Source organism: Accumulibacter sp. (assembly GCF_036625195.1).
In the GTDB taxonomy this organism is placed as follows: Bacteria; Pseudomonadota; Gammaproteobacteria; order Burkholderiales; family Rhodocyclaceae; genus Accumulibacter.
Genome location: NZ_JAZKUG010000001.1, coordinates 4058872 through 4116542, shown reverse-complemented (window position 1 = coordinate 4116542; position 57671 = coordinate 4058872). Strand labels below are relative to the sequence as shown.

Genomic DNA, 57671 nt, shown 5'->3' with positions numbered 1-57671 from the left:
AGACAGGCATCGCGCGTGACTAGACCCCGACGTTTTCGGCCGGATGAGCGCGCGATCGGATGACTTTACTTTGCAGTTGAAGGGTAGCAGACTACCCCCGTTTCGGGCCGCGCTGCTGTCGGCAGCGGAAGTCCGCGCGGTGCCGGAGCGGTACGTGGCACGACGGCGTGGCAGTCTCCATGGAGGACAAGGGCTGAGCAATGATCGGCGCCACGGCTGACATCCTCGTGTTCGAGGAGATCGACCGCGTCTTCCAGTTCGTCGCGCTCGACTTCCTGGTCAACTATCCGCGCTGGTCGCCGGAGGTGCAGAGCCTCCAGGCGCTCTCGGCGGGTCCAGTGCGGATCGGTTTCCAGGCGCGTCAGGTGCGCGTCGACCAGGGCCACAAGTCCGAATCGGTGTTCGAGGTGAGCGAACTGGAGGCTCCGGGACGTGTCCGTTTCCAGGGGGTTTCGGCTCCCTATGCATCGCTTTACGAGTTTGACGACTGCAATCCATCGACTCGGCTCCGCTTCAGCTTCGAAATCGCGGCACTCGAGCCACGCCTGCGACCGCTCGAGAAGCTGGTTCGCCTCGCGCTGCAGGACGGCGCCCGGCGGACGGTGAAGACGCTGAAGCTGCTCATCGAGAAGGAAATGCTCGCCAGGGGCTGACCCTGTGCGCCAGTCCACTGTAGCGCCATGCTGCCTTGCGGGAGATCGCCATGTTCACGACGGCAAAAGACGACGGTTTGATCCCTTGGGTGCTGACGCAGATTCTTGATTCCTGCGTCAATGGCATCACCCTGTCCGACCCCGATCTGCCCGACAACCCGATCGTCTATGCGAACAAGGTGTTTGAGGAAATGTCGGGCTACCCGCAGGAAGAGATCGTTGGTCGCAACTGCCGGTTCCTGCAGGGAGACGATCGCGAGCAGCCGGCGCTGGCAACGATCCGGGCCGCGCTGGCGAGACAGGAAGCCTGCGTCGTGACCCTGCGCAATTATCGCCGCGATGGCAGCATGTTCCTCAACCGGCTGTCGATTCGCCCGCTGCTCGATCGCGAGGGCCGGGTGATCTACTACTTGGGTGTGCAGTACGACCTCAGTGCTGGGATGCCTGCCGGCGGCAGCGGGGAGCAGCCGAGTTTCGGCTGAATGGACCAGGGGAAGCCGATGACGTGCCACGGTAGTCGCTGGCTCCTGTTGTTTTCGCTGCTGGTGGTGGCCGCTGCCCTGGGTCTTGCGCTGCTGCCGCCCGGCTCGGCAGCACGCAGCGCAGCCTGCGCCGCGCCCGTGGGCTGGCTGCGGATCGCCGGCGAGAATGGCGAGAGTATCCCCGCCAACGAGGTGTTGGCGCGCGCCGCCGCGGCTGATGTCGTCCTGCTCGGCGAGCAGCATGATGACGAGGATCATCACCGCTGGCAGCTGCAGGTACTCGCCGGGCTGCACGCGCTGCGTCCGCAGATGGTCGTCGGCTTCGAGATGTTTCCGCGCCGTGTGCAGCCGGTGCTCGATCGCTGGGTGGCCGGCGAGCTGAGCGCGCCGGCATTGCTGGCGCAGACCGGCTGGGAGGAGATCTGGAATTTTCCGGCTGCGTTCTACCTGCCGCTTTTCGAGTTCGTGCGCATCAACCGTCTGCCGATGCTGGCACTCAACGTCGATGCACGCCTGACGCGGGCGATCAGCGACAAGGGCTGGGATGCCGTGGCGGAGAGCGAGCGCGAAGGGGTTGGCCGCGCGGCGCCGGCCAGCTCGGCCTACCGCGACTTCCTGTTCAGTGTCTACCGCGAACACGCGCATGGCCACGGCGGTCGCGACAGCCGCGGCTTCCGCCATTTCGTCGAGGCGCAGCTGAACTGGGACCGCGCCATGGCCGAAGCGCTGGCCGTGCGCTTGGCGTCGGGGCAGGGCGATGGGCGGCCGCCACTCGTCGTCGGCGTCATCGGCAGCGGACACCTGCGCCATGGTCATGGCGTCCCGCACCAGCTGCGTGCCCTCGGCGTCGGGCGCGTCGTCACGCTGCTGCCGCTGGCGTTCGCCGAGGCGTGTCGCGAGATGCAGCCGGGCCTCGCCGACGCGCTCTTCGTGCTGCCGTCGAAGCCGGCGCTGGCCGTGCCGCCGCCTCGTCTCGGCGTGCAACTGGAAGACATCGCCGGTGCCTCGGCCGTCCGCGTGCAGGCGGTCACCGCCGGCAGCCTGGCCGAGAAGAGCGGGCTGATGGCCGGCGACCGACTGCTCGAGGTCGCCGGTCGACCAGCAGGCAAGGCAGCGGCCGTGATCGCGCTGGTACGGGCGGCAGCGCCCGGCACCTGGCTGCCGCTACGGGTCGGACGCGGCGATACGACGCTCGACATCGTCGTCCGCTTGCCGCCGGAATGATGCCGCGGGCGTGGCTTGCCGGCGCACTGCTGCTGCTCGCGCTGGGCAGCGCGCGCGGCCGCCGACCTGGATCTGGCGGTGACGCTCGAACCGGCGACGCGGCGGCTCGAGGTGATCGCCGAACTGCCAGTTTCCGGGCGGATCTTCGCAGTTCGCCCTGCACGAGTCACTGAGCGTGCGCGAGGTGCAGGCGGCCGGCTGGCCAGATCGTCCCGGCGAGACCTTGCCGGCAGCCGTGGCGACGGCACGCGCACCTGGCGATTCGCCTTGCCGGCAGGCGTCCAGCGTGTGCGCATCGCTTACGGCGGGACGCTGCCGGCGACCGAAATGCGTCGCGACCATCGCCAGGTGTTGCAACGCCAGCCGCCGATGGCGGCGGCCGCCGGATCGTTCCTCGCCGCGGGCAGCGGCTGGTACCGCAGCCGCCGCTGGCGCTGTTCAGCTACCGGGTGCGCCTGTCGGTGCCCGGCGAGCAGCGCGCCGTCGTCCCCGGCAGCCTGCGGATGGAACGGCTGCCGACGGGCTGCCGGCGATCGCTACGAGGCCGAGTTCGAGTTCGCGCAGCCGACCGATGGCATCGACCTGATGGCCGGTCCCTGGCGCGTGCGCGAACGTCTGGTGGCGCGTGCCGGTGCGCTCGCCGCTGCGCCTGCGAACCTATTTCCCGCCGATCTCTCGACGCCGAGCCGGGGCTCGCCGAAGGCTACCTCGCCGACAGCGCGCGCTACATCGAGCGCTACAGCGCACTCATCGGCGCCTACCCCTACGACGCCTTCTCGATCGTCGCCAGTCCGCTGCCGACCGGCCTCGGCATGCCGACGCTGACCTACCTCGGCGTCGATGTCCTGCGCCTGCCGTTCATTCGCGCCACCTCGCTCGGCCACGAGGTGCTGCACAACTGGTGGGGCAACGGCGTCTACGTCGATGCACGCAGCGGCAACTGGAGCGAAGGGCTGACCACCTTTCTCGCCGATTACGCCTACAGCGAGGAGCGTTCACGGCGGCCGCACAGCGCCATGCGGCTCGCCTGGCTGCGCGATGCGGCGGCGTTGCCGGCGAGCGAGCAGCCGGCGCTGCGCGACTTCCGCAGCCGCCGGCATGGCGCCGAGGCGGCGGTCGGCTATGGCAAGGCGGCAATGTTTTTCCTGATGCTTGCGTGATCGCATCGGCGAGGTGGCATTCGCGGCAGGGGCTTGCGCGATTTCTGGCAGGCACACCGCTTTCGCACGCGAGCTGGGACGATCTGCGGCGAGCCTTCGAGCGCGCCGCGGGCGGCGACCTGCGCGGCGTCTTCGAGCAGTGGCTGAGTTCGCGGCAGTTGCCGGTGTTCACGGTCGATGATGCCGTGGCCAGCCGCTCACCGTCGGGCCATCGCCTGCGCCTGACGCTGCGTCAGGGCAGCCGGCGCTGGCGGTCAGACTGCCGGTCGAGATCGCCAGCGGCGAGCACAGCGTCACGCGCTGGGTCGACGTTCGACCGGCGAGCGCAGCGGTGGCCGAGTTCGACCTCGATTTCCTGCCCGAGCGCATCCGCATCGACCCCGAAGCGCGCACCTGGCGGCGGCTGCAGGAAGTCAGCGAGCTGCCGCTCATCCTGCGCCGCTGGGTCGGCGCGCTGAAGCCGCGCTGGCTGGTCGTGGGGCGATGCAGCGTTTCGCGAGGCTGCCGAGACGGTCGTCGGGCGGTTCTTCGAGCGGCCGGCGACGCCGCTTGCCTGGCGGACCTGCGGGCGGCGTTGGCGGCTGGCGAGTCGGTGATGCTCGTCGGCACGCCGACCGAGGTCGATGCCGCGCTGCTCGCCAATGGTCTGCCGCTGCAGGCGCAGAGCCTGGGCGCGAACGCAACGCGCGGCTCGGCGCGGGTATGGACGATCGAGCGCGGGCCGCTGCTGGCGGTCGCTGCCGGCGATGCGGCAGCGCTGCGCTCGCTGGCACGGCCGCTGCCGCACTACGGCGGCCAGAGCTGGCTGGTCTTCGATGGTGCGCAGGCCAGCGAACGCGGTCTGTGGCCGGCGGTGGTGCCGGTCTTCGCGGTGCGTGGCGAGGCGCCCGCGGCGCGACGCCAAAGGCCGCGTCAGCGCGCACGGGGGTCGGCGGTCGCGCCTCACTCGTCATAGCTCGTGGCAATCGTGATCATCTTCACAATTCATTGGATCCATCATCGGGCTGTTCCTAGAATCTCGCCATGCGTCGGATACGTCACTGCCTGAGACGGCAGTTTCGGGGCCAGGGAACGAGCACTTCCCGCGTCGGGGAGTTCGCTGCGTGACGCATTCGTGACCAGCATCCCGCTGGCAGGATTCTTCACTGAAGGAGGTCGCACGATGAAAACCAGGACTGCCACTGCACCCGCGATCAACATCGGCATCAGCGCCGAGGATCGGGAGAAGATCGCGCACGGCCTGTCGGCACTGCTCGCCGACAGCTATACCCTCTACCTGATGACGCACAATTTCCACTGGAACGTCACCGGCCCGATGTTCAACACACTGCACCTGATGTTCATGGCGCAGTACAGCGAACAGTGGACCGCGCTCGACGTCATCGCCGAGCGGATTCGCGCGCTGGGTCACCCGGCGCCGGGCACCTATCGCGAGTTCAGCCGCCTCGCGTCGATCGCCGAGGTGGAAGGGGTTCCCCGGGCAGTCGAGATGATTCGCCATCTCGTCGCCGCGCAGGAGGCGACGGCACGGACTGCGCGCGAGCTGCTGCCGGTGGTGACTGCGGCGAACGATCAGCCGACCACCGACCTCCTGACACAGCGGCTGGAGGTACATGAGAAGACGGCGTGGATGCTGCGCAGTCTGCTCGAGGATTGATCGGCCGGCGGCTGCACCGCCTGCTGCGCCGGGTTTTCAGGGGAAGGTCAGCCACCCGATTGCGGCGACGGGGCTCCTCGGACTGATCATGAGGGGCTTTCTTCCCTTGCTTCCGGTCGGCTGACGACCGGTCCTGCCGATTTCTCAGGCCAGGCGCATCTCGGTCAGCGAGGCAATCGCCTGCGGGTCGGCGATGTCGGGTGTGATGATCAGTTCGAGGACGCCGACCGCAGCAAGGTCGACGCGGTGTTGCTCGGTCTGCGTGCTTGCCCCGTGCGGGTCGAAGTTCCATTGTTGCCGGACGATGTCGTGGAACGACTGGCCGCCGTCGCCGGACCAGCGCAGGAGGTACTCCTGCGTGCGCTGGCAGGAAGTTTCGACGAAACGCAGTGCGATCAGGCGCAGCCGCTGTGGTTGGGCGAAGACCAGGCGGATGGTCTGGCGGCCGGGAAGCGAGGCGCGCCAGCCATTGCCGGCAGCGGCGAGCAGCGCCGACTCGATCGGATGGGCCGCATCCTCGGAGCTGATCTCGACGTCGGCGAGCTCGTCCAGCCGCAGCCAGTCAGCAGGTGCCTGCGCGGCTTCCGGTTGCCGGTCGGCGATCAGTCGCTTGCGCACGCGGCGCTCCGGCACAGGGTCGCTGGTGGGCGGCTGGACAACGCCACATCAAGCCTCGACTTCACCGAGGCTGACGGCAATCTCGCGCTCGGCCAGGGTCCAGTAATGCGTGGCGCAGCCCTGGAAGCCATCCTTCTCGGCGATGAAATAGGCAGCCGACTCAACCATGCGATAGCGTTCCTCGGCACTCGGCCCGGCGATTGTGGGGGCAGCCGGCGCCGCTGCGGCGGCGGCGTCGACGGGCGCGGCAGCCGCGGGTTGCGCTGCCGCGGGGGCGGCGGCTGGTGCCGCTGCAGCCTCCTTTGCCGGGTTCTTCTTCACCGCCGCCGCCTTCCTGGTCGCAGCTGCCTTGGTCAGCGTTTCGGCAGCGACTGCTTCAGTCGCGGCTGCGGCGGCCGCGGTTGCTGCCGCAGCCTTGACTGGCGCTTCGGTTGCCGCCGGGGTGGTGGTCTTTCGGGTCGCGGGCGCCTTCTTGGCGGGGGGCTTGGCTTCAGTCATCATGATTCCTTTGCATGTCGTGCGATGGGGAGGAATGGGTGGTGTGGGTGGTGCGGTCGGCCGGACGAGTCGCCGGATCCCGGCCATGGCCGCAGGATAGGAAAATCCCGTGTCCCGGTCAAGGCGAATGCATGCTTCGCCGGCCAATATGCCGCGTCCTGCCGGCGAAAGGCTTTCGTTCCTGCCGGAGCGACGGATCAGTCCGGTCGTCGCGGCGGCAGGAAAAAGTCGCCGGGCCGGCGAACGAGGTGTGCCAGCACTGCCCGCGCCAGACTGCGCCACGCCGGCTCGGCGACCTGGCGCGCACGCAGCGCGACGTTGAGCGCCAGCGCGAAGCTCACCGTCAGGTTGATGACGCCGATCGTGGCGACGCCGAGAACGGCCCAGAGGAAGAGCGAGGCATCCGGCGAGTATCCCAGATCGACGAAAGCGATGCCGACGAAAGCTGAAGAGAAGGCGACGTGACGGATGTCCAACGGCAGGCCGAGCAGCACCCCGAGCAGCGTCGTACCGCCGAGCAGGAAGCCGAAGAGCAGGTTGCCGGCGAGGGCGCCGAGGTTGTCGCCGATGTAGGCGGCAACGTGCTGCATGCGTGCCTCGCCGAACAGGCGGCGTGGCCAGCGGAGCTGCAGGATGCGTTCGGGAATCCTGTTGTAGGCGGCATAGTTGTCGTAATAGCCACTGAGCAGCCCGGAGACGAACAGCCAGAGGCCGGCGATGGCGGCATAGAAGACCACACCGCTGTGGATCGGGCTCTGCTCCGCGAGCAGGTGCACCGCCTTTTCCTCGCTGGTGAAGTGCTCGCCACTGACGGCGAAGATCGCCAGGGTGAGCAGTGCTGCCAGCGGAATCGCGACGCCGACGTTGCCCAGGATGGCGACGATCTGGCTGCGACAGGTGCGGGCGATCAGGTTGGTCAGCCCCTCGACGTCGCGCAGCCGGCCGCCCGCCTCGCTGATGCTGGCGGCGATGGCGTTGGCCGTCATCGCCGGCTGCTTGGTGGCGACCGTTCCGCCAAGGATGTGGATCAGGCAGAAGCCGAGACCGTAGTCCAGGCAGTAGGTGATGGCGCCGGTGAGTGGCGGCATCTCCGCCTTGCTCAGCAGGATCTTCAGGCAGGCCATGAAGGCGATGACGAAACCGCCGATCATCGCCGAGCGGCACATCTGCCAGTACTCCGAGCGCGTCTCGGTGATGTAGTGTTCGCCATGGTGGCTGGCATTCTCGGTCACCCGCAGGGCGAGGATCTCGGTATTCTGGCGCCAGTGCCGCGGCAGGTTGTTGCGCAGGCATTCCTCGCGCACCAGCTGGACGAACAGCGTGACGATCGCCGGGTAGGCGGCGCTGCCGCGCGGGTCGGCCTGCAGTGCGGCGAGGATGTCGAGCAGTTGTTCGCAGCGCCGCAGCAGTTGCCGCAGCCGCTGCAGGTGGTAGGTGAGACGGATGCTGGTGCCGTTGCGGGCGGCCGTGCGGCGGACTTTCTCGATCACCTCCAGGCACTGGCTGAAGAGGACCCGCAGTTGGCGGTCGTCGGTGTCGGCGGCGGGCGGCCTGCCCCAGTTCTCCGCACAGGCCGTGATGTACGCGCTCATCTCGCGGTTCTGCTCGGTGAACGGCGATTCGTGGGTCTCGAGCGAGCGCTCGAGCCGCAGCAGCTCCGGCTCCATGCCGCAGGCGGCGATCCAGTGCGACAGCACGCGCAGCGAGTGGAGAAGCTGAACGACCGATGGCGGCACGCTCGCCGCCGGTTCGCCCTCGTCGAAGCGGATCGCCATCAGCAGCTCGATCCAAGCCTGCTCACCGGCGCCGATCACCCAGCGGCGATCGCCGGGTCGGTCGAAGGCGCGGCGCAGGACGCTGCGCAGCAGGTCGGGATCGAGCACCTCGGGCAGCAGCTTGTGGCCGATGCGGTGCAGGGTTTCGGCGACGAAGCCGGTATTCGGCAGGATGCCGGTCGACGTGTACAGCTCACCGTGGCGGTAGGTCTGCGCCAGTTTCGTCAGGCCGTTGCGCAAGGCGTGGCGCAGCTCCGGGCGGGTGTTCAGGATGTGGCAGAGCGCCTGCAGATTGCGTGGTGCCGACTCGGAATCGGCGGCATCATCCGGGCGCAGCTGGGCAACGAGTTCGGCGAGCAGCTCGGGCAGATCGCTGTCCGGCAGCGCAAGACGACTGAGGATTTCTTCCATGGACGGCTTCGTTCTTCTGTTTCGTGCGACGCCTGCCGGGCCCGTCGGCAGCGGGGAGGCAGCGCCGGCGGCTGTGGCGCGGCGTCGATTACAATCGCCGATATTAGCAGAATGCGCAGACCGTCATCCCGCCACCTTCCGGAGACAGCCGATGATCCTCGTTCTCTCGCCCGCCAAGACACTCGACCATCGGACTCCGCCGACGGTTGCCGAATGCTCGCAGCCGCTCCTGCTCGAGCACGCGCAGATCCTCGTCGACCGCCTGCGCCGCCTGTCGCCGGCGGAGCTCGCCAGCCTGATGAAGATCAGCGACCAGCTGGCGGTGCTCAATGCCACACGCTACGCCGAGTGGGCACGGCCGTTCACGCCGGCGAACGCCAAGCAGGCCGTCCTGGCATTCAACGGCGACGTCTACGACGGGCTCGACGCCGCTTCGCTGTCCGCCGACGATCTGCACTTCGCGCAGGCGAGACTGCGCATCCTGTCTGGGCTGTACGGTGTGCTGCGACCCCTCGACCTGATGCAGCCCTACCGGTTGGAGATGGGCAGCCGACTGCTCAATGAGCGTGGCCGTGATCTGTACGCGTTCTGGGGCGAGCGCATCACTGCCGCAGTCGAAGACGCCGTACGCGCGGCGGCGGCGAGTGTCCTGCTCAACCTGGCGTCGGAGGAGTACTTCCGGGCGCTGTTGCCGCAGCGGCTGTCGGTTCCCGTCGTGCAGCCGGTGTTCGAGGACTGGAGCGGCGGCCGCTTCCGCGTCGTCAGCTTCTTTGCCAAGCGCGCGCGCGGCCTGATGGCGCGTTTCGTGATCGTCAACCGGCTGTCGGAGGTCGCCGCGCTCGAGGATTTCGACAGCGACGGTTACGCCTATGCTGGACCCGGCGCCACGCCCGGCGTCCTGCTGTTCCGTCGCCGTCGTTGAGTCGGCCGCACGACGCGTGGCGTGGCGGCATGACCGGCTTCCCGGTCACCGTCGCCTGGTCGCCCGCCGCCTGCCCGTTGCCCGGAGAAGACCCCGTTGCCTTCCCTTCCTGAACCCGGCCTGATCGTCGTGCACAGCAACCAGCCCGAGATCCTGCGCGATCTGGTGGTTGCCTGGATCAAGCGGCACCCGCTGCCGCCGCTCGACGATGAGCTCATCCTCGTGCACAGCAACGGCATCGCGCAGTGGCTGAAGATGGCGCTTGCCGCCGATGCTGCGGGTGCCGGCGGCGAAGCAGGCGGTTGTGGCATCGCGGCAGGGATCGAGGTGTCGTTGCCGGCCCGTTTCCTCTGGCAGGCCTATCGCGCGCTGCTCGGGCGCGAGGCGGTGCCCGCATCCTCACCCTTCGACAAGGATCGGTTGCTCTGGCGCCTGTTGCGCCTGTTGCCGGAAGTCGGCAGCTGGCCGGAGTACGGACCGCTGCGCGCCTTTCTCGCGCACGATGAGGAGCAGCGCAAGTGTTTCCAGCTGGCCGAGCGCCTGGCCGACCTCTTCGACCAGTATCAGGTCTATCGGGCCGACTGGCTCGCCGCCTGGGCAGCGGGCAGCGACCTGTTGTCCGACGGTCGCGGCAACAGCCGGCCGCTGCCGGCCGAGCAGCGCTGGCAGGCGGCGCTGTGGCGCGCGCTTCTGGCTGACGTGGTGGCCGGCGGAGCGGCGTCCGCGGCGACAGCGATGGCCAGTCGCGCAGCAGTCCATGCCGCCTTCATCGCGCGCGCACGGCAGTGGCCAGCGTCCGGCCAGCCGGACGGATTGCCACGCCGGCTGCTGGTCTTCGGTATTTCGAGCCTGCCGCAGCAGGCGCTCGAAGTGCTCGCCGTGCTGGCGCGGTGGACGCAGATCCTGATCTGCGTGCACAACCCGTGCCGGCATCACTGGTCCGACATCGTCGCCGATCGCGACCTGCTCCGGCGCAGCAGCGGCCGCCAGCCGAGGCGGCCGGGAATGCCCGGCGAACTGCCGCCGGAGCTGCTGCACGCGCATGCGCAGCCCTTGCTGGCGGCCTGGGGCAAGCAGGGGCGCGACTTCATCGACCTGCTCGACGAGTGCGACGGGCAGTCGGCGCAGCGGCCGGGCGGGGGCTGGCTGCCGACCCAACAGCGCATCGACCTCTTCGCGACCTGCGGCACGGCCAGCCTGCTGCAACAGCTGCAGGACGACATCCTCGACCTGCGGCCGCTGCACGAGACGCGCGCCTGCTGGCCGGCGGTCGATCCGCGACAGGACGCGTCGCTGCGCTTCCACGTCGCGCACAGCGCGCAGCGCGAAGTCGAGATCCTGCACGATCAGCTCGTCGCCGCCTGCAACGCCGACCCGAGCCTGCGGCCGCAGGACATCATCGTCATGGTGCCCGACATCGGTGCCTACGCGGCGCACGTGCAGGCGGTCTTCGGCCTGCTGTCGGCCGATGATCCGCGTTACCTGCCTTTTGCCGTCGTCGACCAGAGCCGGCGACAGTGCGACCCGTTGCTGCAGGCGCTCGAGAAGCTGCTGGCGCTGCCGCAGTCGCGACTGGCGGCGAGCGACGTCCTCGATCTGCTCGAGGTGCCTGCGCTGCGGCGCCGCTTCGCGATCGCCGAGGAAGACCTGCCGCTGCTGCATCGCTGGATTCGTGGCGCTGGCATCCGCTGGGGCCTGCACGCCGAGCACCGGGCGAGCTTCGGCCTGCCGCGGCCGGCGGCAGAGGCGGCGGCGAACAGCTGGCTGTTCGGCTGCCGCCGCATGCTGCTCGGTTACGCCGTCGGTGCCGACGCCGGCGCCTGGCAGGGGATCGAGCCCTACGACGAGATCGGCGGGATCGACGCCGCGACGCTCGGGCCGCTGCTGCAACTGATCGAGCGGCTGCAGGCGTCCTGGCGGATGCTGCGCAGCGCGGCGCCGGCCGCCACCTGGTGTGTCCGCCTGCGCCAACTGCTGGCCGATTTCTTCGCTGCCGACGACGATGCCGACGCCTTCACCCTGCTGCAGCTCGAGGGCGCGCTGCAGCGCTGGCAGGAAGCGTGCGACGCCGCCGCGCTGAGCGCCGATCTGCCGCTGTCGGTGGTGGGTGCGCACTGGCTCGCCAGCCTCGATGCAGGCGGGTTGACGCAGCGCTTCTTTGCCGGCGCGATCACCTTCGCCACGCTGATGCCGATGCGCGCCATCCCGTTTCGGCGCGTCTGCCTGCTCGGCATGAACGATGGCGACTATCCGCGCAGCCGGGCGGCGACCGATTTCGACCTCATGGCGGGCGATCACCGCCCCGGCGACCGGTCGCGGCGCGAAGACGATCGCTATCTCTTTCTCGAAGCCCTGTTGTCGGCGCGCGAACACCTGCACATCTCGTGGGTCGGCCGCAGCATCAACGACAACCGTCCGCGACCGCCGTCGGTACTCGTCGGCCAGTTGCGCGACCATCTCGCCGCCGGCTGGCGGCTGGTCGCCGACAGCGCGGCCGACGCGGCGCATGCCGATGCCGCCGGGCCGGGCGCTGCGTTGCTCGCCGCGCTGACCGTCGAGCATCGCCTGCAGCCATTCAGTGCCGAGTACTTTCCGGCGCCGGCGGCGGCGACCGGCCTGTTCACCTATGCGCGCGAATGGCTGGCGGACGCGGGCCCGTCGGGTGATCGGCGCTGGCCCGGGAACGACGTTCCGTTGCCGCCGCTGGTGCGCGACGAAGCGCTGTCGCTGCGCGAACTGGCCGATTTTCTCGCGCATCCGGTGCGATCCTTCCTCCGCCAGCGTCTCGGCGTCGTCTTCGCCGCCGACGACCCGGTCGGCGAAGACCAGGAGCCGTTCGTCGTCGAGGCACTCGCTCGCTGGCAGTTGCAGGACGAGCTGATCGCCGCCGAGCTCGCGGCGCTGCAGCGTGGCGAGGACATCGGCGCCGCCGGCCGTGCCCGGCTCGGCGCCATCGACCGCCGCGGTGCGTTGCCGGCCGGCGCCTTCGGCGAGGCGCTGGGCGACGAACTGCTGGCACCACTCGACGAGCTTTTCGCGCGCTATCGGCAGGCCCTCGCGCGCTGGCCGCTGGCGGTGGCTGGTGAACACGAACTCTGCCTGGAGGTGGCGATCGCCGACCAGCCACTGCAGATTGCCGACTGGCTCGGCGGCGTGCGCAGTGACGGCGCCGACCACCTCGGCCAAGTCGTCGTCGACAGCCGCGAACTGATGGATGGCCAACGGGTTCGTGGCGACGCCGTACTCCGGCACTGGCTGCGGCACCTGGGAATGCAGATCGCGGTCGGGCCACTGACGACGCTGCTGGTCGGCAAGCAGTGCGACATCGAGCTCGCCCCGTTGCCGCCGGACGCGGCGGCGGCCCTTCTGCAGCAGATGCTGGTTGCCTGGCACGACGGCATGCGTCGGCCGTTGCCGCTGGCGGTGCGAGCGGCCTTTTCCTGGCTGCACGCGGGCAGCGAGGAGGATGCGCGGAAGGTGTACGACGGCGGCGAGCAACAGTCGGGCGAGGTCGACCGGGACCCTTGCCTGCGCCGCGTCTATCCGGACTTCCGGCTCCTGACCGCTGGCGGCGAGTTCTTCGTCCTCGCCGAGCGCCTGTTGCGGCCGCTGCACGCGGCGCTGACGGCGGCCGATCCGCGGCCCGGCCGTCGGCCGGTCGCCGCCGGAGAAGCGGCGTGAGCGGCGCCATGGCGAGCGGCGATGGCGTCCTGCCACGCCAGGTGCTCGACCCGCTGTGCCTGCCGTTCAGCGGCCTGCGGCTGATCGAGGCGAGCGCCGGCACCGGCAAGACCTTCACCATCGCTGCCCTCTACCTGCGCCTGATTCTCGGCCATGGCAGCGGCGGTTCAGGCATGCGGCCACTGACGCCGGCGGAGATCCTCGTCGTCAGCTTCACCGAAGCGGCGACCGAGGAACTGCGAGACCGCATCCGCCGCCGCCTTGCCGCTGCTGCCGCCTGTTTCCGCAGCGACCCGGCGACAGCTGCCGACGCCGACGGCGACGCCGCCTTGCAGGCGCTGCGCGCGGAGTACCCGCCGCAGCAGTGGCCGGGCTGCGCCCGCACGCTGCAGCTCGCGGCCGAGGCGATGGACGATGCGGCGGTATCGACGATTCATGGCTGGTGCAACCGCATGCTGCGCGAGCACGCGTTTGCCAGCAACAGCCTCTTCGCGCAGACACTGGAGAGCGACCAGCAGGAGCTGCTGGCGGAAGTCGTACGCGACTACTGGCGCTCCTTCATCGTACCGCTCGACGCTGCCGGGGCGGACGAGCTGCGGCAGTGGTGGCCGGGTCCGCAGGCGCTGCAACCGGTGGTCGCGCGACTCGCCGATGACGTCGCCCTGCTGCCCGAGGCCGCAACACCGCAGCTCACCCTCGAACGTGCGCGCGGCGCACGGCAGCAGCGGCTGGCCGAACTCAAGGCGCCGTGGCGGAGCTGGGTGGGCGAATTGCAGGATCTGCTCGACGCGGCGGTCGCGCAGCGGCTGGTCGACGGCCGCAAGCTGCAGGGCCGCCATTACCGACCATGGCTGGAAGCCCTGCGCGCCTGGCACGAGGATGCCGCGGTGGGCAGCCCGGATCTGAAGACAGGCTGGCGGCGACTGACGCCGGCCGGGCTGCTCGATGCCTGGAAATCCGGCGCGCCGCCGGAGCATCCGGCGTTGCTGGCGATCGCCGGGCTGGCGGACGAACTGGCGGCGCTGCCGCAGGCGCGGGACGAGGTGCTCTGCCACGCCGCGCGCTGGGTGGCGGAGCGTTTCGCCGGCGAGCAGGAAGCACGCGCGCAGATGGGCTTCAACGAATTGCTGACGCGGCTCGCGGCGGCACTGCAGGGCGATGGCGGTGAACGGCTGGCGGCAGCGATCCGGCGGCAGTTCCCGGTGGCGCTGATCGACGAGTTCCAGGACACCGACCCGGTGCAGTACCGGATCTTCGACGCCGTCTATCGGCCGGCGCCCGACTCTGCGCCAGCGGCGCTGATCCTGATCGGCGATCCGAAGCAGGCGATCTATGCGTTTCGTGGCGCCGACATCCATACCTACCTGGCCGCCAGAGGCGCCTGCAGCGGCGGCATCTACACGCTGCTGACGAACTTTCGCGCCAGCCGGGAGATGGTGGCGGCGACCAACCACTGCTTCGCCTTCGCCGAGCAACGCCGCGCGGGGAGTGGCGCCTTCGGCTTTCGCAGCGCAGCGGGCAATCCGCTGCCTTTCGAGGCGGCGCAGGCGCAGGGACGTGCGGACGCGTTGCAGGTCGACGGCGCCAGGCTCCCGGCGCTCGTCGCCGGCGTCCTGCCGGCAGCAGGTGACAAGGGCCTGAGCAAGACCGAATATCTCGCGCTGATGGCCGTCGCCTGCGCCGAGGAGATCGTCCACCTGCTCAATCTCGGCCAGGCCGGTCGCGCCGGCTTCGTCGCCGCCGGCGGTCTGCGGCCGCTGCGTCCGGCGGACATGGCGGTGCTGGTCAACAACCGCGGCGAGGCCGACGCCATCCGCAGCGCGCTGCTGCAGCGCGGCGTGCGCAGCGTGTACCTCTCGGATCGTGATTCCGTCTTCGCCAGCGACGAGGCCCGCGAGCTGCAGCACTGGCTGGCCGCCGTCGCCGAGCCGGATGATCCACGCCTGCTGCGCAGCGCCCTGGCGACGGCGACGCTGGCGCTCGGCTGGCACGAACTCGACGCCCTGCAGCACGATGAAACGGCCTGGGAGGCGCGCGTCGTCCAGTTTCGCGGTTATCGCGAGTGCTGGCTGCGGCAGGGTGTGTTGCCCATGCTGCGCCGGTTGCTGCACGATTTCTCGGTGCCAGCCCGGCTGCTCGGTCGCGTTGCCGGCGCGTCGCCAGGCGCGCAGCCGCCGCTGGGCGGTGAACGCATCCTGACCAACCTGCTGCATCTGGCCGAACTGCTGCAGCAGGCGAGCGCCCTGCTCGATGGCCCGCAGGCGCTGCTTCGCCATCTCGCCGGGCAACGGCGGCAGCCGGCGGCAGCCGCCGCCGGTGATGCGCGGCAGTTGCGCCTCGAAAGCGACGCCGAACTGCTGCAGGTGGTGACGGTACACAAGGCCAAGGGCCTCGAGTATCCACTCGTCTTCCTGCCCTTCGTCTGCAATTACCGGGCGATCACGTCGCGCAGCAGGCCGCCGCTGAAGTGGCATGATGCCGCTGGTCGGCCGCAACTGTCGCTGAACAGCGACCCGGTGATCGTCGACCTTGCCGACCGCGAGCGTCTGGCCGAGGACCTGCGCAAGCTCTACGTCGCGCTGACGCGGGCGCAGCATCTCACCTGGCTGGGCGTGGCGCCGCTCGTCGGCCTGCAGCGGAGCGCCTTCGGCCAGCTGCTCGGCGGCGGCGAGGAACTGGCGCCGGACGAGCTGCCGCTGCGGCTGCAGGCGCTCGCCGCCGGTTGTCCGCACATCGCGCTGGTGCCGGTGGCGGCGGCGAGCGATGAGCGTTTCCGCACGCCGGAGAGTCGCCGCCAGGTCGGCAGCGCCCGCGAGTCGGCACGGGTGTGGCGCGAGCACTGGTGGATCGCCAGCTACTCCGCGCTGCGCATCGCCGCCGCCGACGATGCCGTGGCGTCACCGGCAGCGGCCGAGACGGCCGCCGAGGAGATCCTGCGCGAGACGCGGGAGACGGGCGAACGGCTCCTCGGCACCGCGCCCGCGGCGGCGCCGGTCCTCACCGCTTCCCTGCACGAGTTTCCGCGCGGCGCCGAAGCCGGAACCTTCCTCCACGGCTTGCTCGAGGCGAGTGCCGCCGAGGGTTTCGCGCAGGTTGCCGGCGACGCCGCACTGCGCCACGAACTGGTGGCGCGCTGCTGCCGCACGAGCGGCCGCGAGCAGTGGATCGGACTGCTCTCGGCCTGGCTGCAGGGTTTCCTGACGCGGCCGTGGGAATTGCCGGCCGGCGAGGCGGTAGCGGCGACGACGCTGCGGCTGCGCGAGCTGGCGGTGGCACGCGCCGAGATGGAGTTCTGGCTGCCGGTGCACGCGGTCGAGCTGCTGCAGGTCGACCAGCTGGTCTGCCGCCACACCCTTGCCGGCGCGCCGCGCCCGGCATTGCAGGCCGGCCAGCTCAACGGCATGCTGAAGGGCTTCATCGATCTCGTCTTCGAACATCAGGGGCGCCATTACGTGGTGGATTACAAATCGAACTGGCTGGGACCGGCGGCTGCCGCATACACCCCGGCAGCGCTGCGCGAAGCGATCCTGCACGCCCGCTACGACCTGCAATACGTGCTCTACCTCGTTGCGCTGCACCGCTTGCTGCGCGCGCGGCTGCCTGACTACGACTACGATCGTCATGTCGGCGCGGCGGTGTACGTCTTCCTGCGTGGTGGCGACTCGGCCTGCCGCGGCCTGCACGTCGAACGGCCGCCGCGGCGACTGATCGACGAACTCGATGCGCTGTTTGCCGGCCGGCAAGTGGCGCGACAGTGTTGACTGCGGCGGCGATGGGCGAGCGAGCGGCGATGCGCCTTCTGCTGCGGCAGTGGCGCGAGCGCCAGTGGCTGCGCCCGCTCGACGTCGCTTTCGCCGACTTCCTCTGGCAGGAGGTGCCCAACGCGTCGCCGTGGCTGATCCTCGCCGCCGCACTGGCCAGCCACCAGCTCGGTCGCGGCCACGCCTGTCTCGACCTCGCGGCGGCGCTCGCCGCTCCCGGTCAGGCGCTGTCGCTGCCGCCGGCGGGCGACGAGCGGCTGCCCGCAGCGGGTCCGTCGCTGCGGCCGGAGGAGGTGCTCGCCGGCCTGCGCCTGGCGGCCTGGCTCGAAGCCCTCGCACATCCGCAACTGGTCGCCGGCGGCAGCGGCACGACGCCGCTGGTGCTCGCCGACGGGAGGCTGTATCTGCGTCGCTACTGGCAGTACGAGCAGGATGTGCGCGCGGCGATCGAGCGGCGGCTGGCCGGCTCGCCGCAACTGCGCGCAGCGCTGCCGGCGGCGGCGCTGCGGGCGACGCTCGCCGCGCTGTTTCCGCCCGCCGCGGGCGAGCGCCCCGACTGGCAGAAGCTGGCCTGCGCGCTGGCCGCCGGCAGCGCCTTCAGCATCATCACCGGCGGGCCGGGGAGCGGCAAGACGACGACCGTGCTGCGTCTGCTCGCCTTGCTCCAGGCGCTGGCGTTCGCCGCCGCGGGGCAAGCGCTGCGGCCCCTGCGCATCCGGCTGGCGGCGCCGACCGGCAAGGCGGCGGCGCGGCTGGGCGCGGCGATCACCCGCGCGCGCGCGTCGCTGTCGCTCGCCGGGGTGGCCGATGCCGAGTCCGTGCGGGCGGCGATTCCCGACCGGGTGGCGACGCTGCATCGCCTGCTCGGCGCTCGTCCCGACACCCGGCGCTTTGCCCACCATGCGGGCAACCCGTTGGCGGTCGATCTACTGGTGATCGACGAAGCATCGATGGTCGACCTCGAGATGATGGCGGCGGTGTTCGCCGCGCTGCCGGGCACTGCCCGGCTCGTCCTCCTCGGTGACCGGGATCAGCTGGCCTCGGTCGAGGCGGGAGCGGTGTTCGGCGAACTGTGCCGGCGCGCCGGTGACGGCCATTACCTGCCAGCGACCTGCGACTGGTTGAGCGCCGTCAGCGGCGAGCGCATCGCGCCGGCGCTGGTCGACCCGCAGGGCGGCGCACTCGACCAGGCGGTGGTCATGTTGCGCCACAGCCATCGTTTCGCGGCGGCGAGCGGCATTGGCCGGCTGGCGGCAGCGGTGAACGCGGGCGACACGCAGCGGCTGGAAGAGCTCTGGCGGCAGCCGCCGGCGGATCTGGCGTTCCGTGAACTGTCCGGCGACGACGGGCAGGCCTTCGGCGAGCTGGTCATCGATGGTGGGCAGACGCCGGCCGCCGGCAGCGGCTATCGGCACTACCTGCAGCTGATGCGCGAGCGACGGCCGCCACGCACGGCCGGGGCAGCGGCCTTCGCCGCCTGGGCGCGGGCGATCCTCGCGGCGCACGGCGAGTTCCAGGTGCTGTGCGCCCTGCGGCTCGGCACCTGGGGTGTCGCCGGCCTCAACCAGCGCATCGCCGATGTCCTGCAAGCGGCCGGGCTGATCCGGGCGGCACACGGCTGGTACCCCGGCCGGCCGCTGCTGGTGACGCGCAACGAATACAGCCTGGGACTGATGAACGGCGACATCGGCATCGTCCTCGAGGTGCCTGGCGGTGCTGCCGGCGAGTCGACCCTGCGCGTCGCCTTTCCGGTCACCGGCGAGGAGCAGGGCATCCGCTGGGTGTTGCCGACCCGCCTGCGGGCCGTGGAGACGGCGTATGCGCTCACCGTGCACAAGGCACAGGGTTCCGAGTTCGCGCATGCGGCGCTGCTCCTGCCGGACGCGGCGAGTCCGGTCCTGACGCGCGAACTGCTGTACACGGGGATCACACGGGCGCGCTCGCGGTTGACGCTGGCGACGCCGGCGGGCGTCGACCTGCTGCGGGAAGCGGTACGGCGGCGCGTGCTGCGCGCCAGTGGTCTGCTGCCGGCGGGTGCCGCAGCGACGACCGGGCCGGCGGCCAGTCGTAGCCGGTCGCCGGGCGCCGATTAGTCGAGCGGGACGATCAGCTTGTCCCAGCCCGATCCGTCACCGGCATCCGGGCCCTGCGGTCGGCGTCTCAGCGTCGCGACCCGCGCCTCGACCACGGCGATCGACTCAGGGGTCACATGCAGGGTCCGCCGTTCGACGCCGCAGCGGCGTTCCGCCATGCCGGGCGGGGGGCCGGATTGCTGCTGACGCCGGTCTTTTCCTCGTTGCGCGTGCATTGCTCCTCCTCGAAAATCGCCACACACTTCGGGGCGGACGGCCGCCAGGACCAGCTTCTGGTCCGCGGTTGGTGATGATACCGCGCCGCACGCGATCTGTCGCCGGTCCCGGCGGCGCCGCAGTGCCGACGATCGCCCGCGTCGGTCTCAGAGGTTGTGAATGAATCTACTGCGCGACCGATCTGCGGCGTTGCCCACTCGCTCACTCCTCGCCTATCCATCCGATATGTCTCGTCGTTCGCTCGCTCGCGCCTTGCATCTCGGCCTGCTCGCGACGATTTCTTCACAACCTCTCAGTCTGCGCGCCTGTCCTCGCGGATCAGTCGCAGGCCGGCCGGCAGCGACTCGCCGAAGGCACGCCGTTCGTCGGCCTTGTCGAGTTCGGCGACGCTCGTCAGCTGCTCGCTCCAGGTGACGCTGGCATTGCTCGCGGCGAGGCGCGCGAGCACCGTCCGGCGCAGTTCCGGCGACAGGTCACGGGCGCGATCGCCGGTCAGGCGGGCGATCTGCGTGGCGGCGAAAGCGGCTGGCTCGACCTTCTTCCAGTCGGTCGCCAGCAGCGCTTCCAGCCAGCGGCCGGCAACGTCGGGCGGTACCACCTGGTGCGCGCTGCCGTACAGCGCCTGGCGCGCGCCGATACGCCCCAGGGCCCACCAGCCGAGGGGCTTCTCGACGCCGCGGCGCAGCCGCCCGAGCAACCAGTTGCCGGTCTCGATCTTGCGCTCGACCGGCAGTCTCTCGAGCGAAGCGATCAGGCGCAGCATGTCGTCGTGGCTGCCGGCGACCGCCGCCGCCCGAACACTGCCCCTGGTCGCCCCGCTGCGCAGGGCGGGCGCCAGCTCGCCGAGTAGGCGTTCCTGGGCGGTGGCCGGCAGGCCGCCGGCAGCCCGTCGCCAGAGCGTCCACCATTCCGACCAGTTCTGGCTCTCGTTGGCATACTGGATGCCCTGCGGCAGCAGTTCGCAAAGCTGCTCGCTGCGCCAGTCGTCGAGCGCGTCGCCGAGCCCCGGACGGAGGCAGAAGCCGGCGAGGTTGCACCACAGCCGCTCGTGCTCGGGCGAACGCCGCCGCCGCCGGGCGCGTTGCAGCAGGGCGTCGAACAGCGCGCGCAGCAGCGGCATTTCCCAATCTTCGCGCCGACCGAGCAGATGCTCGAGCTGGCCGCGCAGTCGCCGCACCTCCTTGCTGTCGAGCGGCTGCGAACTGGCGCCGAAGACGCGCTCGATCGCCTGCACCGCGTCGGCGAAGCGTGCCGGCAGGCCGCTCGCGGCCGCTGCCTCGACGCCGCCGGCAGTGCGCATCTCGAACTCGAGCAGCCAGCGCCGTGCGGGGTCTTCGCTGCTGACGCAGTGGATCTCGAGCGTCCCGACCGCACTCATCGCGGTCGTCAGTTGCACGCGCACCTCGCGCTGCCGGCTGCCGGCGGGCGCGTCGACGACGGTGGCGATTGGCGGCAGGCGGATGAACTCTTCATCGGCCAGGCTGGTGATCTCGCCGGGACGGTAAGCGGTGTCCGCGACCGAAGACGCGAGATGAAAACGCACCGGCTGGCCGAGGCGCAGGCTGAAGCTGCGCTCGGGCAGCGGGATCTCGTGTGCCTCCTCGCTGCCGCGCGGCAGCAGGCAGATGCCACGCGCCGGTTGGTCACGATCGTCGAGGACGAGGAAGTAGCTGCGCGCCGATCCGCCACCGATCCGCCGGCCGTGCCCGCGGCCGACGAGCGCGCAGGCGACTGCGCCGCGCGCGACGGCGACGTCGGGGTCGGCGTTGTGCAGGACGCGCAGGGGCGCTCCGCGCCAGGCGCCGAGGATCGACTGCAGCCGTTCGGCGAGCGCGGCGGCGCGAAAGACACCACCATTCAAAAGCAGCGTGTCGGGAACCGGCACCGCCGGCACCTGTTCGCCGTCGCCGAGCGCCTGTCGCGCCGCCGCTGCGTGCCGCCGCAGAAAGGCGGCGAGATGGCGGCTGATCGCCGGGTCGGCGGGGTAGGGCAGGCCGAACTCGACGATCGCGGCGCGCCGCTGCTGCAGCGCATCGTCGATCGTCACCTCGGGCAGGAAGCCGTCGACCAGAACCTGGCGCGCTTCGTCGCGACGCAGTTCGACGCTGCGCGCGCCGCCGAGCAGCCGCGAGCCGCTGCCGAGCAACGTCAGGAGAACCGATTCCGGCGCTGCGGCGGCGAGCAGCTGCTCCTTCGCCACGCGGCAGCGCGCTGCAAGCTGTGCGAAGCGCGCCGCCGACAGGCGCGCTTCGCCGGCCGGCAGGCGCGATTCGACGAGGTGGGCGAGGGCGAGATCCATGTTGTCGCCGCCGAGCATCAGGTGATCGCCGACGCCGATGCGTGTCAGCACCGGCTCGCCGTCGCGCAGCCCGACCTGGATCAGCGTCAGGTCGGTGGTGCCGCCGCCGACGTCGCAGACGAGCAGCAGGCGCGTTGCCGCGAGTTCGTCGGCAAGCCGCTGCTGATGGCGGAAGAGCCAGTCGTAGAAGGCCGCCTGCGGTTCCTCGAGCAGGCGCAGGTTGGCCAGCCCGGCCTGCCGCGCTGCCGCCAGCGTCAGGGCACGGGCGCCTTCGTCGAAGGAGGCGGGAACGGTCAGGACGAGCTGCTGCTGCTCCAGCGGCGCCTGCGGAAAGCGGTGCAGCCAGGCGGCCCGCACATGCGCCAGATAGCTGGCGCTGGCGCCGACCGGCGACACCTTGTGTACCGTGTCGTCGGCGCCCCAGGGCAGGATCGGCGCCAGGCGATCGACCGCCGCGTGCGACAGCCAGCTCTTGGCGCTCGCCACCAGCCGACCGGGAACCTGGCCGCCCAGATCGAGCGCCAGGCGACCGGCGACCACCGGCGCCGCGCTCTCCGCGACCGGCCACGGCAGTTGCAGCTCGTCGGGGTCGATCTCGCCGGCGGCCGGATGGTAGCGCACCGAAGGCAGCAGTGGCCGCGCAGCGACCTGGCCGGGGCCGACGAGTTGCTCGATCGCGAACAGCTCGACTTGCCGGCTGCCGGGTGCGGCGTAGGCGACGACGGTATTGCTGGTTCCGAGGTCGATGCCGACGATGTACTGTTTCTTCATGTCCTGCCGTTGTCGTCGATGCCGGCGAGCGCCGCCGTCCCGGTCGCCGGTGGGCGCGCGTGGCGGCGATCCGGGAGCGGCCCGGCAGGTGCCTCGCGTCCTGCCGCTCGCAAGGCCGGTTCCGGCTCCCGGCCCAGGTGCTGTTGCCGGCAGTGGCCCGTGCCGCCGGCGCGCAATATAGCACGGCCAATCGCCGCCGGGCGCGTCCGTCCGGCCACCGGAGAAACGGTCCGGCGCCGGCACCCCGTTCGCGCAGGCGGGCTGCCCGGGTTGTAGGTTGTATACTCCCAGTCCTTTCATTCGAGCGGCAGGCCAAGCCATGTCCACGCCGAAAAACATCGGTTTCGTCTCGCTGGGGTGCCCGAAGGCGCTGGTCGACTCCGAGCACATTCTCACCCGGCTGCGCGCCGAGGGCTACCTGATCTCGCCTTCATACGAAGGAGCCGATCTGGTGGTGGTCAACACCTGCGGCTTCATCGACGCCGCGGTGGCCGAGTCGCTCGAGGCGATCGGTGAGGCTCTGAACGAGAACGGCAAGGTGATCGTCACCGGCTGCCTCGGTGCGCGTGCCGATCTGATCCGCGAGGCGCACCCGCAGGTGCTGGCGGTGACCGGTCCGCACGCGACGGACGAGGTGCTGCAGCATGTGCACGCCCACCTGCCGCAGCCGCACGATCCATTCACCAGCCTGCTGCCGCCACAGGGGGTGAAGCTGACACCGCAGCATTTCGCCTACCTGAAGATTTCCGAGGGCTGCAACCACAGCTGCACCTTCTGCATCATCCCGTCGCTGCGTGGTCCACTGCTCAGCCGGCCGATCGGCGAGGTGCTGCAGGAGGCGCGAACGCTCGCCGAAGCGGGCGTGCGCGAACTGCTGGTGATCTCGCAGGACACCAGCGCCTACGGCGTCGACCTGAAGTACCGCACCGGCTTCGTCGGCGGGCGGCCGCTGCGCACCCGGCTGCGCGAACTCTGCGAGGCGCTGGCGGAACTCGGCATCTGGGTGCGGCTGCATTACGTCTATCCCTATCCGAGCGTCGATGCGCTGTTGCCGCTGATGGCCGAGGGCCGCATCCTGCCGTACCTCGACGTCCCGTTCCAGCATGCCAGCGCGCGCATCCTGGCGGCGATGAAACGGCCGGCGAGCGCCGAGAACAATCTCGAGCGCCTGCGGACCTGGCGCGCCATCTGCCCGCAGCTGACGGTGCGCAGCACCTTCATCACCGGTTTCCCCGGCGAGAGCGAGGCCGATTTTGCCGAACTGCTGGCATTCATCGCCGAGGCACGGCTCGATCGCGTCGGCTGCTTTGCCTACTCGCCGGTCGACGGGGCGACCGCCAATGAGCTGCCCGGCGCCGTGCCGGAGGAGGTGCGCGAGGAACGCCGGCAGCGGCTGATGGAGTTGCAGGAGGACATCTCGGCCGAGCTGCTGGCGGCGAAGATCGGGCGCGAGATCGATGTGCTCGTCGACGAGGTCGATGACGAGGGGACGATCGCCCGTTCGGCGGCCGACGCACCGGAGATCGACGGCCTGGTGTTCATCAACGACCATTTTGCCGCCGCGCCGGGCGACTTCCTGCGCGTGCGGGTGGTCGACGCCGACGAGCACGACCTCTACGCCGAGTTGCTCGCGTAGAAAGCCGCTGCCCGCGCTGCCCGTGCTGCCGGCCGCTGGCCAGGCAGGCGCGCGCGACGCCGTCCACCAGCCGTCAGTGGAAGTTGCGGCTCGTCGTCGGCAGCCGGCCGAGCAGCGCGCTCAGGTCGACAAGCCGTTTGGCGACCAGATGCACGACCTCTCCCTCGCGCTGCACTTGCCCGAGGACGCCGAGCAGGCGGGCGCCGAGGAGTTCGCGGCGTTGCCGCTCGACCAGCCGCGAATGGACGACGATGTTGGCCAGACCGGTTTCGTCCTCAAGGGTGACGAAGACGATGCCGCTGGCGGTCCCCGGTCGCTGCCGGCAGGTGACGATGCCGGCAGCGCGCAGCAGTTGGCGGTCGGCTGCCGCCTGCAACTGGCGGGCGGTGACGAAGCGTTGCGCCGTCAGGCGACTGCGCAGCAGAGACAGTGGATGGCGACCGAGGCTGAGGCCGCTGCTGGCGTAGTCGGCGATCAGGTTCTCGGCTTCCGACGGTTCGGCGAGGTCCGGAGTCCGTTCCGGCGGCGGCGCGTCGTGCAGCAGGTCGAGCTGCAGGCTGACACCGGCGGCAGCCCAGGCAGCCTGCCGGCGATGGCCGGCGAGATCGGCGAGCGCGCCGGCTGCCGCCAGCAGGTCGAGATCCCGGCGTTGCAGCCGTGCCCGGGTGGCGAGGTCGGCGAGGCTGGCGAATGGTCGCTGCGCGCGTGCCGCCTGCAGGCGGCCTGCCGCCGCCTGCGGCAGTCCGGCGATGCTGGCGAGCCCGAGGCGAACGGCCGGGCTGGCGGCCGTCGCGGTGGACCCGGTGTGGTCTTCGAGCCGCGCCTGCCAGTCGCTGGCGCCGACCGTCGCCGGGCGCAGCTCGACGCCATGCCGGCGCGCGTCCTGCAGCAGTTGTGAGGGCGAGTAGAAGCCCATCGGCTGGCTGTTGAGCAGTGCGCAGAGGAAGGCCGCCGGATGGTGGCGCTTGAGCCAGGCCGAGACATAGACCAGCAGGGCGAACGATGCGGCGTGCGACTCCGGGAAGCCGTACTCGCCGAAGCCGCGGATCTGCGCGCAGATGCGCTGCGCGAAGGCTTCGTCGTGGCCGCGCTGGCGCATGCCGGCGGTCAGCTTCTGCTCGAAGGGTTCGAGCCCGCCCTTGCGCCGCCAGGCGGCCATCGCCCGGCGCAGCTGGTCGGCCTCGCCGGGAGTGAAGCCGGCGGCGACGACGGCGAGCTGCATCACCTGCTCCTGGAAGATCGGCACACCGCAGGTGCGGCCGAGAACGGCGGCGATCTCCGGCCGCATCGGCTCGATCGCCTCCCGGCCGTGGCGGCGGCGCAGATAGGGATGGACCATGTCGCCCTGGATCGGGCCCGGGCGGACGAGCGCCACCTCGATCACCAGATCGTAGAAGTGGCGCGGCTGCAGGCGCGGCAGCATCGCCATCTGCGCCCGTGACTCGACCTGGAAGACGCCGACCGTATCGGCGGCGCAGAGCATCTCGTAGACCGCCGGATCCTCGGGTGGGATGTCCGCCAGGCGGTAGCCGCACAGGTCGAGCGCACGATGGATCGCCGACAGCATGCCGAGCGCCAGGATGTCGATCTTCAGCAGCCCGAGCGCGTCGAGATCGTCCTTGTCCCACTGGATCACGGTGCGTTCGGGCATCGCCGCATTCTCCACCGGCACCAGGCGGGCGAGCGGGCCGCGGGCGATGACGAAGCCGCCGACATGCTGCGACAGGTGACGCGGGAAGCCGCGCAGCGTGTCGGCGAGCAGCAGCCAGCGGGCGACTCGCGGTGCCGCCGGATCGAGGCCGACGGCCTGCAGGCGGGCGGGCAGTTGCTCGCGCCGGTCCCACCAGGCGAGCGAGCCGGTCAGGGCATTGATCTGCGCCAGGCCGAAACCGAGGGCGCGGCCGACGTCGCGCAGCGCGCCGCGCGTCCGGTAGGTGCTCACCGCCGCCGTCAGCGCAGCGCGTTCGCGGCCGTAGCGGGCGTAGAGGTACTGGATGACCTCCTCGCGTCGCTCATGCTCGAAATCGACGTCGATGTCCGGCGGTTCGCCGCGCTCGCGCGAGATGAAGCGCTCGAAGAGCAACTGCGATCGGCCCGGATCGACTTCGGTGATGCCGAGGCAGTAGCAGACCGCCGAGTTGGCCGCCGAGCCGCGTCCCTGGCAGAGGATGCCACGGCTGCGGGCGAAGTTGACGATGTCGTAGACGGTCAGGAAGTAGGGCTCGTAGGACAGTTCGCCGATCAGTGCGAGTTCGTGTTCGACGCGCTCGCCGACGCCGGCCGGGACGCTGCCGCCATAGCGCCGCTGCAGGCCGCGCCCGACTTCGTGGCGCAGGAAGGAGGCAGGCGTCTGGCCTGGCGGCACGACTTCGTCCGGATACTCGTAGCGCAGCTCGTCGAGCGAGAAACTGCAGCGTCCGGCGATGTGCAGCGTTTCGGCCAGCAGTTCCGGCGGATAGAGACGCGCCAGCCGCAGGCGGCTCCGCAGGTGCCGCTCGCCATTGGCGAAGAGCGCGTGCCCGGCGGCCGACAGCGTGCTGCGCAGGCGGATCGCCGTCAGCGTGTCCTGCAGCGCGCGGCGGCCGCGCCGGTGCATGTGGACGTCGCCGGTGGCGACCGCCGGCAGGCCGCTGGCGCGCGCCAGTGCCAGCAGGTCGGCCAGCCGCTGCGCGTCGTCGGCGCCGCAATGCAGGCCGACGGCGAGCCAGGCACGCGCCGGAAAGCGCTGCGCCAGCCAGCGACCCGCGTCGGCGCTGTCGCCCGGCTCGGCGACCCAGAGCGCCAGGCAGTCCGGCACGGCACCGCTGCCGCCGGGAAGCATGTTGGGAGTCTCGAAGTCGCTGCGCAGCAGGCGGTATTCGCCCTTGCGCGAGCGCCGGCGGGCGAGCGTGATCAACGCCGACAGGTTGCCGTAACCGGCGCGGTTCTGCGCCAGCAGGAGCAGCCGCAAGCCCTCCTGATTCCTGTCGGCGAGGCGGAACTCGGCGCCGATGATCAGCTGCAGCCCGCAGTCGCGGGCGGCCTTGTGCGCCCGCACGACGCCGGCCAGCGACGCCTCGTCGGTGATCGCCAGTGCGCTGTAGCCGAGCGCCTGCGCCGCTTCGACCAGTTCCTCCGGATGCGAGGCGCCGCGCAGGAAGGAGAAGTTCGAACAGCAGTGCAGTTCGGCGTAGTCGGGCGGCGGGTCGGTGGGCATGCGGTGCGGCAGTGAAGGAAGGGATGTCCGCCTGTTTGCGGCAGGGCAGGCGGCGCAAAGGCTGTATGTAAATACAGTTTTGATGTTACCTCTTTTGCCCGTGCGTGGGTGTTCTTCGCATCCGGTTGGCGTGGCGCAGCGCGCTGCTCCGCCCAGCTCGCGGTCGGTCGCCACGTGTGATGGCAGCCGACCGGCAGCGATGCGAGAGGGGCGGCAGCCTGTCTGATCGAGCCGCGGCGGTGCGAGATCGTCACCGCAACCGCAGCGCAATCGATGCCAGGAGCGTGCGAGTCGAAGCCAGGGACGTGCGAGTCGAAGCCAGGGGCGTGCGAGTTGAAGCGAGGGGCGTGCGAGTTGAAGCGAGGGGCGTGCGAGTCGAAGCCAGGGACGTGCGAGTTGAAGCCAGGGACGTGCGAGTTGAAGCCAGGGGCGTGCGAGTTGGAGCGAGGGGCGTGCGAGTCGAAGCCAGGGGCGTGCGAGTCGAAGCCAGGGGCGTGCGAGTCGAAGCCAGGGGCGTGCGAGTCGAAGCCAGGGGCGTGCGAGTTGGAGCCAGGGGCGTGCGAGTCGAAGCCAGGGGCGTGCGAGTTGGAGCCAGGGGCGTGCGAGTTGGAGCCAGGGGCGTGCGAGTCGAAGCCAGAGACGTGCGAATCCAGGCCGGCACCGTGCAACTTTCGGGCAGGGTATGCCCGTGGGGTCCTGGACTCTTGGCGTGAGACCGGCGGCTACGGGCGAAAACCCTTCGTTGCCGCCAGATCGCCGCAGGGTCGATCAGCCACGCATGGCGACCTCCCGACGCCAAAACCGTGCGCAGCACTGCCGGACGTCGGTTCGTCGCCTTGCTTCGCTACAACGCCGTGCCTCGCTGCCAACCCGCAGCCGGCCGACCGGGGCGGATTGATCCGCCGGCAATTCGCAAGCGAGGAACTTCGTCGCGACGGCCGGGTCGGCGAATTCGCGCGCAAAGGCATCGGCGGCGGTGAGCAGCGCTTTCTGGTTCACGCCGGCAGGGCTGCGGAAGCGGTCGGCGACGCCCGGTTCGCCGGCATCGATGGCGCGCGCCGTGCGGGCGATTCCCTGCAGATCGAGGCGCAGCGAATCGAACAGAACCTCCTTCGCCGTCGCCGCGCCGCCATCCTGCCGCGCCTCCTCGACGTCGAGATCGCGGACGGTCTGCGCCAGGCGCGCAAAATGCCCGGCAGCCTTGCTGCCGGCGGCAAAGTCCGCGGCATCCGCGTTTCCGAAAGTCTGCACACGGGCCGCACATGTCGTGACGACGAGGATTCCCGGTCTTCATGGTCGAATCTCCTGTAAAGTGTCAGCGATCGGCACATTGGAGCCACTTGAGGATCGGCGTATAGGGTCCAGCGCATGATCGGCGTAATGGAGCCAGGCCATGATCGGCATATGGGATCCACACGATGATCGGCGTATTGGGGCCACGGGCCCTGAAGAAGTAAGCAACGGGCATTTCGGATTTCACCGATTCAACGCTACCCTCGGCGACTTTTTTCCGAGGGAAGTGATGAGTAAAAGGAAGATCGAAATGCACCACTATCGACAAGCCCTGCTGCGTATGCGGCAAGGCGACTCTGATCGCGACATTTCCCGAAGTGGCCTCATGGGGCGGCGGACAGCAGCCAGTCTACGAACCCTGGCCAGCGCACGCGGTTGGCTCGCCGGCGACTTGGCCGCCCCCGACGATGCGACGATTGCCGAAGGGCTGGCGCCCGCCAGGCGCGCGGCCACCACCGTTTCCAGTCTCGAAGCGCATCGAGAACGCATCGCGGCTTGGCTGGGTCAAGGCGTTTCCGGCGTCGTCATTCACACGGTGCTCAAGCGCGAACACGACTATACCGGCAGCTACTCGGCGGTACGCCGGATGCTCGGCACGTTGAAACGGGCGATCCCGCCACAGACCACCGTCCGCCTGAGCTTCGCCCCCGGCGAAGCGGCCCAGGTCGATTTCGGTGCCGGCCCGTTCCTGGAGCACCCGGCCGGTGGGCCACGCCGCACCTGGGCCTTCGTCATGACGCTTTGCTTCTCGCGGCACCAGTACGTCGAGTTTGTCTGGGACCAGACGGTGGCGACCTGGCTCGGCTGTCATCGTCGCGCCTTCGAATGGTTCGCCGCCGTTCCGGCACGACTCATCATCGACAACGCCAAGTGCGCGATCATCAAGGCGTGCATCCATGACCCGCAGGTTCAACGCTCGTATGCCGATTGCGCCGAGGGCTACGGCTTCAAGATCGATGCCTGCCCGCCACATGATCCGCAAAAAAAAGGCATCGTCGAGTCGGGGGTGAAATACCTCAAGGGCAACTTTCTGCCGCTCAAGACCTTCCTCGATCTGGCCGATCTCAATCGCCAAGCCAAAGCCTGGGTCATGGACGAAGCCGGCACCCGCCGGCATGGCACCACCGGCGAGGCGCCGACCGATCTCTTCGCGCTTGAGCGTGCGGTCCTTCTGCCGCTTCCCGGCGTGGCGCCGGACCTCGGCGTCTGGTCGCAGGCGACCGTTCACCCCGACAGCCATATCCAGTTCGAGCGCGCCTACTATTCCGTCTCGTTCACCTTGGTCGGCAAGCGTCTCTGGTTCAAGGCCAGCGACGGCATGGTGACGATTTATCATGAGTTCAAGCCCGTCGCCGCGCATGCCCGAGCGTTCAAGGCCGGTGAGCGGCGGACCGTCAAGGATCATCTGCCGCCCGACGCCCGAGCCTTCTTTGCCCATGACCGAGCGTGGTGCGTGGAGCAGGCAGTACGGGTTGGGCCGGCCTGCGCCGCGTTGATCGAGCGTCTGCTCGCCGACCGCATCGTTGAACGACTGCGTGCGGCACAAGGCGTGCTGCATTTGCAGAAATCCTACCCCGCCACCCGCCTGGACGCCGCGTGCGCCCGGGCCCTGGCGCATGAGTCGCCCTTCTACCGCACGGTGAAGACGATTCTGGCCGGCGGTCATGACTTGCGGGCCGACACCTGGGCGGCAACCGCGCCCGAGCCCACTCCGCATTCGGGGCGCTTTGCCCGCAATGCCGCCAGTTTGTTTGCGGCATCGACCACGGTGCAGTGAGCGCCGCGCTGTTCTCCATGGCTGAATCCGGCACTCTGCCGTCTTCAGCCACGGCGAAGCGTATCTCCCGCGTCCGGGCGTCAAGGTTTCGCTGCGCCGGGCGTTGCCCGACCTTGACCCCCGGCCGCGGGAATTCCAGGCCCTCCGGCCTATGTCAACCTGAAGGACTGATCGTGAATCCCATCCCTGAACTTGCTCCCCATCTCAAGCAGTTGCGCCTCTCCGGCATCCTCGGTTCGCTCGAGGCGAGAAATCGCCAAGCCATTGAATCGAAATTGGCTTATACCGAATTCCTGTCCCTCTTGATCCACGATGAGGTCGCGCGTCGCGACCAGACGAAATTCGCCTTGCGGCTGCGCCGCGCCGCGTTCCGCTCCGGGAAGTCGCTCGAAGGTTTCGATTTCGCGCGCTTGCCGAATCTGAACCAGGCCTTGATCCATGATCTGGCCACCGGGCGCTATCTGCAGGAGAAGGCGCCCGTCCTCATCGTCGGACCGTGCGGCACGGGCAAGAGCCATCTGGCGCAAGCGCTCGGCCATTGCGCCGTGCGTCAGGGCGTTGACGTCCTGTTCACTACCCAGGCTCAGCTGTGTGCCACCCTGACGACGGCTCGCGCCGTCGGCACCGTCGAGCGCAAGATCGCCACGCTCTCACGGGTTCCACTTTTGATCGTCGACGACTTTGGACTCAAACCGCTCCGCGCCTCCGCCGACGAGGATTTCCATGACCTCATCGCAGAACGCTACGAGCGCGCGGCGACCATCGTCACCAGCAATCTTGATTTCTCCGAGTGGGATCAGGCCTTTCCCGCCAACCGCCTGCTCGCCTCCGCGACCCTCGATCGCCTGCGCCATAACGCCTATTGCCTGACCCTCGATGGTGAGTCGTACCGCTCACCAAAATTGGCGCCAACGGCACCAAAATCAGCACCGCAAAAACAGGTAAAATCCGCCACCCTTTAAGCCCCGAGTTAGCCCGTTTTTAACTCTTCAAACTGGCTCCATTACGCCGATCATCGGTGGCTCCATAACGGCGATCAATGACAGTAAAGGGCGATTGGCGGGATTGCGGAATGTAAATTGGCGCGCCGCGGGCTTTGTGGCAAGACGAAAGAGGCAAAAAATGGGCGGGCTCGGGTCCGCGGTGGTACTGCTCACGGCACCGTCATTGGCGCGTACGCTGAACGACCGCAAGCGGTTGCTTCGGGTGGAAGGGCGCGCTCCGCAAGCAATGGTTGTTGAATGAAGGTGGCGGCTCGGCCGTCGGACAACTTGCCCGCTGTCTCGATGCGCTGGCGCAGTTTGAAGAGATACCGGCCAAACGCGCCGCCGGGAAACATTCGCGCAGGGTGCGGATCACTGAGTCAAAGGCTTGGGCGAAGCCAGATTGCCATGCGATGCGCTCTTCGGGCACGCTTCGTTGTCGCCGCCGTCACCTGCTGCTGGACAGGCCAGCAAGTGGGACGGTCCGTGGACTGCCGGAATCAGTCGGACGGTACCTGTCGTGAGCGTGCCGATAGCCGCTCTCGTTGCACCTCGTGGTGGGGCTGAGCTATAGTTTCGCCATTGGCCCTCGCCGGGCTGATGGCCCAGCCAGAGGGGTTGCGCGACGGGGAGGGCGCCGACGCAATTACCGGAATTCTTGGTGGACGGGCGCATGGCTGACCTCATTGTTCTGTCGAGTCAATTCGCTGTTCTTGTGCATGCGGAAAGGATATTGACGCAAAGCTTTGGGGCAAGTAGGCCTGCTACATCACGTTGGGCGACTGGTTCCCCGACAATCGTTCAACTTCTTGTAACGGGGTTCATGTGAGAGAAGACAGATGAAACTCAAACGCAGTCTTGTCGCTCTAGCAGCGTTGTTGCTCACGGCTGGAAGTGAGGCAAATGCACTCAACCTGACACTCGACTTCCAGTCGTTGCCCAGCGCACAAGGGTGGACGTTCGCAACCAATAACTCACATCTGGGCAACGCGGCGGAAAGTCTGGTCTACTCGACTTGCACAGCGGACGGACTGCCAGCTTTGTGCATGGACTCGACCCAGTTGCCATATAGCAATTCAGACGGCAGCGCCTTCTGGTACACGCGTGCCGACTTGGAACTGAGTAATCCGTTCACCGTATTGATGCGGGCACGGCTACTAGAGGAAGTATTCCAAGGTTTCCCTAGCGGGCGCAACGCTTTTGGCCTTTTTATCGATGCCTATACTGGGTCAGGTCTCGCGCAATTCGGTGTCGGTGCAGACCCGAGTAGGATCCAGTCCCATGTGAAAAATTATGCAGAGATTCTGACGCCCTTCGACACGCGACAATGGCACGACTACCGTTTTGTGGTGCAACCTGGGGGCGCGTTCGAATTATTCGTCGATGGCGCAACCACTCCCATCGTCTCTGGGCCGCTATTGCCTAGTAGCCTTGACCAGGCACTCAATTTCGGCGATGGTACGTCCTTCAATGCTGTACGTGCTGAAATCACCATGTTTCAAGTCACGCAGGTCCCCGAACCCAGTACGAGCCTGATGGTCAGCCTCGGCGTCGTCTCAGCGCTTTGCTGGTCACGTAGAAGGCAGGTTGGCAATCGGGCCGCGTAGCACCGACTCCGGTTCGCCCATTCGAGTCCCAAACCCTGCGTTCCATGGGACTCTGGACGCTGCCCGAAAATGCCGCGCAGCGTCCCCCTGAGCTTCCACTTTCGGCGTCAGTGATTGCCTATCGCAGAGCGTAGAGCGATAATCTTCTTTCCATGCGATTTTGGAGTTAGCCATGAAGATCTATTCAGCAGTAATTGAGCGGTGCCCACAAACCGGCCTGTTCGTCGGTTTCGTTCCCGGTTTTCCCGGCGCTCATTCCCAGGGCGAAACGCTGGATGAAGTCAACCACAACCTGCACGACGTTATTGCAATGCTTCTCGAAGACGGCGAACCCACGCTGGAGTCCGAGTTTGTTGGGATTCAAAATGTTGCCGTAGCTTGAGTCATGGGCAATGTTCCCGTCCTCAAACCCAATGAAGTCATAGCCATTCTTATGAGACTCGGCTTCACCGAAGTTCGCCAACGTGGTTCACACAAACAATTCCGCGATACCGCAGGTCGCTGCACAACGGTGCCGTTTCATCAAGGTCAAGACATCTCCCCAATCTTGCTCCGTCAAATAGCCAAAGACATTGGCCTCGCGCTTGATGAGTTGCTCAAGCACAGATAGCCCAACCCGGCAGTCAACCTGGACGCTGCGCAATAAAGCCGCGCAGCGCCGGTTACTTCCACGTGTGCGCCGGGCATGGCGCGTTACTTCATAGGTGGAAGTCCTATGGCCAGGTTTTGCCGCACCTGCGGTGCGTCGAACCCCGCTACGCAGAGCCGAAGGCAAGGAGAAGGGCAAGGGCGTTGCCGCGAGGCGGGGTCTGGAAGGTGGAAGCGGGGTTTCCATGAGCAAACTGCTTTGCTCATGGCCGCTGGAACGACGCGAGCTGTGCGAGCGGTTGGAGCGCCCAATCCAAAGCTGCGGGGCGATGAACAAGAACCGGATCTGAGGCGTGATGCATCCGGGGCGAGCGGGCACGTGACCGCGAAGCCCTCCATCTGCGGCCGGGGTGCATTTTGTAAATCCGGCGTCCATGCAGCGAAGGTCACGAGTCTTGCCCCGGGAGATCTCCCCGGTGCCTCGGAGGATCGAGGCTGGGCGTTGGGTGACTGGCGCTGAATACCGTGGACAAGTCAGCAGAGGGCAAAGTAGGTGGTGCTTCCCAGCGAAGGCCCGGACGATGAAAGACGAACGGCCGTGACGAAGAGAGACGGGATCGCATCGGACCACCTGCTGAAGCAGTCTGCGGTGATCGCCTACGGAAAGAGTCCTGCCGGCAGCTGCCAACGCGCCCGCAGCCCGGCCAGCCGGCGCTCGAACTCGTGCAGCGGCAGGCGCTCGTTGCCGGGCAGGCTCCACAGCGCGCGCACCCGCCAGCGCCCGTCCTCCTCGTGCAGCAGCGCCTTCACCGTCAGATCGGTCTCCTGCCACTGCCGGCCCTCGAGGTGCACGATCTCGTTGCCTTCGAAGTAGGCCCAGGGGCCGGCGGTCTTCAGGTGGAAGACCTTGAAGCGGCTGCCGCTGCCGGCGATTCCCAGTTCGCCGCGCACGCTGTCGAGGATCGCGCTGCGCGCCGGGCTGCCCGCGGCCGGTACCGAGACGCCGGCCGCCGCCGGTTGGGCGCAGGCGGCCACGGCCGAGAAGACGAGGCCGGCGAGCAACGCCAGCGCAGCGCTCACCAGCCGCAGCACGCTGAGGACCCGCGGGACGCCGCCGGGATAGGTTCAGCCAGCACCGTCTTGCCGCGCCGGGCGTCGGCGCACCGCCTGCGCGCTCTTGTGGGCCAGGTGGCGCAACAGCAGTCCGGGCGGCATGCGCAGCCACTGGTAGCGGGTCGCACCGAGGCGTACGGCGATGCTGCGCGCGAGCGGCGGTGGCTCGTCGGGAAGTCGCGGCAGGGTGCAGCGCGGATAGAGCCAGTCCATCGCCCGCAGCATGGCTCGCGGCGGCGGGCGCAGCGGCAGCCCGTCGGGCACCGGCGTCGCCAGCCAGCGGCGGCAGTAGTGCAGGGCATACCACAAGGGACGCTCGACACCGTGACGGCGGGCACGCACGCTCAGTGCCAGCCAGTCATCCGCCGACCGCAGGTGGCTCCGCAGAAGGCTGTCGATGTCGACCAGGTCGCGCAGGTTGTCGGCCAGCTCGGAGTCCTGGAAGAGGTGGATGGCGGCATGCAGGATCTGGTCGAGCGGATGCAGCACCAGGAAGCGCTGCCCGGCAAGCTCCTGCAGGTCGGCGAAGAGCAGCGCCCGGTCGGGATGTAGACGACCGGTCACCGGGCTGATCGTGTGATGGACATCGACTTCCATCGGGTGGCCGGGAAAGCGCAGCGGTGGCAGCTCATGACTCCATTCCCGGTAGTAGCGGTCGGCGTAGTCATCGACGGCCTGTGCCTCCCAGCCAGCGGCCAGCAGGGCCGCTTCGGTCTGCCGCAGGTCTTCGCGGCTGACCAGCAGGTCGACGTCGTTCGGCAGGCGGCCGCGCGCCGTCGCCAGGTCCTGGATGATGTAGGCGCCTCCCTTGAGAACGGCGACGCGCACTTCGCCAGGCAGCACGCTGGCCAGCGCTGCCAGCTCCATGCGCAACAGGTGGACGCGATGCGCCGAATAGGTGGTCGCCGAATCGAGATGGCCGCGGACACAGTCCGGAATCGCAGCGAGGTGCTCGGCTTGCGACCGGATGCGATGGGCGAGCACGCCCAGCAGCCGGGCGCGCCGTGCGAGGCGGATCAGTGTGTCCCAGTCGTGCAGCTGCAGGCGGCGCACCCGTCCAGGGTCGCACAGCAGTTGCAGCAGCTGGAACGGGTAGGCGGCAGGCTGTGGGTCGATCATGCGCCCTCGCTCGCTGCGCGCGCGTCGGCAAGCAGCGCGCGGACCGATTCGATCGCTTCATCCAGACGGCTGTAATCGAGCGCGAACGCGGGGCAACGCTCGATGACGTCCGCCACGGCGTTGAACGAGATGGCGCCGAGGACCTCGTAGTTGAAGCTGTTGAAGGCGAGGTGCGCGAAAGCCTCTTCGGCCGGCAGGCGGCGGATGCTCAAAGCTGCACCCTGGCGAAAGCTCGGAAAGATGACCAAGCGCGGGTGTGCCGGCAGTCGTCGGGCGTCGACACTGGTCTCGCCGGGAGCGAGGTGTGCGACGTCGCCCTTGCGCGTGCCCTTGTAGACCGGGCCGAGGATCACGTCTTCGGCATAGTCGCGAATGACGTCGATCGAGCGGTTCTTCAGTGCCAGCGGCTTGAGCATCGGCCACAACTGGCCGCTGCGCGGGCAGAGGACGCCGAACTCGTCGGACAGCAGGCGGAAACCCCGCAGCATCATGGCCGCCGTCAGCGTGCTCTTGCCGGAACCGGGCGGCGCCGCCATGATGACACCGCGGTCGGCGAGCGCAAGGGCGCCGGCGTGCAGCAGGACGTGCTGGTTGAAGCGCTGCGCAAAGCACCAGTTGACGCCCCATTCGAAGTGCGCCAGTGCCTGCTCCTGGGGAAAGGGGTCGAAGGGCTGAACGCCGTCGATCAGGAAGCGGGACTGCGGGCGCAGGTAGGCGCGCAATCCCCGGCCGCCGCGGATCTGCGTATGGAAGTCGGCGAAGGCCGGATCGACCAGGGCGAAGGCGCCATAAACGCGCTGCAGGTCGGCAACGAAGGCCGCGAGGTCGGAGCCCAGGCGCACGACGGCGGCCCCATAGTCGAGCGTGAGCGAAGCACTGGCGAGACGCTGGCGGAGAATGACGGGAGAGAGGTGGCGCAGGCGGAGCGGCTCGGCAGTCATCCGCCAAGCATGCCCATCTCCTGCAGAGAACGCAACACCTGACGGATTTCGTCTGTGTCGGTATCGACTTCGAGTTCGTCGCGCAGAAAGCGCAGCGCCGGCTCCAGAGGCAGCGGCTGTTCGCCGTCGCCGATTTCGCTCAATGCTTCGAAGATGATGGTGGCGGCCGGCGTGAGGATGTGCGTCTGCCAGCTTTCCTGATCAAATGCGACGCCCCCTTCCCCCAGACGGCGATAAAGGGGGCGCATCAGACAGCGGGCGGTCGTGCGCGACTGGGGATGGATTGCCGCCGATCGATCAGGAGATGAGGTTGGTGCCCGGGTCGGCGTGCGGTCCCTGCGGATTGATCGAGTTCCAGCACGACGCGTGCGCCACCGGCCTGGGTGCCGTGCCGGTGATGTCGTAAACCAGAACGTTGCCTTCGATGACCGTGTCGCCACCCTGGTTCGGGATTCCGGCCTGGAACTCCCGCACCCATTGGTCGGTCTGGTCCTTGGGCAGGATTGGCGGGATCGGCCTGTTGTTGTTCGCCAGCAGACCCTTCTCGACACAGGCGTGCAGGCTGCTCGACGACACGGCCCTGCCGGTGGAGGGCAGAACGAAGATCGCCGGCACGGCCGCGGCCTTCTTCAGCAGCTTGCGCCGCTGCGCGGTTCTATCGTTTGAGGTCTCTGACATGTGCTTTCCTTGGTATCGATTGCGGCCTGAGCAAAATCATTTTAGTCGTTCCGGCCTTTGGATGTCTGACTACTACATCACGCTTTGCCGAGAAAGCCTGCCATGACAGTCACAGTGTGGTGTAACACCCGGTGACCTCGTGCCTTGCTTCCCCATTCAAGCAAGTTATGTGCCACACGCTTTGAGAGAATGCAATCCTTCAGTAAATCATTGCCGTAGCATGCGATTCCACGGCTGAGGGAGGATTCGGTGGCAGCGAGTGTAAAAAAAACCGACACTGTCGCAGTCGCGGGGCTTGTGAACGGCTCCCGGCAGCAGGCCGGGCGGGCCGCTTCGAGCGCATCGGAGCCGCGAGCGAGCGCAGCGTCGGGCAGGTCGCAGCGCGGTCGCGCAAGGCCTTGCCGGGCAGATCGCCGACCACCGCCGCTCCCGGCTTCACAGCTTCAGACGTTCGATCAGCTCGGTTTCCAGCTTGATGCGGTTGGCGGTCTCGCGAAGATCGCCGCCGCTGATCAGGAAGGTGTCTTCGACGCGCTCGCCAAGGGTGGAGATCTTCGCCGTGTGCAGGTTGGCGCCATGTGCCGCCAGGGTCAGGGCGATCGTGTACAGCAGCCCGGGACGATCGGTAGCGCTGACCGACAGGACGTAATGCGAGCCTTTCTCGTCTTCTTCGATGGTGACCACTGGCTGCACTGGAAAGTTCCTCACCTGCCGCGACAGCCGTCCGCTGCCCGGCCCCTCGAGCGGCCCTTGGCGGCGCAGGCGGTCAGTCAGTTCGTGTTCGACATAGCTGATCATGTCGCGGTCGTCGCCGCGCTCGCCGAGGTCGAGCAGCATGAAGGTGTCCAGCGCGTAGTGGTCGCGCGTGGTATGGATCTTGGCGTCCACGATGGTGTAGCCGGCGCGACTGAAGAAGCCGACCAGTCGCGCAAACAGGTCGCGCTGGTCGCGGGTGTAGACCAGTACCTCGAGACCTTCACCCTGCGGGTTGAGGCGTGCCCTGACCAGGGGCTCATCGCGACGGATGCGGTAGTGCAGGGCGCGGGCGTGCCAGGCGATCTCTTCCGCCGAATGGCGCATGAAGTACACCGTGTCGAGATGTTTCCACAGCCGCTGGTGAACCGAGTCGGGCAGGGCGAAGTAGCGCAGCAGCCGCACGGCCTGCTGCTGGCGCTCTTCGATCAGTCCCTGCCGCACCGCCGCCTCGCCGCCGCCGAGCAGGGCACGGCAGGTGCTCCTGAACAGCTGCTCGAGCAGTTGCCCCTTCCAGGTGTTCCAGACCTTCGGACTGGTGCCGCGAATGTCGGCGACCGTGAATAGATAGAGGGCAACCAGTTTCCTTTCTTCGCCGACCGTTCGGGCGAAGGCGCCGACCACCTCAGGGTCGGCGATGTCCTGCTTCTGGGCGACGCTCGACATCAGCAGGTGGTGCCGTACCAGCCAGACGACCAGCTCGCTGTCCTCGGCAGCGACGTCGTGCGCCGCGCAGAACTCGGCGGCGTCGACCGCGCCGAGCTCGGAGTGGTCGCCACCCCGCCCCTTGGCGATGTCGTGGAACAGGGCTGCGACATAGAGGACCCACTGTCGGGGGAAATCACTCATCAGCTCGCTGCACAGCGGATACTCGTGGGCGAACTCGTCGGCGAGGAAACGGCGCAGGTTGCGCAGCACGTGCAGCGTGTGCTGATCGACGGTATAGACGTGAAACAGATCGTGCTGCATCTGGCCGACGATCTTGCCGAAGTTGGGCAGATAGCGACCAAGCAAGCCGAACTGGTTCATCCGCCGCAGTTCGTGCAGCACGCCGCGAGGTTGCTGCAGGATGCCGAGGAAGCAGCGACGGTTGTCGGCGCTGTGGCGGAAATCGTCATCGATCAGGGTCCGGGCGTGCCACAGGGCGCGCAGCGTGCGTGCCGTCATTCCCTGCAGATCGGCATGCTGCTGCATCAACAGGAATGCCTCGAGCAACGCCGCCGGTCTTCTTTCGAAAACGTCGTCGGCGACGACATCGAGCAGCTCGTGCGTCTTCCGGAAGCGTTCATTGATCGGCGACGGTTCCTGTTCCGACGGCGGCGAGATCGCCGCGCCGATGTTCTGCAGCAGGATGGTGTTGAGTTGCGTCACCATCTTCGCCGTCCGGTAGTACTGCTGCATCAGCCGCTCGCTGGCGAGACGGGTCGCGGTCGCGACGCAACCCATGCGGCCGGCGAGCGCCGTCTGATGGTCGAAGAGCAGCCGGTCCTCGCGCCTGCCGACGTGCAGGTGGAGGTGGCAGCGCAGACGCTGCAGGAAAGCCAGGCTGCGCAGCAGCTGCTCCTCCTCGTCGCGGGTGATGAACCCGTGCCGGGCGAGATCCTCCCAGGAGTCGCCGAAGCCGGCGGCGCGCGTGATCCAGAGAATCGTCTGCAGATCGCGCAAGCCGCCGGGAGCTTCCTTGCAGTTGGGTTCCAGGGCGTAGGGCGAATCCTGGTAGCGGCGGTGGCGCTCCTCCTGCTCCATCCGCTTGGCGTCGAAGAAGGTGCCGCGATCGAGCCCCTCGCGAAGCTTGCGGCAAACTTCCGCGAACAGGCTGCCGTCGCCGGTGAGCGGTCGGGCTTCGAGCAGGGCAGTGCAGATCGTCAGATCGTCGGCAGCGGCCTGCGTACACTCGGCGACCGTGCGCACGCTGGGGGCGATCTCGATACCGATGTCGTAGAACAGAGCGACGGCGAACTCGACGCGGCTGGTCAGGTCCGGGCCCGGTGCGGCCGGCAGCAGGAGCAGGATATCGACATCGGAAGCGGGGTAGAGCTCACCGCGGCCATAACCGCCGACGGCCAGCAGTGCCACTTCCGGCGGCAGGGACAGCGCTTGCCAGAGGTCGCGCAGCACTTCATTCACCAGGGCGCAGCGCGCCTGCAGCAGGTACGGCGCGTCGTCGTCGTCGAGAAAGCGCTGGCGCAGCTCCGACTGGCCTGTCCGCAGCCATGAGCGAGAACGCTCGACCAGAGTCTGGCGACCGGTCTCGCCCATGATCATCCGGCGTCGCCGATCCAGCCGGGCGGCGGCGGTGTGGCCGAGGAAACCGTGAGGACCTCGTAGCCGCTTGCGGTGACCAGGACGGTGTGCTCCCACTGCGCGGACAGGCTGTGGTCCTTGGTGACGATGGTCCAGCCATCGGCCATCGTCTTGACGGCCGCCCTGCCGGCATTGATCATCGGCTCGATGGTGAAGATCATGCCTGCTTCAAGGGTGATGCCGGTGTGCGGGCGGCCGTAGTGCAGGACCTGTGGCTCCTCGTGGAACTTGGCGCCGATGCCGTGGCCGCAGAACTCACGCACCACCGAGTAGCCGCACTGCTCCGCATGCTTCTGGATCGCGTGGCCGATGTCACCGAGATGTGCGCCGGCGCGTACCTGGACGATGCCCAGCCACAGGCACTCGAAACTGACCTCGCACAGGCGCCGCGCCTGCAGCGAGGTTTCGCCGACCTGGAACATGCGGCTGCTGTCGCCGTGGTAGCCGTCACTGATCACCGTGATGTCGAGATTGACGATGTCGCCGTTGCGCAGCGGACGGTCGCCGGGCACACCGTGGCAGACCTGATGGTTGATCGAGGCGCAGATCGAATTGGGATAGGGCCGGTAACCGGGCGGCGCGTAGTTGAGGGGTGCGGGAATGCACTTCTGGACGCCGACGATGTAGTCGTGACAGAGCCGGTCGAGTTCGCCGGTGGTGACGCCCGCCCGCACGTGTGGCGTGATGTAGTCGAGGACTTCGGCCGTGAGGCGCCCGGCGACACGCATCTTGGCTATTTCCTGCGGGGTCTTGCGGCTGATGCTCATGCTGGGCGCTCGGCGGCGGGATCGGGAGGAGCGAAGGATAAAGGAAGCGGCCGGCTTAGGCAATTTGCCCGCGCAACCGGGAATTCACGCCGGCGCTGCAGAAAAAGCGGCTTTCGCTGCGCCCGGAATTGAAATCATCCGTGTCTTGGTGGTACCATCCTCGGCCTTTGCTGGCCGGTGCCGGCAAGGGAGGAAGTGCGTGCCGTTCCGGGTACGCCGGGCTGGTCGATGTGGCCGGCCCCAATACGCACATCCGCCTGTTCAAGGGTGTCTGCCGCGCCGCTGGCGCAAGGGCAGGCTGTAGCTGGGCGGATGGTGGTCCAACCCTGATGGAGAAAGCCAAGATCCATGTCTACAACGATGCGCCAGATGCTGGAGGCCGGTGTTCACTTCGGTCACCAGACACGCTTCTGGAACCCCAAGATGGCGCCGTACATTTTCGGCGCGCGCAACAAGATTCACATCGTCAACCTCGAGCAGACACTGGCGAAATACAACGAAGCGATGGGCTTCGTGCGCAAGCTGTCGGCCAACAAGGGAACGATCCTGTTCGTCGGCACCAAGCGCCAGGCACGCGAAATCATGTCCGAAGAGGCGACCCGCTGTGCTTCGCCGTTCGTCGACCAGCGCTGGCTGGGCGGCATGCTGACCAACTTCAAGACCATCAAGCAATCGCTCAAGCGCCTGAAGGAACTGGAGCTGATGTGCGAGGACGGCTCCCTCGACCGGCTCGGCAAGAAGGAAGCGCTGATGCTGACCCGCGAGCTGGACAAGATGCACAAGTCGATCGGCGGCATCAAGGAGATGGGTTCACTGCCCGATGCGCTGTTCGTCATCGATGTCGGTTACCACAAGATCGCCATCACCGAGGCCGTCAAGCTGGGGATTCCGGTCGTCGCCGTGGTCGACACCAACCACTCTCCCGATGGCGTGGACTATGTCATTCCGGGTAACGACGACTCGTCGCGTGCCATCCGGCTCTACGCGCGGGGCGTTGCGGACGCCGTCCTGGAAGGTCGCAGCCAGTTCGTCGAGGAACTCCTCGATGTCGTCGCCGGTGACGAGTTCTTCGAGGAAGAGACGGGCGACTGATCTCGGCGCAGCGTCCCGGCAGGGGTGCATCGTGCCGGCGACGCGCGCGCCCGGGTGGCCGGCGCGCATGGCGCGTGGGCCTGCGCATGTACTGGATGACGGGCGCCCGATCGACTGGCGGGCGCCCGCAAGTGGAGAATGAAATGGCGGAAATAACCGCAAGCATGGTGAAAGAGTTGCGCGAGAGGACCGACGCGCCGATGATGGAGTGCAAGAGGGCTCTGAGCGAAGCCGCGGGCGACCTTGGCAAGGCAGAGGAGATCCTCCGTGTCAAGCTCGGATCGAAGGCGAGCAAGGCAGCCAGCCGCATCACTGCCGAGGGTGTCGTGGCCATCCAGCGGACGGCCGATGGCCGGTTCGGGGCCATCGTCGAGATCAACTGCGAAACCGATTTCGTCGCCAAGAATGACGAGTTCCTCAAACTGGTCAGCGATTGTGCCGGCCTCGTCCTCAGTGAGAACCCGGCTGACGTCGCCGCCCTCTCGTCGTTGCCGATGGGAGATGGCACCGTCGAGTCGACGCGCACGGCTCTGGTCGGCAAGATCGGCGAGAACATGTCGGTTCGTCGCTTCGTGCGCATCGCCGCCAGTGGCCGGCTGGCGTCCTATGTCCATGGTGGCGCGAAAATCGGCGTGCTGGTCGATTACAGTGGCGGTGACGACCAGCTCGGCAGGGACCTGGCGATGCACATCGCGGCGTCGAAACCGAAGGCGCTCGATGCATCGGGCATCGACGCCGAACTGATCGACAGCGAGCGCCGCATCGCGGCGGAGAAGGCGCGCGAAGCGAACAAGCCGGAAGCGATGATCGAGAAGATCGTCGAGGGCTCGGTGCAGAAGTTCCTGAACGAGGTGACCCTGCTCGGGCAGGTCTTCGTCAAGGCCGAGGACGGCAAGCAGACGATTGCCCAGTTGCTGAAGAGCAAGGGTGCGTCGATCGCCGGCTTCACGCTGTTCGTCGTTGGCGAGGGCCTGGCCAAACGTTCGAACGACTTTGCCGCTGAGGTGGCGGCGCAGGCTGCCGCTGCCGCCCAGAGATGAACGCCTGATCGAGGGAGCCAGAAGCCGATGTCTGCCCAGTCACCGAGATACCGACGCATCCTCCTCAAACTCTCCGGCGAAGCACTCATGGGTGGCGACGCGTACGGGATCAATCGGCAGACGATCACCGGCATCGTTGCCGAGATCAAGGGGATCGTCGACCTCGGTGTGCAGGTCGGTGTGGTCATCGGCGGCGGCAACATCTTTCGCGGGGTGGCCCCGGCTGCGCGCGGCATGGACCGCGCGCAGGCTGACTACATGGGCATGCTGGCGACGGTGATGAACGGTCTCGCGCTGCACGATGCGATGCGGGCGGCAGGGATGGTGTCGCGCGTGCAGTCGGCCCTGAACATCGAACAGGTGGTCGAGCCGTACATCCGGGCGAAAGCCATACGCTACCTCGAGCAGGGGCGGACGGTGATCTTTTCCGGTGGAACGGGCAATCCCTTCTTCACCACCGACACCGCGGCGGCTTTGCGCGGTGCCGAGATCGGTGCCGAGATCGTACTCAAGGCGACGAAGGTGGACGGCATCTACACGGCCGACCCGAAAAAGGATCCGCAGGCCACCCGTTACGACCGGATCAGTTTCGATGACGCGATCGCCCGCAATCTGGCGGTGATGGATGCCACGGCATTCGCCCTCTGTCGTGACCAGAAACTGCCGATCAATGTCTTCTCGATATTCAACCCGGGGGCGCTGCAGCGGGTCACGATGGGCGACAACGAAGGCACCCTGGTCCATTGCTGACGGGAGCAACAGATGGCGATAGCAGAAGTCAAGAAAACGGCTGAGCACAAGATGCAGAGATCGGTCGAGACACTGAAGACGGACCTGGCGAAGGTGCGTACCGGGCGTGCCCATACCGGCCTGCTCGACCACGTGCATGTCGACTATTACGGCTCCTCGGTGCCGATCAATACGGTGGCCAACGTGACCGTGATCGATGCGCGGACGCTCGGCGTCCAGCCGTGGGAGAAGAACATGCTGGCCAAGCTCGAGAAGGCGGTGCGCGACAGCGACCTCGGTCTCAATCCGTCGGCACAGGGGGATTTGATCCGCGTGCCGATGCCGCCGTTGACCGAGGCGCGTCGTCGCGAGTTGATCAAGGTGGTCAAGGGCGAGGGCGAGGCAGCCAAGGTGGCGGTGCGCAACCTTCGCCGCGACGCGATCGCGACGCTGAAAGAGATGCTGAAGCACAAGGAGTGTTCCGAGGACGACGAGCATCGCGCTCAGGACGACATCCAGAAGCTGACTGACCGTTACGTGGCGGAGATCGAGAAGCTCCTCAGCCACAAGGAAACCGAGCTGATGGCGATCTGAGCGCTGTCGACGAGGTGATCAGGATGCAGCGCTTTGCCAGCTCGACGCGTGATGTTCCGCCGGCACTGGCCGTTCCCAGGCATGTGGCCATCATCATGGATGGCAATGGGCGCTGGGCGAAGAAGCACCTCCTGCCGCGCTTTGCCGGTCACCGGCAGGGTGTCCGGACGGTGCGGACGATGGTCCGCTGCTGTCTCGAGCGTGGCATCGAGTACCTGACGCTGTTCGCCTTCAGTTCGGAGAACTGGCGCCGGCCGCAAGACGAGGTGTCGCTGTTGATGCAGCTGTTCGTCCGCGTCCTCAGGGAAGAGGTCAGGAAGCTGGATCGCAACGGAGTGCGACTGCGGGTCATTGGCGACCTGACTCGCTTCGAGCCGGACCTGCAGGCACTGATCGATGCTTCGGAGCAACAGACGGCTGCCAACAGTCGTCTCGTCCTGACGATCGCTGCCAACTACGGCGGGCGTTGGGACATCCTGCAGGCGGTCAAGCGCATGCAGATGGAACACCCTGGGCGAGGCGACGAGTGGGATGAGGGCGACCTGACGCGGCACCTGGCGATGAGCTACGCGCCGGAACCGGATCTCTTCATTCGTACCGGCGGCGAACAGCGGATCAGCAATTTCCTGCTCTGGCAACTGGCTTATTCGGAGCTTTACTTCACCGACGTGCTGTGGCCGGAGTTCGACGCGGACGCTTTCGACGCCGCTCTGGCGTGGTATCGGCAGCGTGAGCGCCGCTTCGGGCGCACCAGCGAGCAGTTGCTGGGCGCACCACCGGCAGCGGCGCCAGCTACGGATCAGCGGGCCGATGCTTAGGACGCGGGTACTCACTGCGGTCGTCCTGCTTGCGGTCTTTCTTCTGGCCCTGTTCCTCCTGCCGCCACTCGGTTGGTTGCTTTTCGTCACCGCCGTCGCTGCCGTTGCGGCTTGGGAGTGGGGCGCGTTGATGCGTCTTTCGGGCGGATCAAGGATCGCGCTCGCTGTCGCCCTGGCGACGGTCTGCTTGCTGCTGGCGATGGTGGAGCCGGAAGCAGTCGGTCTGGTGGCGGGTTTCGCCGACTCGGCGTGGCGGCTGGGCGCCTGCCTCTACCTGCCGGCGGTGGTCTTCTGGTTGCTGCTGGCACCGATCTGGCTGCGGCGGCGCTGGCCTCTCGGCAACACGCTCCCCGCTCTGGCAACCGGAGCCGTCGTGCTGCTGCCGCTCTGGCTGGCGCTGGTCCAGTTGCGGCAGGCCGGCCCGCTGGCGGTGCTGGCGATCATGGCCGTGGTCTGGCTGGCTGACATCGGTGCCTACTTCAGCGGCCGCCGTTTCGGCAAGCACAAGCTGGCGCCGGCGATCAGTCCCGGAAAGACGTGGGAAGGGGCGATCGGCGGATCTCTGCTGGTGATCGTCTATGGTTTGCTGCTCTCATCACGCCTGCCGGCGGCGCTCGCCGGCAACCAGTTGCTCCTCTTGCTCGTCCTCTTGCTGCTGACGGCGATCAGCGTCGTCGGCGATCTGTTCGAGTCCCTGCTCAAGCGGCAGGCGGGCCTCAAGGACAGCAGCAACGTGTTGCCGGGGCACGGCGGGGTGCTCGACAGGATCGACAGCCTGACATCGACCCTGCCGCTGGTGGCGCTCGTCTGGCTGGTGACCAGGGCTTGAGCAGCATCGCCACCTGCATGCAGAGGCTGACGATTCTCGGTTCGACCGGTTCGATCGGGGTCAACACCCTTGACGTGGTACGACGTCATCCCGATCTCTACCGCGTCGTTGCGCTCTGCGCGCACCGGCAGAGCGAGCGCCTTTTCGAGCAATGTCTGGAGTTCAGGCCGCAGCACGCGGTGGTCGGCGACGAGGCCGTGGCGGTCGAACTGTCCGCACGTCTCAGTGATGCCGGTTGCGCGACCGTCGTCAGCCACGGGCCAGACGCCTTGGTGCGCATGGCGCGGTTGCCAGAGGTCGACGCCGTGATGGCGGCGATCGTTGGCGCCGCGGGGTTGCCGCCGACGCTGGCGGCTGCGGTCGCTGGCAAGAAGATCCTGCTCGCCAACAAGGAGGCGCTGGTGATGGCCGGTGCGGTCTTCATGCGGGCGGTACGCGACAACCATGCCACGCTGTTGCCTATCGACAGCGAGCACAATGCGATCTTCCAGTCGTTGCCGAGGGATTATGCGGGCGATCCGCAGGCGAGCGGCGTGCTCGGTCTGTGCCTGACCGCCTCGGGCGGCCCGTTTCGCGGTCGGTCGCTGGCCGACCTCGAGTCCGTCGGTCCGGACGAGGCCTGTTCGCACCCGAACTGGGTCATGGGTCGGAAGATTTCGGTCGATTCGGCGACGATGATGAACAAGGGCCTGGAAGTGATCGAAGCCCGCTGGTTGTTCAATGTGCCGCCGGAGCGAATCCAGGTCCTCATCCATCCGCAGAGCATCGTCCATTCTCTGGTTCAGTATGCCGACGGTTCGGTGATTGCCGAGCTCGGCAATCCGGACATGCGGACGCCGATCGCGCATGCTCTGGCCTATCCGCGTCGCATTGCCGCCGGCGTCGCACCGCTCGATCTTGGTGCCATCGCCAGCCTGCACTTCGAGCGTCCGGATAGCGAGCTGTTTCCCTGTCTGGCTCTGGCTTATCGCGCCCTGTGCGCGGGCGGAACGGCGTCGGCGACGCTCAACGCGGCGAACGAGGTCGCGGTGGATGCTTTCCTTGAGGGGCGCATCGGCTTCACTGCGATTCCCCGCCTGATCGAGGAAGTGATGGACCGCATGCCGGCTGGCCGTGAGCCCGTTTCCCTGGCCGAAGTGCTGGCCGCCGACCGGGCGGCGCGTGAGGTCGCCGAGCAGTGTCTGCTCACGAGTGTCTGCGCATGAGCGGTTTCCTCTACTATCTCGTTGCGTTTGCCGTCGTGCTCGGCATCCTGGTCGTCGTGCACGAGTTCGGGCACTACCTTGCTGCGCGCTGGGCCGGGGTCAAGGTTCTGCGATTCTCGGTCGGATTCGGCCGGCCCCTGGTCACGCGACGCTGGGGGCGTGATGGCACCGAGTGGGCCCTGGCTGCCTTCCCGCTCGGTGGCTATGTCAAGATGCTCGACGAACGCGAAGGTGAGGTGGCGGCAGACGAGCTGCACCGCAGCTTCAGTCGGCAACCGGTTGTGCGCCGGATGGTGATCGTTGCCGCCGGACCGGCGGCAAATTTCGCCCTCGCGATCCTGCTCTACTGGGGCCTGTTCTGGTATGGCAGCGAGGAGTTCAAGCCGATCCTTGGTACGCCCGTGTTGTCGAGTCCTGCCGCTGCGGCCGGACTCGACAACGGCGAACTCGTCTTGCGTGTGGCAGGCGAAAAGGTGCAGACGTGGCAGGAGATGCGCTGGCTGCTGCTGCAAAAGGCGGTCGATCACGACGCCGTCGACCTCGAACTGCTCAACCCGCGGCAGGAGGTCGTCGTCCGTCGCCTCGATCTGTCGGTCGTACGGCAATCGGGATGGGAGGGGGATGCGCTCGAGAGGCTGGGCTTGCGGCTTTACCGGCCACGTCTGCCGCCGATCATCGGCAGCGTCGGGGCCAGGAGCGCGGCCGAGGCTGCCGGGCTGCGGGCCGGTGACGAGATTCTGGACATCGATGGCGAGCCGATCGAGAGCTGGGCAGATCTGGTCCGTGTCGTTCGCCAATCGGCGGGTCAGACGCTGCATTTCGAGGTGCTCCGCGAAGGGCTGCGGCAAAGTCTGAGCGTGCGACCGTCTGCGGTCGAGGAACAGGGAAAGGAGGTCGGCCGCATTGGTGCCGCGGTGCGCGACGCTGGGCAGACACGCGAGCAACTGATGGTCACCGTGCGCTACGATCCGCTCTCGGCGTTGGGCAAGGCGCTGGTCGAGACCTGGGACAAGTCCACCTTCACACTGGTGATGATCGGTCGCATGATCACCGGCGAGGTTTCCTGGCGCAATCTCAGTGGGCCCGTGACCATTGCCGACTATGCCGGCCAGTCGGCAAAGCTGGGTGTCGACTACTACCTGAAGTTTCTGGCACTGGTGAGCATCAGCCTCGGTGTCCTCAACCTGTTGCCCATCCCGATTCTGGACGGTGGGCATTTGCTGTATTATCTGGTGGAAATAATCAAGCGCGGGCCGGTTTCCGAGCGCACGATGGAGATTGGTCAGCAGATCGGCCTGACCTTCCTGATCATGCTCATGGCTTTCGCTTTCTACAACGATATCAACCGCTTGTTCTCCGGCTGAGCCTATGAAGAAGAACCTGCTCGCAGGTCTGGTAGCCTCTCTCCTTGCCTCCGCCGCGGCGGCCATTGAGCCGTTCACAGTGCGTGACATCCGCCTCGAAGGAATTCAGCGCGTCGAGGCCGGTACGGTCTTCAGCTATCTGCCGGTCAAGGTCGGTGACACGATGACCGACGAGATGGCGGCGCAGGCGATCAGGGCGCTGTTCGCCACGGGGTTTTTCAAGGATGTCCGCATCGAGATGGATGGCGGGGTCGTGGTCGTCGTCGTCGAGGAGCGCCCGGCGATTGCGCAGATCGATTTCATCGGCCTAAAGGAATTCGACAAGGAGCAGTTGACCAAGGGCCTGAAGGAAGTGGGCGTCGCCGTTGCCCGGACCTTCGACCGGGCAACGCTGGAGAAGGCCGAGCAGGAACTGAAACGGCAGTACCTGACGCGCGGCAGGTACGCCGTGGCGATCACGACGACCGTCACCCCGCTGGAGCGCAACCGGGTGGCGATCAACTTCACCATCGACGAGGGTGAGCCGGCAACCATCCGACAGATCAACATTGTCGGCGCCAATGCCATTCGCGAGAAGGACCTGCTGGCTGCGATGCAACAGAAGACGGGCGGCTGGCTCAGCTGGTACACCAAGGACGACCAGTACTCGCGGCAGAAATTGTCGGCGGACCTCGAGACGCTGCGCTCGTACTATCTCGATCGCGGCTACCTGGAATTCAGCGTCGAGTCGACGCAGGTGTCGATCACGCCGGACAAGAAAGAGATCTACATCACGATCAGCATCAACGAAGGGGAGCGCTACCTCGTCTCCTCGGTGAAGCTTGCCGGCGACCTGACGTTGCCGGAAGAGGAGTTCCGGAAGCTGGTGAAGATCAGGGCCGGCGAGGTGTTCTCACGCGAGCGGCTGAACGAGACCACCAAGGCGATCACCGACAAGCTTGGCCACCAGGGCTACGCCTTTGCCAACGTCAATGCGGCGCCGGAGCTCGACAAGGAGAAGCGGCAGGTGGCTTTCACCATCTTCGTCGATCCCGGCAAGCGGACCTACGTCCGCCGCATCAATGTCACCGGCAACACCAAGACGCGCGACGAGGTGATCCGGCAGGAGATGCGCCAGATGGAGGGCGCCTGGTACGATGCCGACCGCGTCGCCAAGTCACGCGAGCGGATCGACCGTACCGGCTACTTCAACGAAGTCACCGTCGAGACACCGCCTGTCCCGGGGAGCATCGACCAGGTCGACGTCAACGTCAACGTCGCCGAGAAGTCGACCGGCAACATCTCGATCGGCGCCGGCTACTCGACGGCGGAGAAGGTGATCCTCTCGGGCTCGATCTCGCAGACCAACATCTTCGGCAGCGGCAAGCACGTCGGTCTGCAGATCAATACCGGCAAGCTCAACCGCACGCTCGGGGTCAACTACACCAATCCCTATTTCACAGTCGACGGCATCAGCCAGGGATTCGATGTCTACTACCGGACGCTCAATCCGACCTCGCTCGGCTATGCCTTCCAGTCCACGTCCTGGGGTGGCGGCATCCGCTTCGGCTTTCCGCTGGACGAGAAGGACATGCTCAACGTCGGGCTGGCGATTGACCAGACGACGATCGACATCACGCCGATCACCATCGCGACGCCGATCCAGTACATCCAGTTCCAGAAGGAGCACGGGGACTCCAACATCACGTTGCCGGCGACGGTGTCATGGACCCGTGACACGCGCAACAGTGCGATCTACACGACCAGCGGTGGCGTGCAGAAGGCGGGGGTCGAGGTTGCCGTTCCGGGCGTCGATCTCTCCTTCTACCGTCTGACCTATTCCAATCAGCAGTACTTCTCGCTGACGAAGGATCTGATCCTGATGCTCTATGGCGAGGTGGGCTACGCGAACGGGCTGGAGGGGCAGACGTTGCCGTTCTACAAGAACTTCTTCGCCGGTGGTGTCGGCTCGGTCCGCGGCTTCGAGACGGCGAGTCTGGGGCCGGTGGACCCGCTCTATCCCGATACCCGCCTGGGTGGTACGCGCAAGGTGGTCCTCAATGCCGAACTGCTGATGCCTTTCCCGGGTTTCGACAAGGCGCTGCGTCTCGGACCTTTCATCGACGCTGGCAACGTCTTCAACGAAACCGGCTATACGATCTCGGAAGGCGGACTGCGCTGGTCCGTGGGACTGACGGCGGCGTGGATTTCGCCGCTTGGACCGTTGAAATTCAGTTTTGGGCAGCCTATCGGCATCGAGAAGAATGATAAAATCCAGAAGTTTCAGTTTCAGATGGGAACGACCTTTTGATGCGGGAGAATTAGCTTGAATAGAACGATTGCCACGCTGCTCGGAGTCCTGCTTGCGACGCTGCCCATAGCCGGAGTCGCGGCGGCCGATCTGAAGGTCGGGTACGTGAATACGCAGCGGCTATTCCGTGATGCGCCGGCAGCCGTCAAGGCGGCGAAGAAGATCGAACAGGAATTCTCCAAGCGCGACCAGGACCTGCAGCGTCTGGCGAAGCAGGTGCAGGGCCTGCAGGAGTCGCTCGAGAAAGGCGGCCTGACCATGTCCGAGTCGGAAAGACGCGCCAAGGAAAAGGATCTCGCCGAACTGTCACGCGAGTTCCAGCGCAAGCAGCGCGAGTTCCGCGAGGACCTCAACCTGCGGCAGAATGAGGAAAACGCTGCCATCATCGAGAAGGCGAACAAGGCGATCAAGCAGCTTGCCGACAGCGAGAAGTACGACCTCATCGTGCAGGATGTGGTCTGGGTCAGCCCGCGTCTCGACATCACCGACAAGGTCATCAAGGCTCTGTCGGAAGGCAGGGACGCGGCGAAGTAGCCCGCGTTGGCGCCACCGATGGCAGCGGGCTTGCGACTCGACGAGATCGTCGCCAGTCTTGGCGGCGTGCTGCAGGGTGATGGGTCGCTCGTCGTGTCGCGGGTTGGCACGCTGCAGTCTGCGCAAGCGGGCGATATCGCCTTCCTCGCCAACCCGAAGTACCGCTCGCAGTTGCAAACGACGCTGGCGTCAGCGGTCATCGTCCCGCCGCAGTTCGCTGCCGCGACCGGGCTGCCGCGGATCGTGCACCCGAACTCGTACGCCTATTACGCTCGTGTCGTTGCGTTGCTCAATCCGCCGGCAGCCCGCCGGCCGGGCGTCCACCGCGGCGCGGTCGTGCACTCGCCGGTTCCGGCATCGGCCTCGATCGGCGAGAACGTCGTCGTCGGCAGGGGGGTGCATCTCGGCGAGAACGTGACGCTGCAGCCGGGTTGCGTGATTGGCGACGGAGCGTCGATCGGAGACGATTCGCTGTTGTACCCGAACGTCGTCGTTTACGATCGCTGCGTGATCGGCAGGCGGGCGATCATTCACTCCGGGGCAGTGATCGGCTCGGATGGCTTCGGTTTCGCCAAGGAGGGGGATCGCTGGATCAAGATCCCGCAGATCGGCCGCGTCGTCGTCGGCGACGATGTCGAGATCGGCGCCAACACCTCGATCGACCGTGGCGCGCTGGACGACACGCTGGTCGCCGATGGCGTCAAGCTCGACAACCAGATCCAGATCGGTCACAACTGCAGCATCGGCGAGAACGCGGCGATGGCCGGTTGTGTCGGCATTGCCGGCAGTACGCGCATCGGCCGGCGCTGCACCATCGGTGGCGCCGGCATGATCAGCGGCCACCTGGAACTCGGCGACGACGTGCACATCTCTGGCGGCACCCTGGTGGCGCGCAGTCTGAGCCGGCCGGGGCAGTACACGGGAGTCTTCCCGCTCGATGAGCATGCCGACTGGTTGCACAACGCAGCGCAGCTGAGACGCCTTGCGAAGCTCGTCGAGCGCGTCGCCGAACTTGAGAAGAAGATCAAACTGATGGAGACAAGGTCTTGAACGCAATGGATATCAAGGAAATCCTCGAGCATCTGCCGCATCGCTATCCTTTCCTGCTGGTCGACCGCGTCCTCGATTGCCAGCCCGGCAAGTCGATCCACGCGTACAAGAACGTGACGATCAACGAACCGTTCTTTCCCGGGCATTTCCCGCATCATCCGGTGATGCCGGGCGTGCTGATCACCGAGGCGCTGGCACAGGCCGCGGGCATCCTGTCGTTCCGCAGTCTCGGCGAAAAGCCCGACCTGCACTCGCTTTTCTTCTTCGTCGGCATCGACAAGGCGCGCTTCAAGAAGACCGTGACGGCCGGCGACCAATTGCACCTGCACGTCAGCATCCAGCGCCAGTTCCGCAACATCTGGAAGTTCGAGGCGCGGGCGGTGGTCGATGGCGAGACGGTCGCCGAGGCCGAGCTCATGTGCGCCAAGAGCAACATCGCCTGAGATTCCGGAAACAGCCACCATGATCCACCAGACCGCCATCATCCATTCCGGCGCGCAACTCGGGGCGAACGTCGCGGTCGGCGCCTATTCGATCATCGATGAGGACGTGGAGATCGGCGACAATACGACCATCGGGCCGCACGTCGTCATCACCGGGCGGACGCGCATCGGTTGTGACAACCGCATCTACCAGTTCACGTCGCTCGGTGAGGTGCCGCAGGACAAGAAGTACGGTGGCGAGCCGACCTGCCTCGAGATCGGCGATCGCAACACAATCCGCGAGTTCTGCACCTTCAACGTCGGCACCGCCCAGGATGTCGGCATCACCCGCGTCGGCGACGACAACTGGATCATGGCCTACGTTCACATCGCGCATGACTGCCAGGTCGGCAACCGCACGATCTTCGCCAACAACGCGCAGCTCGCCGGTCATGTCCATATCGGCGACTGGGCGATCCTCGGCGGCTTTGCCGGCGTGCACCAGTTCTGCCGCGTTGGCGCACACAGCATGATCGCTGCCGGATCGGTCGTCATCCAGGACGTGCCGCCGTACGTCATGGCGGCCGGCAACAGCGCCGGGCCGTACGGCATCAACGCCGAGGGATTGAAGCGGCGGGGATTCTCGCCAGAAGCGCTGCTGACCTTGAAGCGGGCGTACCGGACGATCTACAAGTCGGGACTGATGCTCGACGAAGCGCGCGCCAGGCTGCAGGACGAGGTCAAGGCCCATCCCGAGATCCAGCCGCTGCTCGACTTTCTCGCCGTTTCGAAGCGCGGCATCATCCGATGACTGCCGGCGTGGTCCGGATCGCACTGGTGGCCGGTGAGGCGTCGGGCGACCTCCTGGCCAGCCAGCTGATCGAGGCGATCCGCGGCCGACTGCCGAACGCGGTGTTCTTCGGCATCGGCGGGCCGCGCATGCTGGGCAAGGGCTTCGAAGCCTGGTATCCGCTCGAGAAGCTGGCGGTGCGCGGCTACGCCGAGGTCCTGCGCCACTTTCGCGAAATCCTCGCCATCCGCCGCAGCCTCAAGCGCCGTCTGCTGGCCGACCCGCCGGACGTCTTCGTCGGCGTCGATGCGCCCGATTTCAACCTCGGTCTCGAGCGGGTGCTGAAGCGGCGCGGGGTGACCACCGTCCATTACGTCAGTCCGTCGATCTGGGCCTGGCGTGGCGAACGCATCCACCGGATCGGTGCGGCGGCCTCACGAGTCCTCGCACTGTTTCCCTTCGAACCGGCGATCTACGAGCGCCAGCGGATTCCGGTCAGCTACGTCGGTCACCCGCTCGCCGACATGCTGCCCCTCGCCGATGGCCGTGACGCGACGCGTGCGCTGCTGGGCTTTGCCGAACGGCAGCCGGTCTTCGCCCTGCTGCCGGGCAGCCGGCAGTCCGAGCTGCAATACATGGCCGACACCTTCATCGAGACCGCGCGCCGGATACACCAGGCACTTCCCGATGCAGCCTTCATCGTGCCGCTGGCGACGCGCGAGACGCGCGGCATGTTCGAGGCCGCGCGACAGCGATGCGCCGCCGAGGATCTGCCGCTGCGCCTGCTCTTCGGACACGCGCATCAGGCGATGATGGCCGCCGACGTCGTTCTCGTCGCCAGCGGGACGGCCACACTGGAAGCGGCGCTGCTCAAGCGACCGATGGTCATCGTGTACCAGATGGCGCCGTTCTCCGCCTGGCTGATGCGCCGCATCGGCGGCTACCTGCCCTATGTCGGCCTTCCCAACGTCCTCGCCGGCCGCTTCGTCGTTCCCGAGTTCATGCAGGAGGACGCAACGCCGGCCAACCTGGCGCAGGCCGTCCTCAACCTCTACGTCGATCGCGGGGTGCGCGCCGGCCTGCAGGCGCTCTTCCATTCGATGCACCTGCAACTGCGGCAGAATGCCGCCGAGCGCGCAGCCAGCGCCGTCATCGGCTGCCTGCCGGCAGCGATTCGCGAGCATGCCGCTGCTGCTGCAAGCTGAGGGACTCGCCTGCGGCGTCGATGAGGCGGGGCGCGGCCCACTGGCCGGACCCGTGGTGGCGGCAGCGGTGATCCTCGATCCACAGCGGCCGATCACCGGTCTCGACGATTCGAAGAGGCTCGGTGCCGCGCGGCGGCTGCGGCTTGCCGATGCCATCCGGAGTCAGGCGCTCGCCTGGGCCGTTGCCGACGCGTCGGTCGGCGAGATCGACCACCTCAACATCCTGCAGGCGAGCCTGCTCGCCATGCAGCGTGCGGTCAGTGGCCTGATCGAACAGTACCGCCTGCTGCCTTCGCAAATCCTCGTCGATGGTCCGCATTGTCCGCTGTTCGCCGTTCCCGCGCAGGCGGTGATCGGCGGCGACGGCCGCATCTGCCAGATCGCTGCGGCGTCGATCCTGGCGAAGACGGTGCGCGACGCCGGAATGCGGGATCTGCATGCCCTCTATCCGCAGTATGGTTTTGACCGTCACCAGGGCTACCCGACGGCAGTACACTTGCGGGCGCTGCAGGAGCACGGCCCGTGCCCGCAGCATCGGCGCAGTTTTGCGCCGGTCGCCCGCCTGCTGACGGCATGAAGCGGATCAGCTCGCGCGACAATCCACATTACCGCGAGCTGAAGCGACTGCACGCGAGCGCCCGCGAGCGGCGTCGCAGTGGTCGCCTCCTGCTCGACGGCCTGCATCTGATCACCGCCTACCAGCAGCGCTGCGGTAGTCCGGCCGAACTCGTCGTCAGCGACAGCGGTGCCGGGCGGCGGGAGATCATCGATCATCTGGCGAGCTGCCCGCCAGTCATGCCGGTCACGCAGTTGCCCGACGCCCTGTGGGCTGAGCTGGCACTGGTCGATACGCCAAGTGGCATCATGGCCGTTATCGCCTGGCCGCAGCCGGCAACGGCGATCGATCTGGCGGCCGATACGGTGCTGCTCGATGGCGTCCAGGATCCCGGCAATGTCGGCTCGATCCTGCGCAGTGCGGCGGCGGCCGGCTTTCACCAGATCCTGCTGTCGGCGGATTGTGCCCAGGCGTGGTCGCCGAAGACGCTGCGTGCCGGCATGGGCGCACATTTCCAGCTCGCCATCCACGAAGAATGCGACCTGCCCGCCTTTCTCGCCGCCTACCGTGGGCTGAGCATCGCGACCGCGGCGAGCGCACCGGCAGGGCTTTACGCCACGCAGCTCGCGCCAGCGGTCGCCTGGGTCTTCGGCAGCGAAGGGCAGGGTTTGCGCGCGGCGGTGCTGGCGGCGACGCAGTTGCAGGTGCACATTCCGATGCCCGGCGCCTGCGAATCGCTGAACGTCGCCGCCGCCGCCGCCATCTGTCTTTTCGAGACGGTCAGGCGACGGCAAGGGGCCGTTGCCGGCGGCCGCTGATGGCGATGCGGTCTGCGGTGGGGTTCTGGTCCCGGCGCGAGATCCGCCGCCACCTTGTGGATCTGGCGGGCGGCGGTTGGCTTGCCATCGTTCGGCGACTTCAGGCGTATTGTGGCTGGAAGGCCTCCTCGGGATGGGCCAGTGGTGCGTCACCGCGCCAGTACGGAGAGAGTTTGCGCAACCTGGCGATCACTGGCGGGACGGCGGCGATGACCTGCTCCACTTCCTGTGCGGTGTTGTAGCGTGAGAGCGAAAAGCGTATCGTCCCGTGCGCGGCGGTATAGGGGATTGCCATCGCCCGCAGGACATGCGACGGCTCGAGGGATCCCGAGGTGCAGGCCGAGCCCGATGAGGCGGCAATGCCCTGCTGATTGAGGAGCAGCAGAATGCCTTCTCCTTCGACATACTCGAAGGCGATGCTCGCCGTGTTCGGCAGACGGTAGAGCTGGTCGCCATTGACGAAGGCGTTCCTGACGTTGTCGAGAACGCCCCTTTCGAGGCGGTCGCGCAGGCGCTTGACGGTCGTGTTCTCCTCCGTCATGTACTGCTGAGCGAGTTCACAGGCAACCCCGAGGCCGACGATCGAAGCCGAGTTCTCGGTACCAGCGCGTCGCCCACGCTCCTGGTGACCGCCGCGCAAGAGTGGGCGGAAGCGGGTATTGCGGCGCACATACAACACCCCGATGCCCTTCGGTGCGTGCAGCTTGTGCCCGGAGAGCGAGAGCATGTCGATCTTCGTCCTCTTCAGGTCAATGGCAACCTTGCCGACGGCCTGCACGGCGTCGGTGTGGAAAAGGATGCCTTGCGCGTGCGCCATCTCCGCCATCTCTTCGACCGGAAAGAGCGTGCCCGTTTCATTGTTCGCCCACATCGCCGAAACGATTGCCACGCGGTCGTCGAGCAGGGAAGCATACTCGTCGAGATCGAGCCGCCCGCGGCGGTCGACGCGCAGGCGATGAACGACGCAGTCTTCCTTCTCGAGCCAGGAGCACAGGCTCAGGACCGCCGGGTGTTCGACCGCCGTGGTGATCACCGTTCGCCGTCCGGGATTGGCTTTCAGTGCCGAGAGGATGGCGGTCGCGTCGGACTCGGTCCCACAGGACGTGAAGACGATTTCGCTGTCGTGCGCCGCGCCGAGCAGCGACTGGACCTGCCCGCGTGCCTCCTTGATCGCCTTGCCGACGCGCGATCCAAAGCTGTGGATCGACGAAGCATTGCCGAACTGCTCGGTAAAGTAGGGCAGCATCGCTGCCACGACAGCTGGATCGCAGGCAGTCGTGGCGTTGTTGTCCATGTAGATCGCTGGCATGGCTTCTCCCGTTGAATGATGGCGCTACGCCCGAAGCAGCGCAGCGACCG

Annotated in this window: 48 protein-coding genes (1 of these 48 running past the window's edge); 32 read left to right on the top strand and 16 right to left on the bottom strand. The window is 67.4% G+C overall.

Annotation, left to right across the window (positions count from 1 at the left end; genetic code table 11):
• The first annotated feature begins 200 nt into the window (after positions 1-200).
• From V5B60_RS18070 to V5B60_RS18045, 6 genes are all read left to right on the top strand, one after another.
• Positions 201-653 carry an SRPBCC family protein gene (locus tag V5B60_RS18070; RefSeq protein WP_332348855.1) on the top strand — a complete coding sequence of 151 codons (453 nt, stop codon included), beginning with the start codon at positions 201-203 and terminating at the stop codon, positions 651-653.
• Positions 654-703: 50 nt separating this feature from the next.
• Complete coding sequence (locus V5B60_RS18065) at positions 704-1135, top strand: PAS domain-containing protein (RefSeq protein ID WP_332348853.1); 432 nt, start codon at positions 704-706, stop codon at positions 1133-1135.
• An 18-nt stretch (positions 1136-1153) separates the two neighbouring features.
• The gene (locus V5B60_RS18060) at positions 1154-2359 is read left to right on the top strand and encodes a ChaN family lipoprotein (RefSeq protein ID WP_332348851.1); all 1206 of its coding nucleotides are present in this window, start codon (positions 1154-1156) and stop codon (positions 2357-2359) included.
• Between the two features lie 461 nt (positions 2360-2820).
• Entirely contained in the window at positions 2821-3519 is a 699-nt protein-coding gene (locus V5B60_RS18055; RefSeq protein ID WP_332348849.1) for a hypothetical protein, read from the top strand.
• A 331-nt stretch (positions 3520-3850) separates the two neighbouring features.
• Positions 3851-4474, top strand: coding sequence for a hypothetical protein (locus tag V5B60_RS18050; RefSeq protein ID WP_332348848.1), 624 nt, complete (start codon positions 3851-3853; stop codon positions 4472-4474).
• 207 nt (positions 4475-4681) lie between these two features.
• Positions 4682-5176: a Dps family protein gene (locus V5B60_RS18045; RefSeq protein ID WP_034941681.1), complete on the top strand. Its 495-nt coding sequence runs from the start codon at positions 4682-4684 to the stop codon at positions 5174-5176.
• 144 nt (positions 5177-5320) lie between these two features.
• On the opposite strand, the gene V5B60_RS18040 is transcribed toward V5B60_RS18045, so the two are convergent.
• The 3 genes from V5B60_RS18040 to V5B60_RS18030 form a co-directional block, all read right to left on the bottom strand.
• Complete coding sequence (locus tag V5B60_RS18040; protein WP_332348845.1) at positions 5321-5794, bottom strand: carbohydrate-binding protein; 474 nt, start codon at positions 5792-5794, stop codon at positions 5321-5323.
• Positions 5795-5842: 48 nt separating this feature from the next.
• Positions 5843-6295, bottom strand: coding sequence for a DUF2934 domain-containing protein (locus V5B60_RS18035; protein WP_332348843.1), 453 nt, complete (start codon positions 6293-6295; stop codon positions 5843-5845).
• A gap of 194 nt (positions 6296-6489) precedes the next feature.
• Entirely contained in the window at positions 6490-8478 is a 1989-nt protein-coding gene (locus V5B60_RS18030) for a site-specific recombinase (protein WP_332348841.1), read from the bottom strand.
• 151 nt (positions 8479-8629) lie between these two features.
• On the opposite strand from V5B60_RS18030, the gene yaaA reads away from it, so the two are divergent.
• The 4 genes from yaaA (at position 8630) to recD (ending at position 18935) form a co-directional block, all read left to right on the top strand.
• Entirely contained in the window at positions 8630-9400 is a 771-nt protein-coding gene (gene yaaA, locus V5B60_RS18025) for a peroxide stress protein YaaA (RefSeq protein WP_332348839.1), read from the top strand.
• Positions 9401-9496: 96 nt separating this feature from the next.
• A complete protein-coding gene (gene recC / locus V5B60_RS18020) occupies positions 9497-13081 on the top strand; it encodes an exodeoxyribonuclease V subunit gamma (protein ID WP_332348837.1) in 3585 nt (1194 codons plus the stop codon).
• Positions 13078-16842, top strand: a complete 3765-nt coding sequence (gene recB, locus V5B60_RS18015) for an exodeoxyribonuclease V subunit beta (RefSeq protein ID WP_332348835.1) — start codon at positions 13078-13080, stop codon at positions 16840-16842. The genes recC and recB overlap by 4 nt, the downstream gene beginning before the upstream one ends.
• A 29-nt stretch (positions 16843-16871) precedes the next feature.
• A complete protein-coding gene (gene recD, locus V5B60_RS18010) occupies positions 16872-18935 on the top strand; it encodes an exodeoxyribonuclease V subunit alpha (protein WP_332348833.1) in 2064 nt (687 codons plus the stop codon).
• Here recD and V5B60_RS18005 read toward each other — a convergent pair.
• Together V5B60_RS18005 and V5B60_RS18000 are read right to left on the bottom strand one after the other, a co-directional pair.
• Positions 18932-19150, bottom strand: a complete 219-nt coding sequence (locus V5B60_RS18005; protein ID WP_332348831.1) for a hypothetical protein — start codon at positions 19148-19150, stop codon at positions 18932-18934. The genes recD and V5B60_RS18005 overlap by 4 nt on opposite strands.
• 293 nt (positions 19151-19443) lie before the next feature.
• Positions 19444-22221, bottom strand: a complete 2778-nt coding sequence (locus V5B60_RS18000) for an Hsp70 family protein (RefSeq protein ID WP_332348829.1) — start codon at positions 22219-22221, stop codon at positions 19444-19446.
• 319 nt (positions 22222-22540) lie between these two features.
• On the opposite strand from V5B60_RS18000, the gene rimO reads away from it, so the two are divergent.
• Entirely contained in the window at positions 22541-23857 is a 1317-nt protein-coding gene (gene rimO / locus V5B60_RS17995) for a 30S ribosomal protein S12 methylthiotransferase RimO (protein ID WP_332348827.1), read from the top strand.
• Positions 23858-23930: 73 nt separating this feature from the next.
• Here the strand turns inward: rimO and V5B60_RS17990 are convergent, their stop codons facing one another.
• Together V5B60_RS17990 and V5B60_RS17985 are read right to left on the bottom strand one after the other, a co-directional pair.
• Positions 23931-27053: an error-prone DNA polymerase gene (locus V5B60_RS17990; RefSeq protein WP_332348825.1), complete on the bottom strand. Its 3123-nt coding sequence runs from the start codon at positions 27051-27053 to the stop codon at positions 23931-23933.
• A 768-nt stretch (positions 27054-27821) separates the two neighbouring features.
• Positions 27822-28304: a hypothetical protein gene (locus tag V5B60_RS17985; protein WP_332348823.1), complete on the bottom strand. Its 483-nt coding sequence runs from the start codon at positions 28302-28304 to the stop codon at positions 27822-27824.
• A 292-nt stretch (positions 28305-28596) separates the two neighbouring features.
• On the opposite strand from V5B60_RS17985, the gene istA reads away from it, so the two are divergent.
• The 5 genes from istA to V5B60_RS17960 all read left to right on the top strand — a co-directional run bounded on the left by istA (position 28597) and on the right by V5B60_RS17960 (position 33323).
• Positions 28597-30123, top strand: a complete 1527-nt coding sequence (gene istA, locus V5B60_RS17980; protein WP_434735384.1) for an IS21 family transposase — start codon at positions 28597-28599, stop codon at positions 30121-30123.
• Between the two features lie 173 nt (positions 30124-30296).
• Positions 30297-31085 carry an IS21-like element helper ATPase IstB gene (gene istB, locus V5B60_RS17975; protein ID WP_332345114.1) on the top strand — a complete coding sequence of 263 codons (789 nt, stop codon included), beginning with the start codon at positions 30297-30299 and terminating at the stop codon, positions 31083-31085.
• Between the two features lie 860 nt (positions 31086-31945).
• Positions 31946-32713 carry a PEP-CTERM sorting domain-containing protein gene (locus V5B60_RS17970; protein WP_332348819.1) on the top strand — a complete coding sequence of 256 codons (768 nt, stop codon included), beginning with the start codon at positions 31946-31948 and terminating at the stop codon, positions 32711-32713.
• A gap of 172 nt (positions 32714-32885) precedes the next feature.
• On the top strand, positions 32886-33095 hold the full coding sequence (locus tag V5B60_RS17965) for a type II toxin-antitoxin system HicB family antitoxin (protein WP_332348817.1): 210 nt from the start codon (positions 32886-32888) through the stop codon (positions 33093-33095).
• Between the two features lie 3 nt (positions 33096-33098).
• On the top strand, positions 33099-33323 hold the full coding sequence (locus tag V5B60_RS17960) for a type II toxin-antitoxin system HicA family toxin (protein WP_332348815.1): 225 nt from the start codon (positions 33099-33101) through the stop codon (positions 33321-33323).
• Positions 33324-33958: 635 nt separating this feature from the next.
• Here V5B60_RS17960 and V5B60_RS17955 read toward each other — a convergent pair.
• The 7 genes from V5B60_RS17955 to map form a co-directional block, all read right to left on the bottom strand.
• On the bottom strand, positions 33959-34381 hold the full coding sequence (locus V5B60_RS17955; protein ID WP_332348813.1) for a hypothetical protein: 423 nt from the start codon (positions 34379-34381) through the stop codon (positions 33959-33961).
• Positions 34382-34426: 45 nt separating this feature from the next.
• Positions 34427-35533 carry a nucleotidyltransferase domain-containing protein gene (locus V5B60_RS17950; RefSeq protein ID WP_332348811.1) on the bottom strand — a complete coding sequence of 369 codons (1107 nt, stop codon included), beginning with the start codon at positions 35531-35533 and terminating at the stop codon, positions 34427-34429.
• A complete protein-coding gene (locus V5B60_RS17945) occupies positions 35530-36474 on the bottom strand; it encodes an HprK-related kinase A (protein ID WP_332348809.1) in 945 nt (314 codons plus the stop codon). The genes V5B60_RS17950 and V5B60_RS17945 overlap by 4 nt, the downstream gene beginning before the upstream one ends.
• Complete coding sequence (locus V5B60_RS17940; protein WP_332348806.1) at positions 36471-36722, bottom strand: HPr-rel-A system PqqD family peptide chaperone; 252 nt, start codon at positions 36720-36722, stop codon at positions 36471-36473. The genes V5B60_RS17945 and V5B60_RS17940 overlap by 4 nt, the downstream gene beginning before the upstream one ends.
• 49 nt (positions 36723-36771) lie before the next feature.
• Positions 36772-37152 carry a hypothetical protein gene (locus tag V5B60_RS17935; protein WP_332348804.1) on the bottom strand — a complete coding sequence of 127 codons (381 nt, stop codon included), beginning with the start codon at positions 37150-37152 and terminating at the stop codon, positions 36772-36774.
• A gap of 435 nt (positions 37153-37587) precedes the next feature.
• The gene (locus V5B60_RS17930; RefSeq protein WP_332348802.1) at positions 37588-40170 is read right to left on the bottom strand and encodes a [protein-PII] uridylyltransferase; all 2583 of its coding nucleotides are present in this window, start codon (positions 40168-40170) and stop codon (positions 37588-37590) included.
• Positions 40167-40976: a type I methionyl aminopeptidase gene (map, locus tag V5B60_RS17925; RefSeq protein ID WP_332348800.1), complete on the bottom strand. Its 810-nt coding sequence runs from the start codon at positions 40974-40976 to the stop codon at positions 40167-40169. The genes V5B60_RS17930 and map overlap by 4 nt, the downstream gene beginning before the upstream one ends.
• A gap of 348 nt (positions 40977-41324) precedes the next feature.
• Between map and rpsB the strand changes: the two genes are divergently transcribed.
• From rpsB to V5B60_RS17845, 16 genes are all read left to right on the top strand, one after another.
• Entirely contained in the window at positions 41325-42068 is a 744-nt protein-coding gene (rpsB, locus tag V5B60_RS17920; protein WP_034940062.1) for a 30S ribosomal protein S2, read from the top strand.
• Positions 42069-42211: 143 nt separating this feature from the next.
• Positions 42212-43108 (top strand): translation elongation factor Ts, encoded by an 897-nt coding sequence (gene tsf / locus V5B60_RS17915; RefSeq protein ID WP_332348797.1) that lies wholly within the window; start codon positions 42212-42214, stop codon positions 43106-43108.
• A gap of 27 nt (positions 43109-43135) precedes the next feature.
• On the top strand, positions 43136-43858 hold the full coding sequence (gene pyrH / locus V5B60_RS17910; RefSeq protein ID WP_332348795.1) for a UMP kinase: 723 nt from the start codon (positions 43136-43138) through the stop codon (positions 43856-43858).
• Between the two features lie 12 nt (positions 43859-43870).
• Positions 43871-44431 (top strand): ribosome recycling factor, encoded by a 561-nt coding sequence (gene frr / locus V5B60_RS17905; protein WP_332348793.1) that lies wholly within the window; start codon positions 43871-43873, stop codon positions 44429-44431.
• Between the two features lie 23 nt (positions 44432-44454).
• Entirely contained in the window at positions 44455-45249 is a 795-nt protein-coding gene (uppS, locus tag V5B60_RS17900; protein WP_332348791.1) for a polyprenyl diphosphate synthase, read from the top strand.
• On the top strand, positions 45242-46078 hold the full coding sequence (locus V5B60_RS17895) for a phosphatidate cytidylyltransferase (protein WP_332348789.1): 837 nt from the start codon (positions 45242-45244) through the stop codon (positions 46076-46078). The genes uppS and V5B60_RS17895 overlap by 8 nt, the downstream gene beginning before the upstream one ends.
• 17 nt (positions 46079-46095) lie before the next feature.
• Positions 46096-47283, top strand: coding sequence for a 1-deoxy-D-xylulose-5-phosphate reductoisomerase (gene ispC / locus V5B60_RS17890; protein ID WP_332350622.1), 1188 nt, complete (start codon positions 46096-46098; stop codon positions 47281-47283).
• Complete coding sequence (gene rseP / locus V5B60_RS17885; RefSeq protein WP_332348787.1) at positions 47280-48647, top strand: RIP metalloprotease RseP; 1368 nt, start codon at positions 47280-47282, stop codon at positions 48645-48647. The genes ispC and rseP overlap by 4 nt, the downstream gene beginning before the upstream one ends.
• Before the next feature lie 4 nt (positions 48648-48651).
• A complete protein-coding gene (gene bamA / locus V5B60_RS17880; RefSeq protein WP_332348785.1) occupies positions 48652-50937 on the top strand; it encodes an outer membrane protein assembly factor BamA in 2286 nt (761 codons plus the stop codon).
• Between the two features lie 15 nt (positions 50938-50952).
• Entirely contained in the window at positions 50953-51471 is a 519-nt protein-coding gene (locus V5B60_RS17875; RefSeq protein WP_332348783.1) for an OmpH family outer membrane protein, read from the top strand.
• 18 nt (positions 51472-51489) lie between these two features.
• Entirely contained in the window at positions 51490-52521 is a 1032-nt protein-coding gene (lpxD, locus tag V5B60_RS17870) for a UDP-3-O-(3-hydroxymyristoyl)glucosamine N-acyltransferase (protein ID WP_332348782.1), read from the top strand.
• Positions 52522-52526: 5 nt separating this feature from the next.
• A complete protein-coding gene (fabZ, locus tag V5B60_RS17865) occupies positions 52527-52964 on the top strand; it encodes a 3-hydroxyacyl-ACP dehydratase FabZ (protein WP_332350620.1) in 438 nt (145 codons plus the stop codon).
• A gap of 19 nt (positions 52965-52983) precedes the next feature.
• Positions 52984-53754, top strand: coding sequence for an acyl-ACP--UDP-N-acetylglucosamine O-acyltransferase (gene lpxA / locus V5B60_RS17860; RefSeq protein WP_332348780.1), 771 nt, complete (start codon positions 52984-52986; stop codon positions 53752-53754).
• Entirely contained in the window at positions 53751-54938 is a 1188-nt protein-coding gene (lpxB, locus tag V5B60_RS17855) for a lipid-A-disaccharide synthase (protein ID WP_332348778.1), read from the top strand. The genes lpxA and lpxB overlap by 4 nt, the downstream gene beginning before the upstream one ends.
• Positions 54916-55515: a ribonuclease HII gene (gene rnhB, locus V5B60_RS17850; RefSeq protein WP_332348776.1), complete on the top strand. Its 600-nt coding sequence runs from the start codon at positions 54916-54918 to the stop codon at positions 55513-55515. The genes lpxB and rnhB overlap by 23 nt, the downstream gene beginning before the upstream one ends.
• Positions 55512-56312 (top strand): TrmH family RNA methyltransferase, encoded by an 801-nt coding sequence (locus V5B60_RS17845; protein ID WP_332348774.1) that lies wholly within the window; start codon positions 55512-55514, stop codon positions 56310-56312. Before rnhB ends, V5B60_RS17845 begins: the two co-directional genes overlap by 4 nt.
• Before the next feature lie 100 nt (positions 56313-56412).
• On the opposite strand, the gene nifS is transcribed toward V5B60_RS17845, so the two are convergent.
• Positions 56413-57621, bottom strand: coding sequence for a cysteine desulfurase NifS (nifS, locus tag V5B60_RS17840; protein ID WP_332348772.1), 1209 nt, complete (start codon positions 57619-57621; stop codon positions 56413-56415).
• 24 nt (positions 57622-57645) lie between these two features.
• Positions 57646-57671 carry the 3' end of a Fe-S cluster assembly protein NifU gene (gene nifU, locus V5B60_RS17835; protein ID WP_332348770.1) on the bottom strand. It continues 859 nt past the right edge of the window, so 26 of the gene's 885 nt are visible here — the last part of the coding sequence; its start codon lies off the right edge, out of view — the gene reads right to left on this strand; its stop codon occupies positions 57646-57648.

Excerpts from the sequence above, each read along its gene's own strand:
- V5B60_RS17970 (WP_332348819.1), top strand. The coding sequence starts at position 31,946 with ATGAAACTCAAACGCAGTCTTGTCGCTCTAGCAGCGTTGTTGCTCACG.
- V5B60_RS17930 (WP_332348802.1), bottom strand. The coding sequence starts at position 40,170 with ATGATCATGGGCGAGACCGGTCGCCAGACTCTGGTCGAGCGTTCTCGC.
- V5B60_RS17935 (WP_332348804.1), bottom strand. The coding sequence starts at position 37,152 with ATGTCAGAGACCTCAAACGATAGAACCGCGCAGCGGCGCAAGCTGCTG.
- pyrH (WP_332348795.1), top strand. The coding sequence starts at position 43,136 with ATGTCTGCCCAGTCACCGAGATACCGACGCATCCTCCTCAAACTCTCC.
- ispC (WP_332350622.1), top strand. The coding sequence starts at position 46,096 with ATGCAGAGGCTGACGATTCTCGGTTCGACCGGTTCGATCGGGGTCAAC.
- map (WP_332348800.1), bottom strand. The coding sequence starts at position 40,976 with ATGAGCATCAGCCGCAAGACCCCGCAGGAAATAGCCAAGATGCGTGTC.
- istA (WP_434735384.1), top strand. The coding sequence starts at position 28,597 with ATGCACCACTATCGACAAGCCCTGCTGCGTATGCGGCAAGGCGACTCT.
- V5B60_RS18070 (WP_332348855.1), top strand. The coding sequence starts at position 201 with ATGATCGGCGCCACGGCTGACATCCTCGTGTTCGAGGAGATCGACCGC.
- lpxA (WP_332348780.1), top strand. The coding sequence starts at position 52,984 with ATGATCCACCAGACCGCCATCATCCATTCCGGCGCGCAACTCGGGGCG.
- V5B60_RS17940 (WP_332348806.1), bottom strand. The coding sequence starts at position 36,722 with ATGCGCCCCCTTTATCGCCGTCTGGGGGAAGGGGGCGTCGCATTTGAT.
- lpxD (WP_332348782.1), top strand. The coding sequence starts at position 51,490 with ATGGCAGCGGGCTTGCGACTCGACGAGATCGTCGCCAGTCTTGGCGGC.
- V5B60_RS17950 (WP_332348811.1), bottom strand. The coding sequence starts at position 35,533 with ATGATCGACCCACAGCCTGCCGCCTACCCGTTCCAGCTGCTGCAACTG.
- frr (WP_332348793.1), top strand. The coding sequence starts at position 43,871 with ATGGCGATAGCAGAAGTCAAGAAAACGGCTGAGCACAAGATGCAGAGA.
- recD (WP_332348833.1), top strand. The coding sequence starts at position 16,872 with ATGCGCCTTCTGCTGCGGCAGTGGCGCGAGCGCCAGTGGCTGCGCCCG.
- rimO (WP_332348827.1), top strand. The coding sequence starts at position 22,541 with ATGTCCACGCCGAAAAACATCGGTTTCGTCTCGCTGGGGTGCCCGAAG.
- V5B60_RS18045 (WP_034941681.1), top strand. The coding sequence starts at position 4,682 with ATGAAAACCAGGACTGCCACTGCACCCGCGATCAACATCGGCATCAGC.
- V5B60_RS18005 (WP_332348831.1), bottom strand. The coding sequence starts at position 19,150 with ATGCACGCGCAACGAGGAAAAGACCGGCGTCAGCAGCAATCCGGCCCC.
- V5B60_RS17945 (WP_332348809.1), bottom strand. The coding sequence starts at position 36,474 with ATGACTGCCGAGCCGCTCCGCCTGCGCCACCTCTCTCCCGTCATTCTC.
- fabZ (WP_332350620.1), top strand. The coding sequence starts at position 52,527 with ATGGATATCAAGGAAATCCTCGAGCATCTGCCGCATCGCTATCCTTTC.
- V5B60_RS18035 (WP_332348843.1), bottom strand. The coding sequence starts at position 6,295 with ATGATGACTGAAGCCAAGCCCCCCGCCAAGAAGGCGCCCGCGACCCGA.
- rpsB (WP_034940062.1), top strand. The coding sequence starts at position 41,325 with ATGTCTACAACGATGCGCCAGATGCTGGAGGCCGGTGTTCACTTCGGT.
- V5B60_RS18060 (WP_332348851.1), top strand. The coding sequence starts at position 1,154 with ATGACGTGCCACGGTAGTCGCTGGCTCCTGTTGTTTTCGCTGCTGGTG.
- V5B60_RS17895 (WP_332348789.1), top strand. The coding sequence starts at position 45,242 with ATGCTTAGGACGCGGGTACTCACTGCGGTCGTCCTGCTTGCGGTCTTT.
- tsf (WP_332348797.1), top strand. The coding sequence starts at position 42,212 with ATGGCGGAAATAACCGCAAGCATGGTGAAAGAGTTGCGCGAGAGGACC.
- rseP (WP_332348787.1), top strand. The coding sequence starts at position 47,280 with ATGAGCGGTTTCCTCTACTATCTCGTTGCGTTTGCCGTCGTGCTCGGC.
- V5B60_RS17990 (WP_332348825.1), bottom strand. The coding sequence starts at position 27,053 with ATGCCCACCGACCCGCCGCCCGACTACGCCGAACTGCACTGCTGTTCG.
- V5B60_RS18065 (WP_332348853.1), top strand. The coding sequence starts at position 704 with ATGTTCACGACGGCAAAAGACGACGGTTTGATCCCTTGGGTGCTGACG.
- nifS (WP_332348772.1), bottom strand. The coding sequence starts at position 57,621 with ATGCCAGCGATCTACATGGACAACAACGCCACGACTGCCTGCGATCCA.
- V5B60_RS18000 (WP_332348829.1), bottom strand. The coding sequence starts at position 22,221 with ATGAAGAAACAGTACATCGTCGGCATCGACCTCGGAACCAGCAATACC.
- yaaA (WP_332348839.1), top strand. The coding sequence starts at position 8,630 with ATGATCCTCGTTCTCTCGCCCGCCAAGACACTCGACCATCGGACTCCG.
- uppS (WP_332348791.1), top strand. The coding sequence starts at position 44,455 with ATGCAGCGCTTTGCCAGCTCGACGCGTGATGTTCCGCCGGCACTGGCC.
- V5B60_RS17845 (WP_332348774.1), top strand. The coding sequence starts at position 55,512 with ATGAAGCGGATCAGCTCGCGCGACAATCCACATTACCGCGAGCTGAAG.
- V5B60_RS18030 (WP_332348841.1), bottom strand. The coding sequence starts at position 8,478 with ATGGAAGAAATCCTCAGTCGTCTTGCGCTGCCGGACAGCGATCTGCCC.
- V5B60_RS17965 (WP_332348817.1), top strand. The coding sequence starts at position 32,886 with ATGAAGATCTATTCAGCAGTAATTGAGCGGTGCCCACAAACCGGCCTG.
- lpxB (WP_332348778.1), top strand. The coding sequence starts at position 53,751 with ATGACTGCCGGCGTGGTCCGGATCGCACTGGTGGCCGGTGAGGCGTCG.
- V5B60_RS17960 (WP_332348815.1), top strand. The coding sequence starts at position 33,099 with ATGGGCAATGTTCCCGTCCTCAAACCCAATGAAGTCATAGCCATTCTT.
- bamA (WP_332348785.1), top strand. The coding sequence starts at position 48,652 with ATGAAGAAGAACCTGCTCGCAGGTCTGGTAGCCTCTCTCCTTGCCTCC.
- rnhB (WP_332348776.1), top strand. The coding sequence starts at position 54,916 with ATGCCGCTGCTGCTGCAAGCTGAGGGACTCGCCTGCGGCGTCGATGAG.